This window comes from Candidatus Abyssobacteria bacterium SURF_5, from assembly GCA_003598085.1.
Taxonomy (GTDB): Bacteria; Abyssobacteria; SURF-5; order SURF-5; family SURF-5; genus SURF-5.
This window is the reverse complement of record QZKU01000041.1, coordinates 1-57,671: the sequence shown is the minus strand read 5'-3', so window position 1 is coordinate 57,671 and position 57,671 is coordinate 1. Positions and strand designations below refer to the sequence as shown.

Annotated in this window: 44 protein-coding genes, 1 tRNA gene and 1 pseudogene (1 of these 46 running past the window's edge); 28 read left to right on the top strand and 18 right to left on the bottom strand. The window is 53.6% G+C overall.

Annotated elements, in window-relative coordinates; genetic code table 11:
• Window positions 1–2,443 carry the 3' portion of a hypothetical protein gene (locus C4520_05035; GenBank protein RJP24058.1) on the top strand. 281 nt of this gene lie to the left of the window's left edge, so only the last 2,443 of its 2,724 coding nucleotides appear in the window; its start codon lies off the left edge, out of view; it ends in the stop codon at window positions 2,441–2,443.
• A gap of 104 nt (window positions 2,444–2,547) precedes the next feature.
• Here C4520_05035 and C4520_05030 read toward each other — a convergent pair whose 3' ends face one another.
• Entirely contained in the window at window positions 2,548–3,663 is a 1,116-nt protein-coding gene (locus tag C4520_05030) for a hypothetical protein (protein ID RJP24057.1), read from the bottom strand.
• A gap of 323 nt (window positions 3,664–3,986) precedes the next feature.
• On the opposite strand from C4520_05030, the gene C4520_05025 reads away from it, so the two are divergent.
• The 7 genes from C4520_05025 to C4520_04995 all read left to right on the top strand — a co-directional run bounded on the left by C4520_05025 (window position 3,987) and on the right by C4520_04995 (window position 10,589).
• On the top strand, window positions 3,987–4,604 hold the full coding sequence (locus C4520_05025) for a TetR/AcrR family transcriptional regulator (protein ID RJP24056.1): 618 nt from the start codon (window positions 3,987–3,989) through the stop codon (window positions 4,602–4,604).
• Between the two features lie 163 nt (window positions 4,605–4,767).
• Window positions 4,768–5,571 (top strand): hypothetical protein, encoded by an 804-nt coding sequence (locus C4520_05020; protein ID RJP24055.1) that lies wholly within the window; start codon window positions 4,768–4,770, stop codon window positions 5,569–5,571.
• The gene (locus tag C4520_05015) at window positions 5,568–6,944 is read left to right on the top strand and encodes an MmgE/PrpD family protein (protein RJP24054.1); all 1,377 of its coding nucleotides are present in this window, start codon (window positions 5,568–5,570) and stop codon (window positions 6,942–6,944) included. The genes C4520_05020 and C4520_05015 overlap by 4 nt, the downstream gene beginning before the upstream one ends.
• 13 nt (window positions 6,945–6,957) lie before the next feature.
• The gene (locus tag C4520_05010; protein ID RJP24053.1) at window positions 6,958–8,151 is read left to right on the top strand and encodes a CoA transferase; all 1,194 of its coding nucleotides are present in this window, start codon (window positions 6,958–6,960) and stop codon (window positions 8,149–8,151) included.
• Between the two features lie 6 nt (window positions 8,152–8,157).
• The gene (locus C4520_05005) at window positions 8,158–8,967 is read left to right on the top strand and encodes an NAD-dependent protein deacylase (protein RJP24052.1); all 810 of its coding nucleotides are present in this window, start codon (window positions 8,158–8,160) and stop codon (window positions 8,965–8,967) included.
• A 43-nt stretch (window positions 8,968–9,010) separates the two neighbouring features.
• Window positions 9,011–9,415, top strand: a complete 405-nt coding sequence (locus C4520_05000; protein RJP24051.1) for a cobalamin B12-binding domain-containing protein — start codon at window positions 9,011–9,013, stop codon at window positions 9,413–9,415.
• A 97-nt stretch (window positions 9,416–9,512) separates the two neighbouring features.
• Window positions 9,513–10,589 (top strand): DSD1 family PLP-dependent enzyme, encoded by a 1,077-nt coding sequence (locus C4520_04995; GenBank protein ID RJP24050.1) that lies wholly within the window; start codon window positions 9,513–9,515, stop codon window positions 10,587–10,589.
• 2 nt (window positions 10,590–10,591) lie between these two features.
• On the opposite strand, the gene C4520_04990 is transcribed toward C4520_04995, so the two are convergent.
• The 11 genes and pseudogenes from C4520_04990 to C4520_04940 all read right to left on the bottom strand — a co-directional run bounded on the left by C4520_04990 (window position 10,592) and on the right by C4520_04940 (window position 22,235).
• Entirely contained in the window at window positions 10,592–11,884 is a 1,293-nt protein-coding gene (locus C4520_04990) for a hypothetical protein (GenBank protein ID RJP24049.1), read from the bottom strand.
• 80 nt (window positions 11,885–11,964) lie between these two features.
• The gene (gene selB / locus C4520_04985) at window positions 11,965–13,881 is read right to left on the bottom strand and encodes a selenocysteine-specific translation elongation factor (protein ID RJP24048.1); all 1,917 of its coding nucleotides are present in this window, start codon (window positions 13,879–13,881) and stop codon (window positions 11,965–11,967) included.
• On the bottom strand, window positions 13,878–15,296 hold the full coding sequence (locus C4520_04980; GenBank protein ID RJP24047.1) for an L-seryl-tRNA(Sec) selenium transferase: 1,419 nt from the start codon (window positions 15,294–15,296) through the stop codon (window positions 13,878–13,880). The genes selB and C4520_04980 overlap by 4 nt, the downstream gene beginning before the upstream one ends.
• 168 nt (window positions 15,297–15,464) lie before the next feature.
• Window positions 15,465–15,704 carry a hypothetical protein gene (locus C4520_04975; GenBank protein ID RJP24046.1) on the bottom strand — a complete coding sequence of 80 codons (240 nt, stop codon included), beginning with the start codon at window positions 15,702–15,704 and terminating at the stop codon, window positions 15,465–15,467.
• A gap of 12 nt (window positions 15,705–15,716) precedes the next feature.
• Window positions 15,717–17,204: pseudogene (locus C4520_04970) on the bottom strand (dephospho-CoA kinase).
• The gene (locus C4520_04965; protein RJP24045.1) at window positions 17,173–17,820 is read right to left on the bottom strand and encodes a PHP domain-containing protein; all 648 of its coding nucleotides are present in this window, start codon (window positions 17,818–17,820) and stop codon (window positions 17,173–17,175) included. The pseudogene C4520_04970 and the gene C4520_04965 overlap by 32 nt, the downstream one beginning before the upstream one ends.
• On the bottom strand, window positions 17,817–18,278 hold the full coding sequence (locus C4520_04960) for a DUF2889 domain-containing protein (protein ID RJP24044.1): 462 nt from the start codon (window positions 18,276–18,278) through the stop codon (window positions 17,817–17,819). Before C4520_04960 ends, C4520_04965 begins: the two co-directional genes overlap by 4 nt.
• A gap of 188 nt (window positions 18,279–18,466) precedes the next feature.
• Window positions 18,467–18,952 (bottom strand): DUF2889 domain-containing protein, encoded by a 486-nt coding sequence (locus C4520_04955; GenBank protein RJP24043.1) that lies wholly within the window; start codon window positions 18,950–18,952, stop codon window positions 18,467–18,469.
• Between the two features lie 329 nt (window positions 18,953–19,281).
• Entirely contained in the window at window positions 19,282–20,436 is a 1,155-nt protein-coding gene (locus tag C4520_04950; protein RJP24042.1) for an acyl-CoA dehydrogenase, read from the bottom strand.
• A gap of 34 nt (window positions 20,437–20,470) precedes the next feature.
• Entirely contained in the window at window positions 20,471–21,328 is an 858-nt protein-coding gene (locus C4520_04945) for a 3-alpha,7-alpha,12-alpha-trihydroxy-5-beta-cholest-24-enoyl-CoA hydratase (protein RJP24041.1), read from the bottom strand.
• A 292-nt stretch (window positions 21,329–21,620) separates the two neighbouring features.
• On the bottom strand, window positions 21,621–22,235 hold the full coding sequence (locus tag C4520_04940) for a TetR/AcrR family transcriptional regulator (protein RJP24040.1): 615 nt from the start codon (window positions 22,233–22,235) through the stop codon (window positions 21,621–21,623).
• 298 nt (window positions 22,236–22,533) lie between these two features.
• On the opposite strand from C4520_04940, the gene C4520_04935 reads away from it, so the two are divergent.
• From C4520_04935 to C4520_04925, 3 genes are all read left to right on the top strand, one after another.
• Window positions 22,534–22,974 carry a transcriptional regulator gene (locus C4520_04935; GenBank protein ID RJP24039.1) on the top strand — a complete coding sequence of 147 codons (441 nt, stop codon included), beginning with the start codon at window positions 22,534–22,536 and terminating at the stop codon, window positions 22,972–22,974.
• Window positions 22,971–24,176, top strand: coding sequence for a thiolase domain-containing protein (locus C4520_04930; protein RJP24038.1), 1,206 nt, complete (start codon window positions 22,971–22,973; stop codon window positions 24,174–24,176). The genes C4520_04935 and C4520_04930 overlap by 4 nt, the downstream gene beginning before the upstream one ends.
• Before the next feature lie 89 nt (window positions 24,177–24,265).
• A complete protein-coding gene (locus tag C4520_04925) occupies window positions 24,266–24,646 on the top strand; it encodes an ankyrin repeat domain-containing protein (GenBank protein RJP24037.1) in 381 nt (126 codons plus the stop codon).
• 150 nt (window positions 24,647–24,796) lie between these two features.
• Here C4520_04925 and C4520_04920 read toward each other — a convergent pair whose 3' ends face one another.
• The 3 genes from C4520_04920 to C4520_04910 form a co-directional block, all read right to left on the bottom strand.
• Window positions 24,797–27,712: a hypothetical protein gene (locus C4520_04920; GenBank protein RJP24036.1), complete on the bottom strand. Its 2,916-nt coding sequence runs from the start codon at window positions 27,710–27,712 to the stop codon at window positions 24,797–24,799.
• Window positions 27,713–27,866: 154 nt separating this feature from the next.
• Window positions 27,867–29,099, bottom strand: coding sequence for an MFS transporter (locus tag C4520_04915; GenBank protein ID RJP24078.1), 1,233 nt, complete (start codon window positions 29,097–29,099; stop codon window positions 27,867–27,869).
• 153 nt (window positions 29,100–29,252) lie between these two features.
• Window positions 29,253–32,177, bottom strand: coding sequence for an ethylbenzene dehydrogenase (locus C4520_04910; GenBank protein ID RJP24035.1), 2,925 nt, complete (start codon window positions 32,175–32,177; stop codon window positions 29,253–29,255).
• A gap of 509 nt (window positions 32,178–32,686) precedes the next feature.
• Between C4520_04910 and C4520_04905 the strand changes: the two genes are divergently transcribed.
• From C4520_04905 to C4520_04895, 3 genes are all read left to right on the top strand, one after another.
• Complete coding sequence (locus C4520_04905) at window positions 32,687–33,019, top strand: hypothetical protein (protein RJP24034.1); 333 nt, start codon at window positions 32,687–32,689, stop codon at window positions 33,017–33,019.
• A 177-nt stretch (window positions 33,020–33,196) separates the two neighbouring features.
• A complete protein-coding gene (locus C4520_04900) occupies window positions 33,197–35,056 on the top strand; it encodes a hypothetical protein (GenBank protein ID RJP24077.1) in 1,860 nt (619 codons plus the stop codon).
• Window positions 35,057–35,417: 361 nt separating this feature from the next.
• On the top strand, window positions 35,418–36,566 hold the full coding sequence (locus C4520_04895; protein RJP24033.1) for an SGNH/GDSL hydrolase family protein: 1,149 nt from the start codon (window positions 35,418–35,420) through the stop codon (window positions 36,564–36,566).
• A 2-nt stretch (window positions 36,567–36,568) separates the two neighbouring features.
• Here C4520_04895 and C4520_04890 read toward each other — a convergent pair whose 3' ends face one another.
• From C4520_04890 to C4520_04880, 3 genes are read right to left on the bottom strand one after another with little or no spacing between them, the layout of a single operon-like run.
• Window positions 36,569–37,495, bottom strand: coding sequence for a hypothetical protein (locus C4520_04890; protein ID RJP24032.1), 927 nt, complete (start codon window positions 37,493–37,495; stop codon window positions 36,569–36,571).
• 15 nt (window positions 37,496–37,510) lie between these two features.
• A complete protein-coding gene (locus tag C4520_04885) occupies window positions 37,511–39,118 on the bottom strand; it encodes a fatty-acid--CoA ligase (GenBank protein ID RJP24031.1) in 1,608 nt (535 codons plus the stop codon).
• The gene (locus tag C4520_04880; protein ID RJP24030.1) at window positions 39,115–39,801 is read right to left on the bottom strand and encodes a hypothetical protein; all 687 of its coding nucleotides are present in this window, start codon (window positions 39,799–39,801) and stop codon (window positions 39,115–39,117) included. Before C4520_04880 ends, C4520_04885 begins: the two co-directional genes overlap by 4 nt.
• A gap of 160 nt (window positions 39,802–39,961) precedes the next feature.
• Here C4520_04880 and C4520_04875 point away from each other — a divergent pair, with 160 nt between their 5' ends.
• The 14 genes from C4520_04875 (at window position 39,962) to C4520_04810 (ending at window position 57,086) form a co-directional block, all read left to right on the top strand.
• Window positions 39,962–41,611 carry a dihydroxy-acid dehydratase gene (locus C4520_04875; GenBank protein ID RJP24076.1) on the top strand — a complete coding sequence of 550 codons (1,650 nt, stop codon included), beginning with the start codon at window positions 39,962–39,964 and terminating at the stop codon, window positions 41,609–41,611.
• Window positions 41,612–41,743: 132 nt separating this feature from the next.
• Window positions 41,744–42,334 (top strand): flavodoxin family protein, encoded by a 591-nt coding sequence (locus C4520_04870; GenBank protein RJP24029.1) that lies wholly within the window; start codon window positions 41,744–41,746, stop codon window positions 42,332–42,334.
• A gap of 47 nt (window positions 42,335–42,381) precedes the next feature.
• Window positions 42,382–43,170, top strand: coding sequence for a sulfite exporter TauE/SafE family protein (locus tag C4520_04865; protein ID RJP24028.1), 789 nt, complete (start codon window positions 42,382–42,384; stop codon window positions 43,168–43,170).
• 263 nt (window positions 43,171–43,433) lie between these two features.
• Window positions 43,434–43,508 (top strand) — tRNA-Pro (locus C4520_04860).
• A 775-nt stretch (window positions 43,509–44,283) separates the two neighbouring features.
• A complete protein-coding gene (locus tag C4520_04855) occupies window positions 44,284–44,634 on the top strand; it encodes a type II toxin-antitoxin system RelE/ParE family toxin (protein RJP24027.1) in 351 nt (116 codons plus the stop codon).
• Complete coding sequence (locus C4520_04850) at window positions 44,631–44,906, top strand: XRE family transcriptional regulator (protein RJP24026.1); 276 nt, start codon at window positions 44,631–44,633, stop codon at window positions 44,904–44,906. The genes C4520_04855 and C4520_04850 overlap by 4 nt, the downstream gene beginning before the upstream one ends.
• Before the next feature lie 310 nt (window positions 44,907–45,216).
• Window positions 45,217–46,869, top strand: coding sequence for an AAA family ATPase (locus C4520_04845; protein RJP24025.1), 1,653 nt, complete (start codon window positions 45,217–45,219; stop codon window positions 46,867–46,869).
• A gap of 488 nt (window positions 46,870–47,357) precedes the next feature.
• Complete coding sequence (locus C4520_04840) at window positions 47,358–49,631, top strand: DEAD/DEAH box helicase (GenBank protein ID RJP24075.1); 2,274 nt, start codon at window positions 47,358–47,360, stop codon at window positions 49,629–49,631.
• A gap of 9 nt (window positions 49,632–49,640) precedes the next feature.
• Complete coding sequence (locus tag C4520_04835; protein RJP24024.1) at window positions 49,641–51,311, top strand: SAM-dependent DNA methyltransferase; 1,671 nt, start codon at window positions 49,641–49,643, stop codon at window positions 51,309–51,311.
• On the top strand, window positions 51,308–52,576 hold the full coding sequence (locus C4520_04830) for a hypothetical protein (GenBank protein RJP24023.1): 1,269 nt from the start codon (window positions 51,308–51,310) through the stop codon (window positions 52,574–52,576). The genes C4520_04835 and C4520_04830 overlap by 4 nt, the downstream gene beginning before the upstream one ends.
• Entirely contained in the window at window positions 52,573–53,403 is an 831-nt protein-coding gene (locus tag C4520_04825; protein RJP24022.1) for a DUF3800 domain-containing protein, read from the top strand. Before C4520_04830 ends, C4520_04825 begins: the two co-directional genes overlap by 4 nt.
• 10 nt (window positions 53,404–53,413) lie before the next feature.
• A complete protein-coding gene (locus tag C4520_04820) occupies window positions 53,414–55,102 on the top strand; it encodes a DUF3696 domain-containing protein (GenBank protein ID RJP24021.1) in 1,689 nt (562 codons plus the stop codon).
• Between the two features lie 2 nt (window positions 55,103–55,104).
• Window positions 55,105–56,031: a hypothetical protein gene (locus C4520_04815; protein RJP24020.1), complete on the top strand. Its 927-nt coding sequence runs from the start codon at window positions 55,105–55,107 to the stop codon at window positions 56,029–56,031.
• A gap of 503 nt (window positions 56,032–56,534) precedes the next feature.
• Window positions 56,535–57,086: a hypothetical protein gene (locus tag C4520_04810; GenBank protein ID RJP24019.1), complete on the top strand. Its 552-nt coding sequence runs from the start codon at window positions 56,535–56,537 to the stop codon at window positions 57,084–57,086.
• The last annotated feature ends 585 nt before the right edge of the window (window positions 57,087–57,671 follow it).

Genomic DNA, 57,671 nt, shown 5'->3' with positions numbered 1-57,671 from the left:
ATCCGTTCCTGAAGCCATTTCTTTATATGCGAGCAATCCCGATGTTCTTTACGCCTCACCCAACTATTATCGGTTTTCGCAGCTCGAGCCCACCGATGAGAGCTTTTGGGGATTTCAATTCAATATGCGCTCCATTGACGCACCCGGGGCCTGGGATCACACTACCGGAGATCCCGACTTGGTGATCGTTGTCCTCGATACCGGCGTGGATTATACCCATCCGGATCTTGCTCCAAATATGTGGGTGAATGAAGACGAGTTGATAAATGACGCCGGCGGAAACTTGATCGCCCGCATGCTGAATGGAATCGATGAAGCCGAAGATACCGATACAATCGCCGACGATTTCGATGGACAAACATTGGCAGATGGCTGGGGACCCAGGGTAACCGGCGGCTGGCTGCCGATTTTGGATTTCAATGGAGTCGATGATGATGGCGATGGAATTGTCGATGATTTTGACGGCGTCGCATTGGACGGTGTCTCGAGCGACAGCAATATCTACATCGACGATATTTTCGGCATAAATTCGATCATAGAGGATCCCCTGACGAATCCGCGCGCCGGAGACCCAATGGATGACCACGGTCATGGAACGTCAGTAGCGGGAATCATTGGAGCCGTTCGTAATTCGTGGGGCCTGGTCGGTGTCAACTGGTACGTGAAGATCATGGCCTGCAAATTCATTTCCGCCAGCGGTGAAGGCACAGTCTTCAGCGAGCTTGCCGCTTTGAATTATATTAATTTCATGGCAAAAAGCGAAGGCGTGCCCATCATCGCCGTGAATGCCTCTTTTATCGGAGCTGGCTTTCACATCAATGAGAGGGATTCTATAGACCTTTTACGGTCGCAGAACGGCATCGCTTTTGTTGCTGCAGCCGGTAATGCCTTCGATCCTGCCTTGGGTTCCTTGCCGCAGGTGGATATCGATGAAATGCCTCTCTATCCCGCCGGCTATTACCTGCCAAATCTCATTACGACCACCGCTTTAAACCGTGATGCGACTCTTGCCAGCTTTGCTTTCTATGGGAATAACCGCGTGATGATTGGGGCCCCCGGAACCGAACTTTACAGTACCCTGCCCGGAGGCCTTTTTGCACCGGGTACTCTGAACGGAACGTCATTTGCTGCTCCGCATGTCACAGGGGCGCTCGGGTTGGTCTTCGCAAATAATCCGTTATGGGCTCCGCTGACTCATTGGTCTCAGGCTCGCAACAGAATCCTTTCAGGAGGTGTGCTTAACGACCGTGATGCCTCTTTCACAGTCACCGGGAGAAGGCTTGACGTAAATCGGGCAGTCGGCTTGTGCATGGCGGGAATGGAAATTCAGGCGCGATTGCTCCCGGCCACAAGTCAGTACAAGGTATGGTGGGATTCCGCTGGAGAGATCGGACAACGGCTCGTCCCCGGCCGAAATCAGATCACCGCCATCTGCAATTCAACAGGGACTTTCAGTTTTCCCATAACCTTCTCGGCATTGCACATCAACTGCGGGGACTCCGCGGGCGGAACTGTAACGGTCTCAATCCCCGGTTCGACCAATGTAACCTTAACGGATACCGGCCCTCCCCATGATCTGGTCGCCAATGACGGTGTCTTCACGGGGCGATGGCAACCGCCAACTACAGAAGGCGTATTCACTGCAACTATGCAGAACATCGGTACGACGGCCGGCCTCTATAATGATTCTTTCACTATATACGTGATAAGAAATGACAATCCGCTCTCTCCATTCCCCACTGTGGTTGCAGAGGCAGGTTCTCCTGTAACCGCAATGGCAACAACCCCGGCGACTCTCGACGGCTCTTTGAGCGGTGGAATTTCTGTCATCAGTGGAACGATCGAGGAATATCATTTAAAACCTGTGCTCTATAGCTGGAGTTCTCTTACTCCGGGCGGTCCGGTTTTGCAGGAAAGCGATACTCCGTTTCCCACATTTGATGCGCCGGCCTTTATTGAGCCGCCTCCGGGAGAAGACCCCGAACCACTCAACACATACATCTTTGAATTGACCGTCATGTCGGCGGAAACGGGCGAAACGGATACCGATACGGTAACCCTGCAAGTTGTTCCGTTTGTTCCTCCTGGCGGCGGTGGCGGTGGCGGAAGCCCCTGCTTTATTGCCACCGCGGCGTATGGTTCAGAGGACACGCGCCAACTCACGATCCTGCGCGATTTCCGCGATCAGTACCTGCTTCCCAATTGGGCGGGCCGCAGTTTCGTAAAGCTGTATTATCACGTTTCCCCGCCGATCGCCTCGGTTATCGTCGAGCATTCCACGCTGCAAGCCGTGGTCAGGGCAGCTTTGATTCCATTGGTGGCCTTTGCTAATGCAGTGCTGGTTACATCGTCCGCTCAGAAGGCGATTGTCGTCCTGTCTCTGCTGATTCTTGCGGGAATGATAGCAATGAGAGGCGAGCGCGCTGAAACCAGTCGCTTCTGAAAAACTCTGACAAAACAAATCCCCGGGGCGCCTCTTCGACGCCCCGGGGATTTTTAATCTCTCTCTTTATCTGGCATCCCGCAAAACGGGCAAATCCGCCTTTTTCATGCTCTTGACCGCAGCGACCATCGCCCAATCGAAAACCCGATGAAAAAGGCGATTATAAGAACAGCTCCCACAAAAATCGCTACCATTTTTCGGACATCGGCGCTCTCGTAGCGGGAAAGAGCCTTGCTCAGAGTATCCCGCTCGGCTTGAACAGTATTCAGTTTCAGGCCAAGTTCCTCGTTGTCTTTTTCAACCGCTCGCAGTTCGGCCTGCAGCCCTTTCGTCCTCTCGTAGCCTACCGTCAGGTCGCCCTCGTACTTCGCTATTTTCTCGGAAAACTCGCTGACGGTTTTCTCGAGGTCCGAGATGTGTGAGCGCAAGCCGAGGATACTCTCATTTCGCTCCAATGAGGTCGCATGGGCTTTCACCAGTTGCGCAAATGCTTCACGAGCCCATTTGCTGTTTTCATACTCCTCAAAGTGCTCATTGTTTAACATCGCTCGGTCGCTTTTCACCAGTACTAGTCCCGGTCCAAGATACGCCACTGCCCCGACGGGAGGAAATGACCCGATACTGTAAAAGCCATCCTCTGAGTATGAATCCTCGTCCCCAAGCAGGATTGCCGAAGCATCTTGAGAAAGAACCAGGGGAGAGCCGCCATAAAACCCTATCGACCCGACACCCTCTGTCTCAAAACCGGAAGCTCCCGAAAAATTGGTGAGGATCAGCCTGCGGCCGCTCGCATCGTCTTCCATCGACGATGACGGATCGATTAAATTGCTCCCATCCATTGAAATACCAAAAATCTCGATGAGAGGATTGACAATACGTGAGTCGCCCCCGTGCACGAACAGGCTTCCACCCTCCTGCGCCACAAACCAGACAAGAGCTGAAACCTCGCGGTTCTGAAGCGGTCGCTCCGGGCTGCAGTGGAGTACCGCGATCTCATATGGCTTCAGCTTTTCTCGTGTGATCTCTCCCGTGGACATCGAGGCGACCAGCATGCCCTCACTCTTCAGCAGTTCCACAAGTTTCGAGTAACCGGTCGGCTCGGCGCTGACTATCATATCCGCCGGCGAAAGGGCCGCCTCAAAAAATAGCACCTTCGCCGGCTGAGCGAAACCGTGAGCGCACCAACTTACTGCCAAAAGCACCGCTGCAAAATAAATCATCTTCCTCAAGATACCCATCCTCCGGTTCGTGCTTTTCTTGCTTTTGCCCTGAAGGTTCGGAACAGTAATATCTATTGTATTTTGCGCATTAGGATTTTGTCAACGGCTCTTGACAAAGACTTGCTCGCTTTGATAAAGTTACACGCAAACGGGCATGGCGCCCACGTCGGATTTTTCATTGCAGCTCCGGCTGAAAAGGTCAGGTTCATTTCTCCCATTATTATAACGCGGGCGCACGCCCTGAAATAATCCTCTCAAGGCTCTCACCCTTAATCCGGCAGTTCTTCGAGAGGACTTTGCAAAGTACGAGGATTTTTTTGGAAATGGATTCACTTCCTACCGTCGAGTCGTCTCACTCCCGGACCCGCGAGCGCATCATTCGCGCTGCCATGGAACTCTTCCGCAGGCAGGGGTACCACAATACCTCGCTGGCGCAGATTCTCGATCGAGCCTCCATCACCAAAGGAGGATTTTACTTCTACTTCAAGAGCAAGGAAGAACTGGGACTGGCCGCGCTCGAATTCGCAAAAAATTTCTGGAATGAACATGTCCTCGATGCCATTGCAGGCGAGCCCGCAGCCTCCGCTCGCTTTCGTCGAATGGTCGAGATCATGACGCAGATGAACCGTGGCGAGATTTTCCATGGATGCGCATTGCTGGCGGTCCTTACCGCGGAAATGATGGAGACCGAGTCGGTGTTTTCCGATCGCATCAGGAGCATCCTGGCGGAATGGCAGCAAAGCCTGGTCGAAATGCTGGAACGCGGAAAGAAAGAAGGCGTGTTTCGAAAGGATATGGACTCCCAGGCGCTAGCCTATGTCTTGATCGGGTGCTGCCACGGAACAACGATGATCGGTCATCTCGACCCTCAACACGCTAATTACGACCTCCTTTTTCACGATCTCGAACGATGGATTCTTGAAGGAATACATGCAAAATGATTGCTCTTGGCATCGCGCGGTCAGAGCCCTCGAGGTTTCCATTAGACAAATGTTTCTGCGTCTCCACCTTCTCTTGAGGACGAGTCGAAAGTAACCGAATCTTTCACGAACAGAAGATCGAACCCGATATCACAATCATGCGGGCGTTTTCGGAGGGTTGTACATGAATGACAATTCCATGCTGCTATCCAGAGACGGCTACGTCGCCACCATCACCATAAATCGCCCCGACCAGCGAAATGCAATGGCTTCTTACATGTGGAAATGGCTCGCCGACACGATGACCGAGCTCAATGGCGACAACGATGTCCGCTGCGTCGTCATCCGCGGAGCGGGGGAGAAGGCCTTTGCCTCGGGCGCCGATATCTCGGAGTTCGAAGTCTGGACCAGCGAAGAAAAATCACGCCGATATGGACTCCTTATCGAAACCGCACTGCAAAGCATCGAACGACACCGCAACCCCGTGATCGCAATGATTCAGGGATACGCTCTCGGTGCAGGTTGCGAGCTTGCGGTCGCCTGCGATCTTCGCATTCTTGCCGATGTCGCCAAAGTCGGCATCCCGTCGGCCAAACTCGGCGTCATGCTGAATTATGAGAACTACCAGCGAGTCGTCGACCTTGCCGGCATCGCGACGGCGCGCGAAATTTTTTTCATCGGTCGACCTCTCGACGCTCAGCGGGCGCGCGAAGTCGGCCTCGCCAACTATGTCGTGCCGAAACAACAACTCGAATCCTTCACCTATGAGATCGCCCTCAAGATCTCCGAGAACGCACCGCTCTCGGTTCGTGGCAGCAAAAAGGTCCTTCAAACCTGTCTCAGTCACGTCATGCTCGATCGCGCTCGAGATTCCGAGGTGCTGGCAGAGCTCGACCGCATCAGCACAACCTGCTTTCTCAGCGAAGACGTGCAGGAGGGCGTAACCGCCTTCTTCGGTCGCCGAAAAGCCGAATTCAAAGGTAAATGAAAGTTCCGTGCCGATGCCAGGAATCGGGAAGATCGGAGGCCCGTATGAATATCACTCGCGCTCTTTGTGAAACCGTTGAGCGAATTGCCTTTCAAGACCTGCCCAAAGAGGCCGTGGCCGAAGCGAAGCTTTGTCTCATCGATTGGCTGGGCGTGACGCTCGGAGGCGCGCATGAACCGCTCACTGATATCCTTCTCGAGGTGACCGGCGCGCTCGGCGGAAAAAAGCAGTGCAGCCTCATCGGACGCAATCTGAAAACCTCTATGCTGAACGCCGCCCTCATAAACGGCTCAGCCTCGCATGCGCTCGATTTCGACGACGTCCACTTCATGATGATGGGACATCCGACCGTCCCACTCATGCCTGCCGTCCTTGCTCTCGCAGAAAATAAAAAAGTTCACGGACGCGACTTTCTCACCGCCTTCATTGTAGGATTCGAGGCCGAGTGCCGAATCGGATCCGCTGTCCTCCCGTTTCATTACCAGCAGGGCTGGCACGCTACCTCGAGTATCGGACGGTTTGGGGCCGCCGTCGCCTGCGCCAAGTTGTTGCGCCTGCCAGTCGATAAGCTCGTGTATGCAGTCGGAATCGCCGGCACTCAGGCGGCCGGTCTGAAACAAGTATTCGGTACAATGACCAAGCCTTTCCATGCAGGCAAAGCGGCCGCCGACGGACTCTTGGCGGCCCTCCTGGCGGAAAAAGGATTTACCTGCTCGGATGATATCCTTGCGGGCGAAAGCGGGTTCTGCAGAGTCCTCTCGCCCGAATGCAATCCCGAATTAATCGTTGAGGATCTCTGCAAAACCTATACGATCGGCAATGTCATGTTCAAAAGGCATGCTTCATGTTTTGAAACGCACCCGACTATCGATGCCGCCCTCCGGCTGCGCGAACAGGTGAAGCCGGAGGAGGTCCGGGAAATCGTAGTGAATGCCGTTCCCGTTGCGGTGGAGATAGCAGGCAAACCCGAGCCGAAAACGGGTCTCGAGGGCAAATTCAGCTTGTCCTATTGCGCGGCGCTCGCTCTGGCCGAAGGGCAGACCGGCGAGACCGATTTCACTAATGATAAGGTGCTGAGCCCGCCTCTGGTCGCATTGCGAAAAAAAGTGACTGTAATCGCGAGCGACGATTTCGGGTTGACTCAAGCCGAGGTAATTGTGCGCACCGTCGATGGGCGCGAACTGAAAAGTCGAGCCGATACCTACGAAATAGGCTCAGATAAAGACCGCAGGAAAGCAGACCTTATCCGCAAGTTCCGCTCGTTCGCGGATCGGCTGCTGCCGCCGGGGCGGACTGATGCCATCCTGGAATTTGTCCAAGGTCTGGCATCGCAGAAAAACATGAAAGACCTGCTCGTTCTCTGTCAACCGTAGAAAGAGGGATACGATGCTAAAAATCCTCGAAGGCGTGAGAATTCTCGACCTGTCGCGAATGCTTGCCGGACCCTACGGCTCTATGCTGCTCGGAGACCTGGGAGCCGAGGTCATTAAAATTGAAGAGACCGGCTCCGGCGACCTTACGCGCACTACCGCCGCCGAGGCCGCTCTCAGAGGTATCAGCGCCTATTTCCTGAGTATCAACCGCAATAAGAAGAGCATGACGCTCAATCTCAAATCGCAGAAGGGGCGGGAAATTTTTTGCGAACTCGTCAAGAAGGCGGACGTGGTCTATGACAATTTCCGGCCGTCAGCACTGGAAAAACTCGGATGCACATACGAAATCCTCTCACAATACAACCCGAAGATCATTTGCTGTTCGGTCTCAGCCTTCGGACAGACCGGGCCCTATCGAGATCTGCCCGCTTATGACATCATCCTGCAGGCGATGGGCGGAACCATGAGCCTTACCGGAACCGAGGGAGGCGACCCCCTGCTGATGGGGGTGCCCATGGGCGATCTTGCCGGCGGCATGTTCGGAGCGTTGGCGATCGCAGGCGCACTCTATCATCGGGAGAAAACCGGACGCGGACAGAAACTCGATATCAGCCTGCTTGATTGTCAGATATCGCTCCTGATGTACTTGGCCCAGACATATATCGCGAGCGGCCAGGTTCCGGCGGCTCGCGGAGCCATGCATCCCCTGATAGCTCCGTTTCGATCCTTCAAGACGAAAGACGGATATATCGCGGTCGTGGCATTCCAGGATAAACATTACGAGAGCTTCTGTAAAATAATCGATCGTGAAGACCTGTTGACGGATGAACGGTTTGATACCCTCATCGGACGCGCGGTCAATAAGATGCAACTGTATACCATTCTGGATGAAGTCTTCCCGAAAAAGACCACCGCCGAATGGCTCGAGCCGCTTCGCCAGGCTCAGATTCCATCCAGTCCGGTCAATAATATCCGCGAGGCCCTGAATGATCAGCAAGTGCGCTTTCGAAAAATGGTCGTCGAGATAGAACATCCGGAAATCGGAAAATATGAGGCGCTCGGCAATCCGATTAAATCCTCCATCATGAACGACGGCCACTTCGAACCGCCCCCGCTCCTCGGCCAGCATACGGACGAAATACTGTCCTCTCTGCTTGACCTGTCGGCGGCGGAGATGGAGACGCTGCGACAGGAAGGCGTAATTTAAAATGCAATGGCGGCGACCCTGAAAGATATCATCGAAAAGGCAGCAGCCGTTATCGTCGAGAGGGGACATGTCGTCGCCTTCTCCGGCGCCGGAATCTCGAGTGAAAGCGGAATACCAACGTTTCGCGACCGCGGCGGGCTGTGGGACAGATTCGAGGCGGGATCTTCCGGCGGAATCGTTGGAGTAATTGCTTCATATCCGGAGCAGGCGGCGGATATACTGGAAGAACTGCTGATAACTCTGCGCAACGCCGTTCCGAATCCGGGACACTTTGCGCTCGCAGAGCTCGAACAGCTCGGCCTTCTCGACGCGGTTATCACCCAAAACATAGACAACCTGCATCGGGATGCGGGCAATACAAGAGTGCACGAGTTGCACGGGAACATTTACAGGCTCAGGTGCCTCGCCTGCGGCAAAAAAGGCTTTCGGAAACGCGAGGAATTTCTGGCCGAGTTTGACCGGCTGATCCACGTTATGCGCAGCAAACGAATCTCGGACATCTTTTCGCTGATGCCCTCCTGCGAGTGCGGTGGCATGCTGCGCCCCGATTTTGTCTCTTTCGGTGAGCCGGTCCAGGAATTGCACGATTCCGTCAACGCGGCGGAACGATGTCGTGTCATGCTTGTCTTGGGAACTTCCGGCGTCGTCTATCCGGCTGCCGCAATCCCCGGCCGCGCTCGTGATGCGGGCGCACAGATCATCGAAATCAATCCCCAAAAGAGCGCGCTCACGCGCACTGCTCATTATTATCTGCAGGGACAGAGTGGCATTGTCTTACCGAAATTGGTGGAAGAAGTGATCAAAAAGTTGCCATAACAAATGCAGGAAACCGTTCGTCTCACGAGGAGGACAGAAAAATATGGCAGACAGAAGAATTCGAGTGCTGGTCGCAAAGCCGGGACTTGACGGACACGATCGCGGCGCGAAAATCATCGCGCGCGCGCTCCGGGACGCCGGCATGGAAGTCATCTATACCGGCCTCCGCCAGACGCCGGAGCAAATCGTGAATGCCGCGCTCCAGGAGGACGTCGACGTTATCGGGCTGAGCGTTCTTTCCGGAGCTCACCTCGGGCTGACACAAAAGATCATGGCGAAACTGAAGGAGCAGAACGCCGCCGATAAGATGGTCCTCGTCGGCGGCACGATTCTGAGCAAGGACATCCCTAAACTCAAGGAAATCGGGGTGGCCGAAGTTTTTCCGACCGGGAGCCGCCTCGATGAGCCGATCAAATTCATCAAGGAAAAACTCGCCCAAACAGCATAACGGAATTTCGAACATTTACCTGCGGGAATCAAGTCCCGCTTGCACCACAAGTTTTTGAACGGTTGTTTCTTCAGTGGCGGAGAACGAGGTAATACAGATGGAAAATATCAGTAAATACGACATCGATACGCCTGCGCTTCTCATCGACCTCGATAAGATGGAACGGAACATTCAAAAGATGGCGGAATTCTTTGATAAACAGCAGGCGGAACTCCGCCCCCACACGAAAACCCATAAATGTCCGGTTCTCGCACACAAGCAGCTTCGGGCCGGCGCACACGGGATCACCTGCGCCAAGCTTGGCGAGGCCGAAGTCATGGCCGCCGCCGGTGTACAGGATATCCTCATAGCAAACCAGATCGTCGGACACGATAAAATAGCGCGCCTCGCTAATCTCGCGCATCATTGCGAGATCATGGTCGCCGTCGAGTCCGCTCAAAATGTTGCGGAGTTGTCGTTGGCCGCCAAAGCCGTCGACTCCACTATCCGCGTCCTTATCGAGGTCGACGTAGGCATGCACCGGTGCGGCGTCAAAAATCCCGAAGATGCGCTCGCCCTCGCACGCACTATCCTTTCCAGCCCGGGCCTCGCCTTTGAAGGAATCATGGGATATGAGGGCCACGTCGTGATGGTACCCGATCTCGAAGATCGGCGACAGGCGTGTATCCAATCGATGCAGACGCTGGTGGGCGTTAAGGAAACGCTGGAGACAAATGGAATTCCCGTAAAAATCGTCAGCGCCGGCGGAACCGGTACATATAACATCTCCGGCTCATACCCCGGCGTGACTGAAATTCAGGCCGGCTCATATATCCTGATGGACGCAAAATACCGAAGCGTGCTCGAGGATTTCGAGTGCGCGCTGACGCTGCTGTGCACTGTGACGAGCAGGCCCGACAAGACAACCGCTATCCTCGATGCCGGGATGAAAGCCGTTACGTTCGAATTCGGAATGCCTGATTTGATCAGTCTTCCCGGCGCGTCCTTTGCCTTCTTGTCAGAAGAACATGGACATCTCTATCTGGAGGACGCAGACCCGAAAGTCGGCGACAAGGTGGAGTTGATCCCCAGCCATTGCTGCACCACCATCAATCTTCACGACCGGTTCTATGCCGTCAGAGGCGAACGGCTCGAAAGCGTCTGGAACATCGCAGCCCGCGGAAAATTCATGTAGAATCAGCCCTTCCTTCCAACCTCGATTTGAATGATGCGGTTCCTGTCGAACCAGAAGGTCAGCCCCGTCTCTTTATAATTGATTCTGCTGAACCCTCCTTCTCTATACAAAACTCCGCTCTGGAATTCATGGCTATCCGAGAGCAGACTTTCGACGTACTTCTCCGAAGATGGCTCTCCGTAAGCCGTGAGCACATCAGGCAGCGATGAAACATAGGAGATCTCAGACGAAAGCTTCCCCTTGAACCTGTCGCTGTTAATGCGAATCGCTTCAAGAACATCATTCTCCGACAAAACGAGTTCAAACCCGTGCTTCCAGTTGTAATCGAGCACCCGGGCGTATTCAAGATCGGGCTCACCCAGCGTCGACTTGATCGAAGACCTCGTTACGCGCGCATCTCCCGGGATCAGAAAGCCCTTATGGCTCGAGTCTCCGATGAAGAATGCACTTTCACCCGCGGCAGATTGGGGCCCCTGCGGCGCATTCTCGAGGCCCTCGGCAGGAACATCTTCCAGCTCCAGCGACTGATTCGCCCGCTCCCTTTCCATCTCGGCATCCACAATCTCGGCTGCCCGCGCGAGCGCAGCCGCCCGCGCTTTCTCCTCGATCTGCTCGGGTGTCATTCGCTCGACTCGATCAATCCTCTTCTTCTCGATTGTCGTGGTTACCCCTTTGTACTGGACCTTCAGAGCAGTTGCGTCTTCCAACAAAATTCTGCACTCCAGATGTGACCCGGCTTTCAGAATTACTGTATCCGGCGTTTCCTGCTCTCCTTTCCGAATGTCCGGTATGATCTGATCAAAAACCTCCTGAATCCTCTGCTCACGCTTCTGATCTTCCAAAGCGGCGGGTGCGGCCGGTAAACCATCCGTCAAATCTTCGGCGGGAGCCTCTACGGGAGGGACTGCCGCGGCCGGTTGCGACTCAGGATACACCAACTTTGCGGGCGGCTTCGCTTTTTCACCCTGCCGCTCCTGCAGAGACCCCGGGAAAAGAGGCTCCTGTTCCTTCTCTTTGTCGCGCAGGCTGAATAAGCGGAAGGAGACGACGATCGCGAATGCAACAATGACGCCTATTACAAGCGCCGCGGACAGGGGTGTGAAAATATCATCCTTCAGATTGCTCGCCGAGCTTGCGCCGGATATATCGGATGAAGAAATATCTTCCCACTCCTGCTGATCGATCTCGGCAAGTGACTCATGACAGAATGGACAGCGGTAAGCGCTCTTCTTGATCGTTTTCCCACAGAGGGGACATTTCTTTTGGGCTTGACTATCGCCGGAATCAGTCTGCATTGCCACTCACCCCCAACCGATGACAAGCAGTTAGTTGACCGAATAGCCGGATAATAAAAAACCCGCCCTTGAGCAAAACGTTACGCGCGGGCTTTCTCCTTCAATACCCGATAATCTCCAACTCGCGCAGTCAATCCGATTCTGTCAAAATATTCGAGCAGCGGCACGGCATGCTTGCGGCTGACTCCCAGTACCGTCTTCAGGTCGCCGACGGCCAGCCGCTGTTCGGTCTGAAAATGAACCCTGATCTTCTTCAGTGCGCTTTCCAGAAATTCCTTATGATATGCAAGCGTGGGGCTGATTTTTTGAAGAACGCCTTCCTCGAGGAGAAGCGAAATCATTTTCTTCGCGGCCGCAGGATCACCGGCCTGCTCTTCAGCCTGCATCAGCGTCGGTGGAGAATACCCGGCCTCTAAATATATCTTCTCGACCTGCTCCTTTATCGATTTTTGGGCCTGCGTTATACCGGCGCGCCTGCCGGCAAGGCTCAGGCCCTCGCGCGTAACCTGCACTCTTTCGCTCTCGGCCAGGTCTGAAATAATCCTTTCAAACAGCGGTGCATCGAGATTCCCGCTCAAGCGGCTCCGGAGTTGCTCGCGCGGCATGTACAGACGATGGGGCTGCTCTTTGAAGAAATCGGCCAGCTCCTTCAGCGCGCGTTCCTTTAAAAAATCATGGCGGTTTTGCGCAATGAGCACCGCGTCTTCCCCCGAGCCTAGCGCAAGGACTTGCCCCTCCTTTATCGGAGAGGCGATCAACTCGGTTACCATCGCCGCCGGCAATCCAAGTCTCACCGCAAGTTCGTGAAGCGACACCGCCGCCTCCTCCTTCGAGAGGAAGGCCCTCGCCAGCTCAGCCGGCAGGGCGCCATCGAGTTCCTGAAGCCAGGCACGCCTCTCCCGCTTCCTCACGCGCGCTCTCTGCGGGGCAACATCAAGAACGATTCCGCCCCCGATTGTGACCTCGGGCGATTCCGCTCGAATGACAAAGCGGTCGCCCCGGAAAATACAGATCGGCTTCTGACACCTCATCTGGACATAACCTTCGCTGCCCGGCGCAATCTCGTTCTCGCCAAATACTATCATGCGGCTCACCTGTTGGCTGGTCGCCGAATACAACTTTACTGTCGTGCTCCGCCGCAGATTTCGCGGCGCGGTGCGAAGCAGGCGGACCTTTGCATCAAACCTGTTTGTCGCCGCCGCCGTCCCAGGTTTCACAACGGTATCACCCCGCTTCAGTTGCTCGACAGCAATGCCGGCCAGATTCAAGGCCGCCCTCATGCCCGCCGATATCCGCTCCTGCTTCTGGTTGTGGCTCTGCAACTGACGCGCGCGACTGCTCAACCCTTCGGGCAGCACCTGCACAGGTTCGTCCTCGTTCAGCGACCCGGAAAAGACCGTCCCGGTGACAACCGTGCCGAACCCTTTCATCGTAAAGACTCGATCTATCGGGAAACGGAAAACGCCTTGTTCGTCCTTCTGTCGCTGTTGCTCGACCGCCTCGGTGATCAGAGCCCGAATCCGATCGAGACCGCCGCCCGTCTTGGACGAAACCCGCACTACCGGCGCGGATTCCAGGAATGTCCCCTCAACAAGGTCTGCGATCTCGGCCTCCACGATCTCCACCATTTCGGCGTCGGCCAGGTCTATTTTCGTGATCGCGACGATCCCGCGCTCGACTCCCAGCAGCTTCATGATGTCAAGGTGCTCGCGCGTCTGCGGCATGACGCTTTCGGTCGCGTCGATCACCAAAATCACGATATCCATGCCCGCCGCGCCCGCAAGCATATTCTTTACAAAACGCTCGTGGCCGGGCACGTCGACGAAGGAAACGCGCGTCCCGTCCGCAAGCTCCAGGAAAGCGAACCCCAGATCGATCGTGAGGCCGCGCTCTTTCTCTTCTTTCAGCCGGTCCGGATCGATCCCCGTCAGCGCTTTAACCAGCGCCGATTTGCCGTGATCGATATGACCCGCGGTTCCAACAACAAGATGTTTCATGAAGATTGACTTCTACGAGTTGCCAGGTCGCGAAGGGCTGCAATGACGTGCGTATTCTCATCGGACTGAATTGTCCTGAAATCGAGACAGAAACAATCCTTCCGAATGATTCCGATAATGGGGGGATTCAGCATTCTGAGGCGATAAGCAATTTGATCCGGCGTCTGTGCGCCGGGATTAATCGCGAGAAGATAAGTCGGAAGCGGGTGCTCGGGCGACGAGCCGCCGCCGGCGCGGGATTCGCCCTCCCTAATCTCCATCTTGAGCACCTTGCGAGCTTGATGATCGACGCTATCATACACCTGCTGCGCAAGCTTCAAGATATCCTCAGGAGTTCGCGCGATCAGTCCAAGTGTCGGTATTTCCTTTTCCGGAAAACGGGATGAACGCAACGTCTGGAGGATCGACCCAAGCGCCGCCAATGCTATCTTGTCCACTCGCAGCGCCCGCATCAGAGGGTTTTTCCGAATTTCCTTTATGTACTCCCGTTTTCCCAGAATAATGCCCGCCTGTGGGCCGCCGAGCAACTTGTCTCCGCTGAAAGTGACGATATCTGCGCCTGCCCTCATGCTATGCTGTGCCATCGGCTCATCGGGTATGCCGAACCGGCTCATGTCGATGAGCGCGCCGCTTCCCAAATCCTCCATCACCGGAATTCCGCGCCGATTCCCTAATTCGACCAGTTCGGATACCGATACGCTCTGGGTGAACCCGATGATGCGGTAGTTACTCGGATGCACCTTCAACAACAACCCGGTCTCCGGAGAAAGCGCCCGCTCATAATCGCCGATATACGTCCTGTTCGTTGTTCCGACCTCGACAAGCTTTGCCCCGCTCTTCGCCATCACGTCCGGAATCCGGAACGAGCCGCCGATCTCGATCAACTCGCCCCGCGAGACGACGACCTCTCGCCCCCTCGCCAGGCTGTCAAGCGTGAGCATGACCGCGGCCGCATTATTATTTACCACCGTCGCGGCTTCGGCCCCAGTCAAACGACACAACAACGGTTCGAATAGCGAATCGCGATGCCCGCGCTCTCCCGTCTCAAGATCATATTCGAGGTTTACGTATGAGGCGGCGGCGTCAGCGGCCGCAGCCGCAGCCTTCGCTCCAAGCATCGATCGGCCCAGATTCGTATGTATGACTATTCCCGTCCCGTTGATCACCCGCCGCAGCGGGGGAGCCCGTCGCTCTTCTATCCGGGAAACAACCGCCGCTTCGATGCTCTCGAACTCAAGGTCTTCGTTGCGTGATCCCTTCTTCCGGGCGGCACGGATTTCCTCCAATACCTCACGGATCGCATCCGTCACAAATTCATCCGAGAGATCGCCAAGCAGTTGCACTATTCTCGGCAACTGCTTCACCTTCTCAACGCTCGGGATCGCTTGCAAATATTTTGATGGTTTTCGGTTCATAAATTTCCCTGCAGAAAAACCTTCCTCTCAAATATTACCGAATCCTGCCGCGCCTTGTCAATGAACCCGCACCGAAAATTGGGGACAGAGCCTATTTTTTATCTGTAACTCCTTACTCTAAAAGCTGTTATGAAGGCAGCAAAAAACGGCCATCAACCATATGTAATATTAGTTGCTAAATAAATGACCGTCCACAAGAATCTCGTGTGCCCGCATTGCAGGGTTGATGGATTCGTTCAGTCTGTAAAAAAACTGCACAAGCAGCGGATAAAGATCTGAAGGAGATGACTGTCCGCCAGCGCCGCAGGCAAAGAAGCAGGAAAAATAAAGAATATAATTACGATCAGCGTTTATCGGGCGCCGACCCGGTAGCCGGTTCGTCTGCGGTTGAATAATCAATTTCGCCACGGCCGTGGCGCCTTATGGAGTACCGGTCTTCTGCCGGCTCAGACTGACGAGCTCGTTCCAAATACCTTCAACCTGCTCCTCGGCAGCGGCAAGCGAGCCCGTGTTGTGCACAACGTAATCGGCGTACTGAAGTTTTTCCTCGATGGGCATCTGCGCGTTCAGTCTCTTCGTTGCGCTCTCGAGGTCGAATCCGTTTCTCGCTGTCATTCGTCCAAGCTGCTGTTCCCGTGTCGCATAAACGAGAATGATCTTCTCGAACATGGACTTCATCCCCGTCTCGATCAGCAGAGGGACATCGGCCATGATGATGGCGTTCGGGTCCTTTTGCGTAATCTCCTGAATCCTGCGCGCATATTCTTCTCCCAGTCTCGGATAGATGAAACTCTGGAGTTGCCTCCGCTTGTCGGCGTCCGCGAATACTATTTCTCCAAGGCGGGGGCGATTGATCGTGCGATCCTCCCTCAGGATGGACGGCCCGAAGAAATCGACGATATCCCTCCACGCCGGTTTCTCCGGTTCGACTACGTAATGGGAAAGCTCGTCATAATCGAGAACATACGCGCCGCGTTTCGCAAACATCGCCGCGATCGTGCTCTTACCCGTGCCTATTCCACCTGTCAATCCGACGTGAAGCATACTTGATTTTCCTTCTTATACAGGCAGACATCTTCTCCAAATCCAAAATGTGCGGATCCCGCAGGCTCAGTCCCCTCCGCCAAATGCCTTCCCGTATGCTCCGAAAAGACCGGGGGACGGGTCCACCTGCGCCCCGAATTGCGAGATGGGATATCGAATGCCTCTCTTGTAAAGCTGGTCGAGGCCTTCCACAATCTTTTCAAGATAATGGTGCGGAATCGCCATCACCATTTCATCGTCCTGCGCATGGCCATAGCGCCGCTCGCCGTAACACGGGATCGTCATGGCTGGCTTGTCCGTGAGGTAACACTGCGCGATCGCGTCCGCGCACGCGCTTTCGCCGACGCTGAAAAACTGCATCCGCTCGTAATCGCGGAACTGGATCGCGTTGATAAGCAGCATCATCTGTGCCGGGTTCCCGTACAGCAGGATGATATCCGGATCGAACGGATTATAAACCAGCGGCGCCAGCATGACTGCGTGATACTTTCCCGAGGGGATCAGCGGAATCGAATCCTCGCACTTATTTGCGTCCTCCACGGTCGCGCACCAGACCATGCTGCGCATCGTGCCGTCGCGGATGTACTCGGGCAGCTCCGTCAACCCAATGATGCTGGTGCACCGCGGCGACACAAAATCATCCGCCGTCGCGCCCACAGTCCAATCGAACGTGCGCACAATGGTGATCAACTGACACGTCGTCACCTTGTGCGGCAGCCGCCTGAGCCACGGATTCCGGTTTAGCTCATCGGGATCCTCGAGCAGCTTGAATGCGACCGGAAACGTCTTCAGCCGCAACAACCTTTCCAGGTTTCGGATCAAACCGGTCCAATCAGACATCGTTAGCTCCCTTCTCCGGTGCATAGATCGAAAAATTTCCCGTCCTCAACTGCACGACGAGATCCTCGTCTGAGTCAGTATCACTGGAAAAATGCGTGTAGTATTTTCCCACGTCGGCCAAAATATGCGCATCGCTCCCCGCCACGCACGGGATGCCGAGTCGCGCGCTCACATCAAGCGCCATCTGCGTCTCCTGCTCGTTTATCTTGCAATTGTATGCCTCAATCGCGTCGACCGCCTGAAACACCGGACGCGTGGCCGCGCGCTCCGGCGAAAGCGATAGCTGCACGAAATTAAACACCAGAAACCCCCGAAACGGATGCGCGACAATCGTGAACCCGCCGCAGTCAGAAACCTTCTTATGCAATTCGGCCGCACTTATTATCTCGGCGGGTTCTTCCTCAAATCCAAATACCAATATGTCGCCGTCGCGGGTGGTTACTTCCATCCCGCGAAAAATCGGGAATTCAAACCGCTCTCGAAGGCGCATCACCTCGTCTCGCGGCCAGAGTTTGTTATGTTCCGTCAGGCAAATCCCATCGATGCCCGCCTCTTTCGCCCGCGGAATCAGATCGTGAATTTTGATCGCGCTGCAGGTCGACAGAGGAGAAGTGTGACAATGCAAGTCTATCTTCATCATTCACTCGAGGCATACGCCATGCAGCTATCCTTCAGTATCGGGACCGTCTCGAGAAGCCGTTTCCGAATGGCTGCACTATCCGCAGGCTGCCCCATCTCCTCAAGGTCCTCACGCGCAAATTGGATCGAGGCCGACATGAGCGCATCACAGCACTCGATCAACAGCGTCCCGTAATGCCGGCAGCCGGCGCGCCCGATCTGCTTCTTCACCTTCTCGCGGAAGCCCGGCTCGATTCGCATTCCGATCGCTTTCTTCAGAATCTCGTCGGCGCGCGGACATTCGGGCGTCGTGAACCGCTTCATCCTGCCGCTGATTCGAGTGATCTCGCATTGCGGCAGGACAAACTCGACGTCAATCTCCATCGAATAGATGTGGTCGTCGAGAAGGCCGTGCGCTATTGCTCTGTCCTTCGCAGGCCGCTCGATGCCCACCCGCTTCATCCGTGAAAAATTCGCCACGTTAACCTCCTCTTGAAGTCCGCTTCACATCCCCGCTTTTCCTGGACTACCTAATGTCTCTGCATGTATTCTTCAGGGCGCCCCGCTCTAGTCTCTTCCGCAAGGAATTTGTTCCCTCTCGATCAAGGGAGTAAGTCAGCATGAGGGGAGCCTAACGCTGGGAACTATCGATCAGCGCTAGTCCTCTCCTACAAGCGCCCCTTCAGCAACGGGCCGTTCGGATCGAATGCAATGCAACTGTTGAGCAGGCGCGGATTCATCTGCACCATCTGTAACAGGCCTTCGCGGCGCTGCTCGTCGTCCAATCCATCGGCCATTCCCATCTGCTGAGGGGTGAACGAGAGAATGACCGCGTCGCACGCCTCGAATAACAGCGCTTCCATCAATGAACATCCCTTCGGTCCGCCAATTAGGTTCTCGAGCAACTTTGTCAGCCCCGAGCCGACTCTGAGCCCGATGACTTTTTTCACTAGAGATTCGGCGGCCGTGCAATGTTCAGTGAAGCAGCGCTCGAATTTGCCGCGTGCGGCCGTAATCTCCAGGTCGGGCAGCGCCACCTCAATCTCGATTTCTCCGCTGAAATTGCCGTCGTCCATGTAATTGGTTACGAGCAGCTTGTCCTCACCGAGCGGAGCAATCGAGGCGTGTTTCGTGCGGCTGTAACAAAGTACCATGATTTCCCTCCGGAATGGCTATTTCTTTCACAAACTATACTTGACGACGTGACCTATGTCAATTCAGCGCGCCGAAAAAAAATAAGGGCGAAGGGTGCCCCATTCGCCCTCTAATCTAGTGCCTCTATCTCTGAATTGTCAGCCGCATCCTCAGCGACGGGTACTGTAAGCCTGTCCGACGGTAGCGATGGGGACTGTCCCACCGCGAAGGGGACTGGCTCCATTTACGGAATTCATGTCTTCTTGAATTCGTAGAATGGTGCCTGTCCCCGAAGCAAAAACCACTCGCTCAAGTGTCGGATACATTCACTCTCCCCAAAGTCACTTACCTAATCTTTTCCAAGGCTGCGCGCGATGATCAGGCGCATCACCTCGGAAGTCCCCGCGAAAATCGTCTGGATTCTGCCGTCGACCCAGAACTTCGAAATCGGATACTCCTCGCAGTAGCCGTAGCCGCCGTGCATTTGCAGGCAGCGGTCGGCTACCCGGTTAGCCATCTCGCAAATCCACAGCTTGGCCATGCACGTCTCCGTCACCACGTTCTCGCCGGCCAAGTGGTCCTGAATCAGCCTGTCCATGTATGCGCGCCCGACCGAAACCTCGCTCGCAAGGTCCGCCAGCAGGAACTGCGTGTGCTGGAAATTGAAGATCGGCCTGCCGAATTGCTCGCGCTCCTTCGTATATTTGATTGTCAAATCCAGACATTTTTCGGCAGCCGCCTGGCCTCCAATCGCGCACACGAGACGCTCCGGCTGCAGCTTCTGCATCATCATGAAGAAGCCGGACCCCTCCCCGCCAAGAATGTTGCCGGCCGGCACCCTGCATTCGTCGAAGAATAACTCGGCCGTGTCCTGCGCCTTCATCCCGATCTTCTGTATTTTCTTGCCGCGCTCGAAGCCCGGAGTGTCCCGCTCGACAACAATCAGGCTGATCCCCGAATACGGCGGGTCCGCCTTCGGATCGGTCTTCGCGGCGACAACCACAACATCGGCAAGGAGTCCATTCGAGATGAAGGTCTTCTGACCGTTGATGACGTAGGAATCGCCATCCTTGATCGCGGTGGTCTTCATCGACTGCACGTCCGAACCGGCGTTGGGCTCGGTCATTGCAAGCGCGCTGATCTGTTCGCCCGATACGCAACCGGGCACCCAGCGCTCCTTCTGCTCGTCATTGCCGAACGCGTAAATGTACGGGACTACGATATCGTTGTGGAGCGGCAACGCAAAACCGGATGCACCGGCCTTCGTCAATTCTTCAATCATGATGACTGAATACAGAAAATCCGCGCCGATGCCGCCGTATTTCTCGTCGGCCCACGGGCAGAGGAACCCGTTCTCGCCCGCCTTCAACCACAGCTCGCGCGGCACCTTTCCGTCCTTCTCCCATTGCTCGTGGTGAGGCGTGACCTCCTTCTCGATGAATTTGCGGAACGTGTCGCGGAGCATGTTGTGCTCTTCCGTAAAGGGAAGCTTGCTTTTCAGCATACAGAAATACCTCCGGTCGATGCTGTGCTCTCAGTTATGCGTTCAGAACTGCGGCAGCATTCGTAATCACGTCGAGCCCGCGCTCGGCGGTCTTCGATTTGAAGATGACCTCGTTGCCCTCTTTCCACATCTCCGTCACAATGGTCTCGCCCGGAAATACGTGACTTGCGAAACGGACCTTGATGCTCTTGAATTTTTCGGGCTCGTTGTTGCAGAATTCCTGCACGATCGCGCGGCCGGCAATCCCGAACGTGCACAGCCCGTGCAGAATCGGCTTCTCAAATCCGGCCATTGCCGCAAAATTCGGGTCCGCATGCAACGGGTTGCGGTCGCCGCACAACCGGTATATCAACGCCTGCTGCGGGAGCGTCTTCTGCTCGACTACCTTATCCGGCGCGCGATCAGGCGGCTGATTCCCCGGCTTCGGGCCGGATTCGCCTCCAAAGCCGCCTTCACCGCGCAAAAACACCGAGAACGTGTTGAAAAAAACCTCGTCCCCGTTCTCGTCGCTCGTCACGGCATCAAGCAGAACGAGAGCACCCTTTCCCTTGTCATAAATCGCCGATATCTTCGGCTGCGTGGTGAGTTTGCCGCTGGTCGGGAGAGGGTGTTTGCGTACTTCGAGATACTGCTCGCCGTGAAGTAGCATCATCGGGTTGAATTCCATTCCGGGCGCCCCGATCAGGCCGACCAGCGACGGGAACGGCGGTATCACTCCGAATGTCGGCAACACCTTCAGATCGCCCTCATACGTAAACTTCAACTGCTGCTCATCGGTCTGCGGAACGCCCGCCCCCACGCCCAACGCGTACAACATCACATCGCGGTCCGTGTACTCATAAGGAAGTCCCTGTAACTTTGCGCCGACTGCTTTCTTCGGATCAATAGGCATCGTTCCTTCTCCTTATCTGGTCAAACAATTCATCGCCTTTTCTTACACCCTGCCATTAACATTCCGCCCTCTTTGAAAAATCCAGATTTTCCGTATCGCGACCGCAGAGACACGCTTCCGCCACAGAGTCGGTTGTCTGTCTGAGCAGAGCGAAGAATCTCTCCTGATTATCCTTACGTGACCGGCAAAAGCCCATTCATCTCTTTCGCCAAGATCGCTTTTTTAATCTGCGAAAATCTGCGTAATCAGCGGATCAAAAATCCTTTTCTTCAATCCAAAATCTAAAATCATTTCACTCCGGCCGCATCCCGCGAAGACAGAAGCGGATTATCTCCTCCTCGATCTCTTCGGCATTTTCCGGAGAATGAGACGACAAAAGCCATCGGCCCATTACCACCGCGATGCCCATAAAAACAGTAGCCAGAATCGCCGGCTCTATCTCGCTCACTCGATCCGATTCAATTCCGTCTCGCAAAATCTCGTGAAGCTCGGCCCCAATTCCCGAATGCAGCTTCATCGTGTATTCTGCATCCACCGGCGGGCCATCAATCAGGATCAGGCGCGCAAGGTCCGCATTGTCCCTGAAATAATCGAAACTCACGCGCAAGGCGGACACCACCTGCTCCTCAACGGACATTTTCGGACTCCGCGCCTCGAGCCATTTCCGATGCATCTCACGGTTCGCCCTCCGCACAAGCGCGTCGTAGATCGCGCGTTTGTCGCGAAAGTGCACGTAAAATGTGCCGGCGCCGAGATCGGCGCGCGCCGAGATCTCACGCGTGGTCGCGTTGTCATATCCCTTCTCCAAAAATATCTGCTCGGCTGCGTTCAGCAGCTTATCCCGCGTCTCGCGACTGCGGCGCTTCCAGCGGTTCTCTCGATCGATTTCGGATATCTTTTTCGCCATCGGGAATAAGGGTTGCCATGTTTGAATCAGGCGGCTTTTTCCATTCTCATCTGAAAGGAAGTAGTACGACTTATCTCCTCTTCACCTGTCTGTACGTCTTTCATTTGCGCGGTTCTTGACCGTTTGCACGAGCGGCTTCGGACGTACAACTGCCAGATGAACTCGACACGGGGCGATTCTTTCTTGACACAGATTCAAGCCTGAGATATAGTCAGATTATATGGGGGACCCTTACCTTTGTCAAGCATAAAAATCTCTCGTTTCCCACGGTTTTCCTCGCTCACTGAAAGGAGAAAAAATGGCCGAACCGTTTGCAGTCGATAAAGAATTTGTTCAAGGGGCGCTCTCGAAACCGCTCTCGCCCGATAGCAATCTTCTGGCCTCGAAATGCAAAAAATGCGGCAAGCTCCATTTCCCGCCGCAGCGGCTGTGCTCGTCCTGCTATAGCTGGGAGCAAATGGAGGAGACGCCCCTCGGCCGGCGCGGAAAAATTTTTTCGTGGACCGTCTCGTATATGATGGGCGAGCATCCAATTGGATATGTCGACCTGCCGGAAGGGATTCGGCTCTTCTCGATTTTCACCGACCTCGAAGGCGACCCGACACAAGCGCTTGATATCGGAACAGAAGTCGAACTCGTGGTCATGCCGATGCGTGAGATGGAATTTGGCATGGAAGTCGGCGCCGCGGAATTTATCGGATACAAGTTCCGGCCGGTGAAACAGGGGGGACGGCAATGAGACAAGTGTGCGTTGTCGGAGTGGGAATGACCAGGTTCGGGAAATATCTGGATAAGGAACCGCGCTGGCTGGCTGAGGAAGCGGTCTACAAGGCGGTCACCGACGCAGGAATAAACCACAAGGCAATCGAAGTGGCTTACGTCGGCAATGTCGCCGCCGGCGCCTTCTGCAAACAAGGGTTCACGATCTTCGGCGAGATCATGCTCGCCCCCATCGGGCTTGGCGGCATCCCGATCACCAGCGTAAGCAACGCATGCGCGAGCGCGAGTGCCGCCTTCAGGGAGGCGGTTCTGGCCGTCGCCAGCGGACATCATGACGTCGCGCTTGCACTCGGAGTCGAGAAGATGCAACTCGACCGGGCCGAGCTCATGATGGATGAGCGCAGGCGCAGCAAGGTAATGGGAATGGGCGGCAACGGAGCCGACGCCGAGCTTGAGGGACAATTCGGCATAAGCTTTCCCGGCTTCTTCGGCATGGCCGCAAATCGCCACATGAAGCTGTACGGTACCACTCCTGAACATCTCGCAATGGTCTCGGTCAAAAACCGGAAGAATGCGGCAAAGAATCCATATGCTCAATTCCAGAAACCGGTGACAATGAGCGAAGTGCTCGAGGCACGGATGGTTGCATATCCTCTCACGTTCCTGATGTGCTGCCCCACAACCGACGGCGCCGCTGCTGCCATCGTAATGTCGAAAGAGAAAGCCGCAAAAATGTGCTCCAAACCAGTCGAAGTGGCCGCCAGCGTCTTGAAGACCGCCACATTCGAGCCAAGCCAAAACGACCTTGATACGATGCGGCCCACTATTCATGCTGGACAGGAAGCTTATCGGCAAGCGGGCATTGGCCCCGCCGACGTGGACGTGGCCCTTGTCCACGATTGCTTCTCGATCTCGGAATTGATTCACTACGAAGACCTCGGCTTCTGCAAGAAAGGCGAAGCGAAAACCATGATCGAGAAGGGGGAGACCGAGATCGGCGGACGGATTCCGGTCAACCCATGCGGCGGGCTTCTCTCAAAAGGGCATCCGGTCGGTGCGACCGGCGTCGCTCAGGTCTGCGAAGTGACGTGGCACTTGCGGGGTGAGGCGGGCGAGCGTCAGGTGGAAGGCGCGAAAATAGGAATGACTCATACCCTCGGCGGCCTCTCTCACGCCGAAGGCGTCGCCTGCGGCGTCAATATCCTCCGCCGCGCCTGGTAGCGAGAATAGAGATATTGGTTTTCGGAAGCATCTGGTTAAAATCGGATTGACGTTTAGCGAAATGCTCCTTTACTAAAGGCTTCTTGAAAATGGATGCCGATCTTTTCTTCCTGATCAACTTGCTGTTATGGGGCCTGCTTCCCTTTGTATGGATGACAAAGAATCCTGAAAAGGAGTTGAGGCGGTGGGCAGCCAAAGGCAATTCTGCGAAAGTGAAAGATCTGCTCCGAAAAAGACCCTTTACTTTTATTATCAATGGGAAAGACGCAAATGGAATGACTCCCCTTATGCATGCGGCGAGACAAGGACATACAGATATAGTAAGGCTTCTGGTCGAAAAGGGCGCTGAACGCAAAGCAAGAAATAAGTGCGGCGAGACCGCTCTCGACTTGGCTTTATCGCAAAAGCATACTGAAATAGTTCAATACCTGAAGGAATTTGATCCTGACGAGGTGGGGATTTCATCTTGACCATCTGAGAGCTCAAATACCAGAAGACCAGGGGCGGCCCCATAAAATATGGGGACAGAGACCATATTTAAATTGTTATTAGATGTTGTTGCTTTTTACTAAATAGTCTCTAACCCCCCGGAGCGTCCAAGGCCAGCCACCTATTATTATTTAAGCCTTCGCCTTTTCCACCTCGACCGAAACCGCGCGATCGATCGGCTGCGTGCACCAGTTCCAGCGGTAATAATTCAGATGCCCGTAACCCGCAGCAAGATCAAGCCACTTCACCATTCCCGGAATCGCGGTATCGTAACTCTTCCATTTCTCGAACTGGTACGGCTCCCACGCGTGATAAATGATTACCTGCCCGGGCCGCGGCCCTTCCTGCGAGCGCGCCGCGGCAGTCAACTTCACGTGTACGGTGAAATCATCGAAATCATTATATACCCGCACCAGATCGCCGTCCTCAATGCCGCGACTGGCAGCATCCTCCGTATTCATGAACATGAACGGCCGGCCTTGATGCGTGCGTGCGAGCACGTCGTCGGTGATCCAGATCGAGTGGACACTCCAGCGCTGATGGCCGCTCGTCATCCTCAGCGGATAATTGCCACCCATCTTCGGATTTTCCTTATGCACCGGGAGTTGCTCGCCCGCCTCGATGAACCAGTCATGATCAATATAAAACGTGATCCGGCGATTGTACGTCGGGTACGGGATCTTCTTCGGGCCGGTATGATATGTCAGCGGCACGATCGGCTCATCCGGCTTGATATCGGTCGCCAGATGCATCGCGATCACGTCCATCTTCGATACTTTCGTAAAACGGACGATGCCGTCCTGTCGCAGCGTTTGAAGGTTTGTCTCCTCGGGCAGCGTCCCCATTCTCGCGCTCATCTTCAGCGCATCATCGAGCGTTTCCTCCGCATTTTGGCGGTTGAGCGTTGTCTCTTCTACAATCGTCGACAAATCGAAAGCCTTGCCGCGCCGGTTCTGATACGTCAAGAAGTTCTCTGCTTCGGCCAAATTCTTCATTCGCTCGGCAATGAATTTCCAGGCTTCCCATTCGTTCTTGCCCTCGCCCGGCGGAGCGACCGCCGACTCCGTCAGCGTCAGCCACGGCACATGCGGGGTGGGGAAGCGGGTGTCGGTCTTCTCGTAGAAGCCCGCGCCCGGCAGGACCAGATCGGCCAGCAAAGCAGTGGTGCTCCATCGCGTTTCAATCGTGAAGATGAATTTGTACTGCTTCCAGAGGTCCGGATAGATGTTTTTCCACCAGCCGCGGTTCTTACGAGCCGGACTTGTCCCGTAGAAACAATATACCTGCGGCTTCTGATCGGGCGCCGGCCGCACCAGATGGTTCCACCATCCCTTTGCTATCGCCTCATCCATGTACTCATCGAAGCTGCGCTTCATGCTCGAGCAGTGCCATGCCTTGTTGTTCCACGTGTTACGGTAGTTCGAATGGAAGTAATACAGGAAGACCGGCGGCACTCCGCTCCCGCGCATCGCGTTGTGCATTCGCTCCAACTCGCGCTGCATGATCTCGTGCGTCAGCGACGGGTCCTTCGCCTGCAGAATGTACTTGTCCAGGCGAGCCTCTCCATAATGCTCCGCTGACTGCGGCTCTTCTTCCCTCTTCGCGCGCAAAAGAGCGCTGCCTTCAAACAGTGATTCGTTCCAGCCCCGGATGCCGCTGCCTTTGTTGCCGATGCTTGCGGTCAGCGCAAGCAACAGACACATCGCGCGCTCCATGAGATCGCCATGATAATACTTCGATGAATTCCAGCCGACCAAGATCTGGACGTGCCCGCGCGCTTTCCACACTTTTTCCGTCAGCCTTCGGATTGTCTCCGGACTGACTCCGCACACGGCCGATGCTTTTTCCGGCGTATAGTCGCGATTGACCATTTCCTTGAAGATGTCGAAGGCCGGCCGGACCTCGACCTGCTCGCCATTATGCAGGGCAACACGATGTCTCCCCTCGAGAGCGGGATCGCACGGGAGCGCAAGCGTGCCTCGCGGTGCCTTCGCCGGCGCATTTGACGCAGTGTCCCAAAAGTACAACTGATCCTCCAGGCCGCCCCCGGTAACGTCAGTTTCTCGCAAAAATTTTCCTGTGTCCGTTCGTACAAGAAGCGGGAAATCGGTCTGTTCCTTTAAGAAACCACTTTCATATTTGCCCTCGGCGATAAGAGTCTGCGCCACGGCAAGACCTAGTGCGGCGTCACCGCCCATCTCGATCGGAATCCATTCATCCGCATGGATCGCCGATGGAGAATAATCGGGCGCAATAGTGACAACTTCCGCTCCGTTATAACGGGCTTCGGCTATGAAATGATATGACGGGATGCGCGTGTAAACCGGATTCATGTGCCAGATCAGCAGCAATTTTCCGAAAAACCAGCCGTCAACGGAATCGCAAAATTGAAACTTGCCGAATGTCTCGTATATACCTTTATTGAAGTCGCCAATCGTTGAATTCAGATCGAGACTCGTCGCGCCGAGCCCACCCAGAAAGTCGCCGGCCGACATCAAATGCACCCAGCCGCCATTGCCCGGCCCCGGCTCGAACACAATCGATTCCGGGCCCGCCGTGCGAATAGCATCAAGTAAATGCCTGCAAACCGTATCGGCCGCCTCTTCCCATGAAATCCGCTTCCACTTGCCCTCTCCGCGCTTGCCCACGCGGATCATCGGATATTTCACGCGATCGGGGTTGTACATCATGTTGCTGAATGAACAGCCCTTCTGGCAGCCGCGCGGATTGAAATCCGGACCGCCGGCATCGATAACCGGATATTTTCCCGCCTGCTCCTCTCGCCAGACAACCCCGTCTTTCGTGTATACCCGCCACAGGCAGTTGCCGGGATAGCAATCAACCAGGTGCGTGCCGTAGGTCACCTTATCCCATTTCCATTCACTCCGGTGAAGGTCTTCCCACTTCCCGTACTTCCACTCCTGAAAAACCTTCTCAGTGGCTTGAGCTGCACCGCCAAGAAATCCAAGAGAATCGAGCGAGAGAGCTAACGCAGTTGTTCCGCTTATCTTGAGAAATTGGCGCCGGGTGAACCTGAAACTCGACATATAGACCTCCACGTCCTGACCTGATTCTTCTATCAACAATGGTCGAATGCGGCGATTTTAGCACAAATGGCCCATGGAGAGCAATAAAAAATTAATCGACTATATTTTGTGAACTGCGTTCACTGAGTGAAAGCGAGCATAATCCTGGCCGCTATCAGGCGCCGGTACTGGCTCGCAGACCCTCCTCAACATCCACCCGAGCCAGAAGTAGTCCCCCGCAAACAAAAAAGAAGATGAGCGACAGGATGCTGAGCCGGCTCGTGCCGGTAAGCTGTCCGACGACCGCAAAGAGGAACGGCCCGACGATGCCGGCGAATTTGCTGCTGATGCTGAAAAACCCGAAGAATTCGGCCGATTTCTCAATTGGCGCCATTCTTCCGAAAAGAGACCGGCTTAACGCCTGTGCGCCGCCCTGCGCGCACGCCACCAGCACCGAGAGCGCCCAAAAGTGCCATGCCCGGCTCATGAAATATCCGCCGACCGAAATGAAGCAGTAGATCGCGAGCGTGATGAATATGGCCCGCTTGGTTCCGATCCTGCTCGCGATTTTGCCAACCGCGATGGTCGCGGGAAATCCGATAAACTGCACCATCAGCAGCGCGCCGATGAGCGATGAGGTCCCGATTCCAATTTCGCTGCCATAAATGGTCGCCATCTTGATCACGGTGCCGATGCCGTCGCTGTACAGCCAGAAGGCAACAAGAAATTTCGTTAGTTCCTTGTAGCGCCGGATCTCGTGAAACGTGCGGGACAAGCGCTGGAAGCCCCCCCGAACGGGACTGATTGCGCCTGCCAGAGGCGAAGCGGCGGGTTCCGGTACTTTCCGGAAGAGCGGGATGGAAAAGATTGCCCACCAGACGGCGACGCTGAAAAATGAAAGGCGTGACGCCGCGGCCGTGTCCTTCAGCATGAACACTTGCGGCGCCATGATCCACGCCAGATTCAGCGCGAGCAGCAATCCGCCGCCCAGATAGCCGATCGCGAACCCTTTCGAGGAGACGCGATCGATGTCTTCGGGTTTGCTGATGTGGGGGAGAAGCGAGTCGTAGAATATGATACTGCCTGCGAAGCCGATGTAGGCGAGGACGAAGAAGAACGAAGCCGGCCGCCATGCGCCCTGCTGGATCGTCGCGAGGAGAGCAGTGAATGCAATGCCTAGAGCCGCAAACACAAGAAGAAATTTCTTCTTGGCGCCGGAATGATCGGCTATCGCGCCAAGAATGGGAGCTGCGAACGCGACCGTGAAGAGTGCGGCGGAGGCGGTATATCCCCAATAGACAGTCGCCAAATTCCCCGGCAATGTCGCGCCTGCAACCCTGCCATAAAAAATTGGGAAAACAGCGGCGAGTATCGTGGTGGCGAACGCCGAGTTCGCCCAGTCATACATGCACCAGGCATTTACTGTCTTTTCATACTGGCGCTGCACGCTTTGTTCACTCTCCCCTCCAATATGATGATATCGCGGAGAGAATTATATAGGGCTTTGCCGGAAATGAAAAGGGCCGTCGCTCCAGCGACGGCCCTTCATTTCTCTATGTCCTCAAGCCTTTGTTACTGCGGCCTTCTCCACCTCCACCGAAACAGCCCTGTCAATCGGCTGGGTGCACCAGTTCCAGCGGTAATAATCCAGATGACCGTAGCCTGCGGCGAGATCAAGCCATTTGATCATGCCCGGAATGGCCGTGTCGTAGCTCTTCCACTTTTCGAATTGATACGGCTCCCACGCGTGATATATCATGACCTGCCCCGGCCTCGCGCCTTCCTGCGACCGTGCGGCCGATGTCAATTTGACGTGCACGGTGAAATCATCGAAATCATTGTGCACGCGCACCAGATCGCCGTCCTCGATCCCGCGCTTCTTGGCGTCTTCGGTATTCATGAACATGAACGGACGCCCCTGGTGCGTACGCGCGAGCACGTCGTCAGTGATCCAGATCGAGTGGACGCTCCACCGTTGGTGGCCGCTGGTCATGCGCAATGGATAATTGCCGCCCATCTTCGGGTTATCCTTGTGGACCGGAAGGTGCTCGCCCGCCTCGATGAACCAGTCGTGGTCGATGTAGAAGGTCATCCTGCGGTTATATGTGGGATAGGGAATCTTCTTCGGGCCCGTATGATACGTCAGCGGCACGATCGGCTCATCCGGCTTGATGTCGGTAGCCAAATGCATCGCGATGATGTCAAGCTTCCCGATTCCCGTGAATCGGATAATCCCTTCTTTCCGAAGCGTATCGATGCCGGTACCCTCCGGCAGCGTTCCCATCTGAACGCTCAGCTTGAGAGCGTCGTCAAGCGTCTCTTCCGCATTTGATCTTTCCAGCGTCTGGTGCTGTACAAGCTTCGTGAGGTCAAGCGTCGTCCCGTTTCGTCCCTGATATTTTGTGAAATTCTTTTTCTCACCCAGATCGTGCATCTTTTCCGCCAGCTTCTTGCAAACAGCCCATTCCTCTTGCGCTTCCCCCGGCGGCGGTACAGCCTTCTCGGTCAACGTCAGCCACGGCACATGCGGGGTGGGGAAGCGGGTGTCGGTTTTCTCGTAGAAGCCTGCAGCCGGCAAGACCATGTCCGCCATAAGCGCCGTTGTGCTCCAGCGGGTCTCCAATGTGAAGATGAATTTATACTTCTTCCACAGCTCCGGATAGATGTTTTTCCACCAGCCGCGGTTCTTGCGGGCGGGAGACGTGCCCAGGAAACAATAGACCTGAGGCTCCTGGTCCGGCGCCGGCCGAAGATAGCCGTCCCACCATCCCTTGCCGATCGCCTCTTTCATATAGTCATCGAAATTGCGCTTCATCGAAGGGCAATGCCATTCTTTCTTGTTCCACGTGTCGCGGTAGTTAGAATGGAAATAGTACAGGAAAGCCGGCGGAACCATGTTCATTCGCTGCCGATTCGCCTGGCGCTCCAATTCCCGCTGCATGATCTCGTCGGTGATCTCTGGGTCCTTCGACTTGAGCAGGAACTGATCGAGGCGCGATTCGCCATATTGCATCAGCGAGCTGATGCCTCTCCTCTCGCGAATCATCAGCGCCGTGGCTCCATCAAACAGCGATTCGTTCCAGCCGCGGATGCCGCTTCCCTTGTTGCCGACGCTCCCCGTGAGCGCCAGCAGAAGGCACATCGCGCGCTCCATCAGGTCGCCATGATAGTATTTCGCCGAGTTCCAGCCAACCAGTATCTGCACGTTGCCGCGCGCTTTCCATGCCTTGTGCGCCAACTCCCTGATTGTGGCCGGATCAACTCCACACATGGCCGAAGCCTTTTCCGGAGTATAATCGCGTTCCACCATCTCCTTGAAAATGGCGAAGGCCGGGCGCACCTCGACCTGTTTCCCGTTGCCGAGAGTTACCTTGTACGTTCCCTCGAGGGCGGGATCACAAGGCAGCTTAAGCGTCCCGCGCGGCGCCTTCACCGGCTGGTTTGCCGCAGTGTCCCAGAAGTAAAACTGATCCTCGAGCCCCTTGCCGGTTACGTCGGTCTCGCGCAAGAATTTCTTCGTGTCAGTCCTCACCAGCAGCGGAAAATCCGTTTGCTCCTTAACAAACGCTTTGTCATACGTGCCTTCCGAAAGCAACACCTGACCCACTGCCAGACCAAGCGCGGCATCGCCGCCGGTTTCAACCGGAATCCACTGGTCCGCATGAATTGCGGAAGGCGAATAATCGGGTGCAATCGTGATGACCTCAGACCCGTTATAGCGGGCTTCACTAATGAAATGATACGACGGGATTCGGGTGTACACCGGATTCATGTGCCAGATGAGAATCAGCTTGCCGAAATACCACGCGTCGCACGACTCGCAGAATTGGAACTTGCCGAATGTTTCATATACACCCTTGTTGAAGTCTCCGATCGTGGCATTCACGTCGAGTTCCGTCGCGCCAATGCCGCTGAACAGCCGGAACGCAGCAAGAAAATGTATCCAGCCGCCATTGCCCGGGCCGGGCTCGAACACGATCGACTCGCAGCCATGTTGCTGTATCGCGTTGAAGAGATGTTCGGCAACCTCATTGATCGCTTCATCCCAGCTTATCCGTTTCCATTTCCCCTCGCCGCGAGCGCCCACCCGCTTCATCGGATATTTCACGCGGTCCGGATTGTACATCATGTTGCTGTATGAGCATCCCTTCTGGCAGCCGCGCGGATTCCAGTCAGGACCTGTCGCATCTATCACCGGATATTTTCCCGCTTGCTCCTCGCGCCAGACGATGCCGTCTTTCGTGTAGACGCGCCACAGACAATTGCCGGGATAGCAGTCAACCAGATGCGTCCCATACGTCAATTTATCCCACTTCCATTCCTCCCTGTGAAGCTTTTCCCACCCGCTGTACTTCCATTCCTGAAATATCTTCTCGGTCGCGTACGCTGCTCCCCCCAAAAAGCCAAGCGAATCCAGCGAAAGCGCCAGAGCAGTCGTGCCGGATATCTTCAGAAAATCACGCCGGGTGAATCGGAAATCAGACATGGTAAATCCTCCTTACCGCAACGTTTCGCGTGCAGGAAACCGAGCTTTTTAAGAATTCAATCGGTGCTTCCTGGCCCGCAGGCCGATAAGTGAATGAATAGTCATTCACCATTATACCCTCAGCATGATACCCTGTCAAGCCATTTCTTGCCACCGGAAACATCCAAAAAAAATGCAGGCGACCGGAAAGACCGCCAGTAGCGATGTCTTCCTGGTCCTTCGGGAGAGGGCAAAATTCAGTAGTACCACCCGAGTACCATCCGCAGATGTGATTAAGGACGCCTGCGCTCACAGTTCATTGTGGCAAATTCTAAATTATTTCTTCAGTTGATGTCAAGCGACTGACTATTGTTGACATGCTTGACTCTCTCTTTCTATAATAAATCTATTAAGAATCTGTTAGAGCGGCCAGTGTCCCGATTACCGGCATCCCGGAGAGAATGAATAGATCAGATAGCCCGCTTCAAAGACCGATAACTCGCGATCAGGCCAAGGATACAGGAATGGCCATGGTGCTGATCTGTCTCCTGGTGGCCTTCCTTGGTGAAAAGCCGGGTCTTCTTCCGCCCGCGATCCTGCTTCTCGTGGTCGACATGGTTTGGCCGAATTTTTATTATTACCCGGCAAAGCTGTGGTTCGGACTTGCATATCTGATGAGCATAATCATGTCGAAGGTGATATTCACCTTGCTCTTCCTTGTGCTCGTGGTGCCGGTGGGCGCCGTCCGCCGCCTGCTGGGCGCCGACGCAATGCAGATCGGATCGTGGAAGAAAGCCACGGGCTCGGTGTTTACCAATCGCAACTGCACGTATGAGGCTAAGGATATAGAACGTCCTTACTAACTGAAATTACTGGAGAACGAAATGGAGTTTCTGCAAGACCTGTGGGGCTTTCTCAAAGTCAGAAAAAAGTTCTGGCTCCTTCCGCTTATTCTGAGCCTGCTCCTGTTCGGGTTGTTGATCCTGTTGACAGGCTCCTCCGCGATAGCTCCCTTCGTCTATACGATTTTCTAAATGGCTATGCAGGAAGCAATCCTGGGTATTTCGGCGTTTTATCATGACAGCGCCGCCGCTCTATGCATTGACGGAAAGATTGTCGCGGCCGCGCACGAGGAGCGCTTCACCCGAAAGAAACATGACTCCTCCTTTCCCGCCCACGCGGCCGCATACGTGTTGCAGGAGGGCGGTCTGACTCCCGCAGAATTGGCTGCCGTCGCTTTCTATGAAAAGCCTTACATCAAGTTCGAGCGCCTCCTCGAGACATACCATGCCTTCTCACCCAGAGGTCTGCAGAGCTTTCTCTCCGCCATGCCGGTCTGGGTGAAAGAAAAACTCTTCATGAGACAGCTCCTGAAGCAGCAATTGGCCGAGTTGGGAGGCGGGCGCCCGCCGCTTCTGTTTCCCGAACACCATCTGTCGCACGCTGCAAGCGCTTTCTTCCCCTCTCCCTTTCAAGAGGCGGCAATCATAACGATAGACGGAGTGGGGGAGTGGGCGACGACCACCATCTGCTCCGGCCGCGACAACTCGATCCGTATTCTCAAGGAACTGCATTTCCCGCATTCGCTCGGGCTGCTCTATTCGGCATTCACTTACTACTGCGGATTCAAGGTCAACAGCGGAGAGTATAAGCTCATGGGACTTGCGCCGTACGGCAACCCGCAGAGCGATCGCTCCCGCCAGTATCGCAAGAAAATCCTCGACGAACTGGTTGACCTGCGGGAAGACGGCTCCATTCTCTTGAATATGGATTACTTCAATTATGCGACCGGTCTCACCATGTGCCGCGACAGCCGATGGGAAGCCTTATTCGGTGTCCCCCGGCGTTCTCCGAGCCAGCAGCTTACGCAACCTCATATGGACCTCGCGCTGGCGGTCCAGCAGGTAACAGAGGAGATCGTGCTGCGACTTGCCGCCACCGCCCGACAACTCGTTGACTCCGATAACCTCGTCTTGGCCGGCGGAGTCGCGCTCAACTGCGTGGCGAACGGAAAACTGCTTGACCGCCAAACGTTCAAGAACCTCTGGATACAGCCTGCCGCGGGCGACGCCGGAGGCGCGGTGGGCGCGGCATTGGCGGCCTATCATATCTGGAAAAAACACGACCGCACTCCCACCGAAGATTCCGATGCGATGCAGGGGGCTTATCTCGGCCCCGAGTACGACGCGGCCGACATCATGCGGACCGCTCGAAAATATGACGCGCCATATCGCCATTCCCCCGATTTCCAAGACCTGTGCAACGATGTGGCGCGCCTCTTGACCGAGGGGAAAGTCGTCGGCTGGCTGCAGGGAAGAATGGAATACGGCCCGCGCGCGCTCGGGAACCGGAGCATCCTGGGCGACCCGCGGCATCCCGAGATGCAAAAGCGGCTCAATCTGAAAATCAAATATCGCGAAGGATTCCGTCCGTTCGCGCCGTCCGTCCTCGAGGAAGACTGCCGCGATTATTTCGAACTGGACTGCGCCTCTCCTTATATGCTCCTTGTGGCGCCGGTGAAAGCCGAGCATTGCAAGGCCGTCCCGGAGAATTATGCGGAGCTTCCGCTCTTCGAACGGCTCTATTATCTGCGTTCCGATATCCCGGCCGTCACCCACGTCGATTATTCCGCCCGAATTCAAACGGTGAGCCGGAAAACAAACGAAAGATACTGGCTCCTCATTAATTCCTTCAAGGAATTGACCGGCTGTTCCGTTCTCGTTAACACCAGCTTCAATGTGCGCGGCGAACCCATCGTTTGCACCCCCGAGGACGCTTACCGCTGCTTCATGCGGACCGACATGGATTATCTCGTCATGGAAAATTTCCTCTTCGACAAACAGGCCCAGCCGCCATGGAAAGAAAAAACGGATTGGCGCGACGAATTCGAATTGGATTGAAAATTTTGATGGCACCGAGGCGCAGGCGCTGGAACGCCGGCTGGGGTGGTGGAGTCCTTTGTACTTCCGCTTCTCCTTCTCTGATCTCCTGCACCATCAAGGCCGAAGGCTCTCTGTTAAAAGGAAGTCGTGGTAGGGCCGAATTCATTCGGCCTCTCTTCTGGCTCAAGCGGAAAGACTGTGTGAATAGGGCTCTTTTACTTGTGTTTGTCCGTGTAAGTCCTTGTTCGTCCGTGCTCGTCCGTGTTCTTCGTCTTTGCTCGTCCGCATCCCTCCGTCTAGCTTGCGTATTTAGTCCGTGTCCGTCCATATCCGTCCATGTCCGTCCACGTGCTTTTCCCATAACAGGCTCTCTCCACCCATGAAAATAGAAAGCACCCTCTCAAAAATCTTTCTCTTGTTTCTTTCCCTCTGCTTCGCTTTTGCGCTTCTCGAAGCAGCGTCGCGCATGTATCTCCACTTCGCGCCCGAGCCGGTTTTCCGCAAATACGGCTCCCTTAACCAGCTCTATTCCCGCTACGGAAAGAACAACCTCCAGCAGACATATTCTCCTCACAGATATCTCGGCTTCTATCCAACTCCGAATTTCCAGAAGGGATTGGACAAGCATAATTCTCTCGGATTTCGCGGCGATGAAATCGAGCTGAAGAAGAAGGATGGCGTTTTCAGAATTGCCTGCCTGGGAGGGTCCACTACGTACGGCATGACGGAGGACTACCGCGAAGCCTACCCGTATCAACTCGAACGATATCTGCATGAGAACGGCTACCCGCAGGTCGAGGTGATTAATGCCGGCGCAGGAATGTACACGTCATGGGAGACGCTGATCAATTTCCAGTTCCGGCTCCTGGAACTCGAGCCCGATCTGATCATCGTCTACCATGCCATCAACGACGTGTATCCCCGCATCGTCTGGCCGCCGTCCGCATATCGCGCCGATAATTCAGGCGCGCGAATCGTAAATGTCAGCCCGATGAAGATGCCTCCCATCTGGCATTACAGCACGTTCCTCAGGATGTTTGCCGTCCGCGCCGGCCTCGCGGAATCGCATGGCTCTCTCGATTGGAACCTGGTTGAGAGGCCGCCGAGCTTTTACGCCGGCTTGCACAGAATGCTGTACAGGCAGAACCGGTATCCGGCCGATATCTTCCTCAAAGTCCCCGCCTCAAAGATGCTCGAGGAGAATCGCCCGATCTACTTCGAGTCGAACCTGAAAAGCCTTATAGCAATAGCTCAGGCCAATGACGTGAAGGTCGTTTTCGTCACCTTCGCATATTCTCCCTTCTTTGATGATCCGGCCATTTCATGCAGAGAGAATCAGAAGGCCATCGAAGAACACAATGAGATCGTCAGGGGGTTTTCTGATCGCGCATACGTGCACGATTTCGCGAAGGCGATGTCAGTCAACAAGGAATATTATCAGGACGGCTACCACTTCACCCCCGCCGGCGAAATCAAACGCGCTCAATTGATCGGGGATTATCTGGCAGAAAATAACCTTCTCGACTAGCGTCAGCTCAGCCCCAGCATCGAGGCGGCGTTCCCGCCCAATATCGCCTCGACTTCGGCTTCGGTAAAAGTGATTCCTGCCGGAGCTTTTTTCGGAAGCTCACGCAATAAGGAAATCCACTCCTTTGTCGGCGCCACGATGCTGAATATCGGATTATCGGTTCCAAAGAGCACCTTCGATATACCGGCATAATCGATCAGATCGCGCAGCTCCCGGCAAAACAGCTCGTAATGCCCGAACGCATAAGCGTCCCACATCGCGAGATCGCCGTAAAGCGTCGGCTGGTGCGCCGCCAATGCGGCCCACGGCCGCCAGTTCATTTGACCCATATGGGCGGCAATCACCTTCAGATTCGGAAAATCCACCGCAAGATCGGCAAGAAGCATCGGGTCCGCATACTTGCAGCGAGACGGCGGCATCAGCGGGCCTGTGTGCGTCAGCAGAACTCCATTCTTTTCCTGCAGATATTCAAGAAGTGTGTATGAGGCGGCGCCGCCCGGATCGTACCCCGAATCCGGATGATACTTCAAGCCTCTCATCCCGAATTCCTCGAAGCACCGTTTCAGCATATCAAGCGCATTCGCGCGTCGCGGATCGATTCCCGCCAGCGCCAGCACGCGGTGCGGGTTCTCCTGCGCGATCTGCCCAATCACACGGTTCTGCATCTGCGCAAGCTCCTCCGTGAATACTTCGTTCGAGGCGTTGTCAACCGCGCAAATGCAGGTGAAATCGATCCCGGCTTCGTCCATCGATTTCAGCAGCTTTTCGCCGGTCGGGTCCGCATACGTCTCCGACGCTCTCCTCAGCAGCTCTTCCCTGCTGATATTTCTTTTCATGATTCTGGCTGACCTCAGCGGGTCGTCTATCAGCCGCTCGAGTATCTCCTCGGGCAACATCGGAATGAGATGGTAATGGACGTCAACAATCATAGCCGCCTCCTGTCATTATTTCGCGTATCGCCGTCGCAGTTCTTTCTTGTCAAACTTGCCGACACTGGTTTTGGGGATCTCGCTGATGAAGACCACTTGATCCGGCAGCCACCACTTCGCAACCTTATCCCGCAGAAAATCGAGAATATCCTTCTCGCTGAGTGTTCCCTGCGCCTCCTTCTTCGGGACGACCACCGCGAGAGGGCGCTCATCCCATTTCTCGTGCGGAACCCCGATCACACTCGCCTCGAGCACGCCCGGATGCGCCATGATCGTGTTCTCGAGATCGACTGAAGATATCCACTCGCCGCCGCTCTTGATGAGGTCCTTCGTTCGATCGACGATCTGAATGTACCCTTCTTCATCCAGACTCGCAATATCACCCGTGCGCAGCCAGCCGTCCCGCATTGTCTGCGCGCTCTTCTCCGGCTCACGATAGTATTCTCCCGCGATCCACGGGCCGCGCAAAACGATTTCGCCCGCCTCTTTCCCGTCCGGCTTCACTTCCACACCCTCATCGCTGATTATCTTCATTTCCAGGCCGGGCAGCAACGTGCCTTGCTTTGCGAGAACATCGTAAATCATGTCGCCGGGCCACGCATCCATGTGGCTCTTTAATTGCGAGAGCGTGACCACCGGAGAGGTCTCCGTCATGCCGTAGCCGTGCGTGAGCGTGATGCCGTACTTCTCGCGGAACCCTTTCACCAGCGCCCTCGGCAGAGCGGAACCACCGCAGACTACCTTTCGGAGAGACGAGAGATCGTGCTTCGCGCCGCCCTCGAGATGCTGGAATATGCCCCGCAGAAGCGTCGGGACTCCGCCGGTCACCGTCACCCGCTCGCGCTCGATCAACTCGCATAGGGAATGACCGTCGAGTTTCTCCCTCGGCAACACCTGCTTCGCTCCAAACCACGCGGCCGAGAACGGCAATCCCCACGCGTTCACGTGAAACATCGGAACAACCGGCATGATCACGTCTCGCTCGCCGAGCCCGAGCACGTCCGCAAGCCCAAGCGTCAGACTGTGCAGATAAATCGATCTGTGAGTGTAAACGACGCCCTTCGGGTCGCCTGTCGTCGCAGTCGTGTAACACATCGCGGCCGGCGCCCACTCGTCGATATCCTCCGGAAACGAGAAATCCGGTGAGGCCTGGCTCAGCAGTTCCTCGTATGAAAGCAGCGGAAGCGCGCTTTTCGGAAGCTTCTCGTCATCGGTCATCACCACGATATGTTTGACACCCGTTAATTTCTCGCGAATTCGCTCGAGCAGCGGAAGCAGATCGTCGTCAACGAAGATGATCCGATCGTCCGCATGCCCGATAACATACGCAAGCTGCTCATCGAACAACCGCAGGTTCAGCGTATTCAGTACCGCGCCATAGCAGGGAACAGCAAGGTACAGTTCAAGATGGCGGTGATGATTCCACGCAATCGTGCCGACCCGGTCGCCTCGCTTTACTCCCAGGCTCGACAGTACGTTCCCCAACTTTCCGACCCGGTCGTGAAAATCGGCGTAAGTATAGCGCATGAATCCCGACCGTGTTCTTGAACAGATCTCCTTGTTCGGAAACAATCGTTTCGGGCGGTGCAGCATGTCGCGCACCGTGAGCGAAAACCTCATCATGGAACCGTTCCTCCCGGGGGTGGCGTGGCCTCAGTTTCCCTGCTGATAAAACAAAATTCGTTCAACCGGTCATCCTCCAACTGCGCAATCTCGCGTAACCTGATCATTTGATACGCGCCGTTATAATATATTCGCGCCGTGCGATCGCGCGCCTCAACTTTTGCAAGAACTTCTTCCGCTCGGCGCCTGTCGATTCGCAGCATCGCGAGCGCCGCGTTTCCAAAAATGGAAGGACGCTCGTCCGTCAACGTAGAAATGAGAAAGTCCATGTGTGGCTCGATTGTGGCGGGGCTCGAATGGCCGATCCTCCCTATTGCCTGCAGAATGCCGGGAAGCAATTGTTCGTCATCACTGTACTGGAGCAGGACCGGCACAAAAGGCCGCACCTGCTCAAAAGCTCTCGCGCCGATCTCCCCAATGGCTTCGGGAACGCCAAGCGGATTATCACCCGATTCGGGATTCACTCGCCACATGAGGCGGCGGAGGAAGTTCTCGATTTTATCCGGACCTGAATCTGCCACAACCGGGCCGAGGCTCCATGATGCCCGCTGGGCGATAATTTCGTCGGGATCATTCAACAGCATCGAAAAGGTCCGGGTTAACTGCGCCTTCGAAAGACCGGCTTCCTCTACGGCGCCCCCAGACCCAAGAACGGAGCGAATTATTTCAATCGGAGTACTCATCGGGTATGCTTCGCCGCCAAACGGAACCCCTTCGAAAAACGTGGTTTATTATATTCGATGCGCCCGCAATTGCCAAGCTTCCCGATTGACTTTCCGCCCGGATTTCGGATACATTTAATCGAGTCGCGGCAACAGGAACAGCGGAATGGAGAGAAACGCAATGAGCGATAAACCGAACAGCGAGAAACTTTTTAAGGATACCCTTGGCGCCCCTATGAGCCTGGGGCGGCTGAGCGTCATGAAGGGGCTCGGCATCGATCCCAATTCCTTGATGACCAAGCCGTTTATTGCAGTTGCCAATTCCTTCACCGAAATCAATCCCGGCCACATTCATCTGCGCGAGATCGCGCAAGCCGTGAGGGAGGGCGTCATCGCTGCGGGCGGAATCCCATTCGAATTCAATGTGCCTGCCCCGTGCGACGCGGTCGCCGAAGGCAACGACGGCATGCGCCACATCCTTCCGCAGCGCGACCTGATCGCCGACAGCGTCGAGACCTTCGTCCGGTCACAGCTCTTTGACGGAGTGGTCCTCGTGAGCGGGTGCGACAAAATCAATCCAGGCATGCTCATGGCCGCTGCCCGCCTCGATTTGCCGGCTATCTTCGTGCCCGGCGGGCCGGCTATGATGAACATCCGGTTCGTCAAACCCGGCGGAAGCATCGATCATAAGGATCATGAAGATATCTTTTCGAAACTGCAGGCGGTCACCTGCGGAACCTGCGGCGCTTGCGAGATCATGGGGACCGCCAACACGTTTCAACTCCTGAGCGAGGCGCTCGGAATGGCTTTGAGCGGAGCCGCCGCCATCCCGGCAGTCGCCATGGAGAAACGAGTCAAGGCGCGCGCGTCCGGCGAGCGAATCGTGGAAATGGTGCGGGAAGGCCTCACGACGGGCCGCATTCTCACGCGAAAAGCGATCGAGAACGCCATCATGGTCGACCTCGCCATCGGCGGCTCGACCAACTCCACGCTTCATCTGCCCGCGCTCGCCGCCCAACTCGGAATCGAAATCGATATCGATCTGTTCAATAAATTCGCCACGAAAATTCCCACCCTGCTGAGAATCGCGCCGAATGGCCCGCACGGCGTCGTTGACCTGTACCGGGCGGGCGGAGTGGCCGCCGTCATGAAACGCCTGCGGGAAGACCTTCATCTTGATTGCGCCACAGTCGGCGGAAAAACAATCGGAGAGATCATTGACGAGGCTCAAGTCCTCGATGATACAGTGGTCTATTCGAAAGATGCGCCCGTACTTCCCGAAGGTGGAACGGTGGCGCTGAAGGGCAACCTCGCGCCGGACGGAGCGGTCATCAAGCAGTCGGCTGTCATCCCGTCAATGCGCACCTTCGAGGGAAAAGCGAGAGTATTCAACAGCGAAGAAGACGCCCTGCATGCATTGCAGAGCGGAGAGATTGGGCCGGGTACGGTCATCGTCATTCGGTACGAGGGCCCCAAGGGCGGGCCGGGCATGCCGGAGATGCTGAGCGTGACCGCAACAATCACGCTCATGCGCCTCGAGCGCGTCGCGCTGGTCACCGACGGCCGGTTCTCAGGCGCGACGGACGGCCCATGCGTCGGGCACGTCACCCCCGAGGCTTACCTCGGCGGGCCCCTCGCGCTGCTCGAGGACGGCGATCTGATAAAGATCGATATTCCTAACAGGTCTCTTTCAGTCGCGCTTTCACCTGAAGAGCTGGCTCAGCGCTCCTCCGCGTGGGTCCGCCACGAAAGGCCCGTCGCAAGCCATTACCTCAAGATGTATCGGAAACTGGTCGGGCCGGCCTCGAAGGGAGCTGTTCTTCAGGCATAACCGCAGAATGGGCTTTCCGCCATTTTGCTATTGATAAATCCGCGCCGCTGTGCGAAAATATTGGCTGTAATCAATCCCGATTTGGGGGACGCCTGATACGAAACAGATTCATGCCGGAAAAGGAGAGTTGCCGTGAAAGTAATAGGATTCAATGGAAGCCCGCGAAGAAAAGCCAATACCGCCACCCTCGTTGCCGCCGTGCTGAAGGGAGCGGCCGCCCGGGGAGTGGAAACCCGTATGGTGAACCTCAACGAGCTGAACATGAAAGGCTGTCAGGGATGCGGCGCCTGCAAAAAACATCCGGGAAAATGCTTCCAGAAAGACGACCTCTCGCCGCTGCTCGAGGAATTGAAAGAGGTTGACGCGATTGTGCTCGGGTCGCCCATCTATTGGTTCAGAGTGAGCGCCCAGCTCAAGATGCTCATAGACCGCTTCTACTGCTACATGGGAGAGGAAGTGGACGAGAAAACCGGCGAGATGTCCTCGTTCTTCACGTTTCCCGGCGGCAAAAAATTCGCCATAATCACCTCGCAGGGAGACGAGAACCCGGAGCTCTATCAGCAGACGCTCGATTGGCTCAATATCGTGGTAACGATCATGGGTTCCGCCTCGACGGAATTCATCACACACGTCGGATCGGAAAACGCCGTCGACTCGGCTCTGAAAAACGCCGAACTCATCGCGCGCGCCGAAGCCGCCGGAGCGGCACTGGTCTCCACCTGAGGCGATTCGAGACAAATTAGACTTGCCCTCTCAGCAATCCTTCCTAAATGGTGAAAGGAACCAATTCAGGAATGCCGGCTGACCTCTCATGGCCCGTTATGGCTGTTTGCGGGCTTATCTTCTTTATCGCCGCAATCGTTACCGGATTCTCCGGCTTCGGATTCGCCCTGATCTCCGTGCCGCTGCTGTTGCTGGTGCTCGACCTGAAATTCGCCGTTCCGTCCGTCCTGCTGGCCGGCTTCTTTTCAGTCGTCGTGCTCAGCGCGAACAAATTGAGGTTCTTCAGGGAGAAAACCATTCTCGTCGTGGCCGTAGCGATGGCGGTGGGAACGGTCTTCGGAACCTATATTCTCAAGTATTCCGGAACAGGCGCGCTCAGCTTTCTCGATACCTCATTATTGCGCAAAATATTGGGAGTCATCATAATCCTTTTCGCCCTGCACATCCTTCTTCGAGTTCGGCAGCACGAGGCGCCGCGCTTTCGCGGACCCATCGGCTTTGTGGCCGGCATCCTCTCCGGCATCCTCGGCGGCCTCTTCGGAACAAGCGGGCCGCCGCTGGTCGTCTACGTCCATCACTTCGCCGAAAACAAGAGCGCCTTCCGGTCGCAGCTACTCATCCTCTTTCTCCTCCACGATATCTTCCGCATCTACCTGTACGTCAAGAACTCGCTGATCGACCTGGACATCATCCGGTTCGATCTGATGTTGCTGCCGCCTCTGATCGTCGGCCTGATCATCGGTTCCCGAATGCATTTCCAGGTGAACGAGACCACCTTCAACCGCGCAATCGGACTGATGCTGTGCGTGTCGGGCTTGCTGCTCCTCGTCAGATGACGAATGGCCCCGGTAACGCCGCCGCGCGCGATAGATCAGGGTATTGATGAAATGCCGTATCCGTACAGAGCGCAAGGGCGAGAAAGGACCGGCCCACCCCCAGCCGCTCCTGGTTGATAGGGATGGGGATGACGGACGGCATCCGCGCAGAGGGCGCGCGCGTTGTATACTTCTTCTGGAAGATTAAGCACGAGAGATTTTTTTGATTTACGTCGCCTTGACACCGCCGCCGCCAAGCGACTATAATTGGGGTGGTTTCATAGCGGGGCGTAGCGCAGCCCGGTTAGCGCGCCTGCCTTGGGAGCAGGAGGCCGCCGGTTCAAATCCGGCCGCCCCGACTTTCCTTTTTCTCTTCGATCCGTTTCCCCTTGTCATTCTGAGCGAGCGCGAAGAATCTCTCTTTTTGACCACGGACCCCCACGAATTAGATGAATCCTTGGAACCGCCGATTCACGCCGATTCACGCCGATGGCACACCCGGCTGAACGCAGTGAAGTCACGCGTTTGGCGTGATCATTCCTGCATGCTTTGGGCGGGAATCCAGAACACGCGGCCCCAGCCATGCCATTTCGAGTTTACCTCTCCCGTAGCGCAGGCATCTTGCCTGCATCTTTTTCAACCTGAAACTTTAGACCTTGAACTTGGAACTGTCTTTAGATAGTGGCACGGGCGTCTCGCCTGTGTTCTTTTAACTTCCCGCGCCTCGCGGGATCATCCTGAGCCTTGCTTCTCAGTCACGCTTTAGCGTGATCGAAGGCTCTCTCTTTTATCTTCCAATTCAAACTCCAGCTTTTCGCAACACTGAGTCTTCGAAGCCACGCGCCGCGCGTAGAAAACCCTGCGCGGCATTTTCCTCTCCCTCGGGAGAGGATTAAAGTGAGGGGGAAATGGGGGCGAAGTCACGCCCGAGGCGTGATGGGAATGTGGCTAACTCGAAGAATTATCCAAGCGTGTTGAGCAGGTGTGGAAAGCGCGGAGCGGTTTTCTATCGCTGTCCATCACGCGTCATTTCCATAATCGTAGTGTCTTATATTTTGTAAAATGTGCAGGCCTGACCGCATACTGAAACGTTTGTCTCTTGACTTCAGTTAACATGCATGTTAACCTGATGATATGAGAACAGTAATGTTCTACAAAACTCGCGAAGGAAAATGTCCCATCGAGAAGTTTTTGGATTCCTTGCCAGCCAAGGCTGCCAGAAAGGTGACGTGGGTTCTTAAGCTTCTGGAGGATATGGAAAGGGTTCCATCGATATATTTCAAGAAGTTGCTCACAACTGAAGAAATATGGGAGTGCCGAATAACATTTGGCTCGAACACATATAGAATTCTCTGCTTTTTTGCTGACGATGCCACTGTTGTTTTGACTCATGGATTCATGAAGAAGAGTCGGGCGACCCCGATGTCTGAAATAAGGAAGGCCGAAATCATGAGGCGGGACTTCCTCGAAAGGAGAAAGAAATGAGCGATCTCAATAAATACGTCAAGAAAAGAAAAAAGAAAGAGAAAGAATTTGCCCAAGGCTATGAAGAGGGATACGAACAATTCAAAATAGGCGTGATCCTTCGCGAAGCTCGCCTCTCGGCGGGCTTGACCCAGGAGGAACTGGCTCGCAGGATTGGGACCAAGAAAACCGCAATTTCCCGGATTGAAAACCATGCGGAAGATGTGAAGCTGTCCACGCTGAAAAAGACAGCCTCGGCATTAGGAAAGAAGCTCGAAGTGAAAATTGCATAGGAATTTGAGCAATCTTTTTCCTAACATCAATTTTTGTTCTGGAATCTTCAAGAAAATGCGTGTGGCTCTTGGAGGCAAAATGGTAGTTGTCCGGAAACCTTCTATCCGCAGACAAGCGCCGGTACACACCTATTGCTGAGGCTCCCGAAGTCCCGCGTCCTCGCGGGATCATCCTGAGCCTTGCTTCTCAGTCACGCTTCAGCGTGATCGAAGGATCTCTCTTCATTTCCTCTCCCATCGGGAGAGGATAAAGGTGAGGGGGAAATGGGGGCGAAGTCAGCCCCGAGGACCCTCTTGCTCCCCCAACCTGATGCCGAAGCCTAAACCCCGCTTCTCGCGTCTGCGCAGTCAGCGGATAACCAAACCTTTTATCCTCTCTTTCCCCGTTGACTTACACTCCCCTTTTTGGTTTAATAGTAAGCCATCGGGGAAAAGGCAACCACTTTCATCAATAACCATGGCAAACTCATCGACTAATGTACTTCTCACTTTTACGGGATTTCATGACCCTTATTTTGAGGGGCTTGTACAGAAGGAAGAGCAGGCGGGGCCCATCCTTGCGCTTCTTTCAGTACGCTCTTTTGATGAAATTTATCTCTTTGAAACGCCGAATACACAAAAAGTTACACAAGTTACCAAAGAAGCTATTTTGGGTCTTTACCCGAAATCTCAAGTCGAGATTCTTGCTGTTGCTTTAGATGACCCGACTGATTATAAAACAATTCTAAAGGGATTAAGAAATCACATCCAACCGCTCTTGGAAAGGCATGAAGGGGCCAAGTTTCACATCGCAGTGACATCGGGAACTCCTCAGATGCACGCCAGTTGGCTATTGTTGGCCGCTGCCGGGGAAATCCCTGCGCATATTCTATATACTCGACCACCGCATTTTGTCACTAAAGACAAGCCTTTGGTTAGCGAAATCGATTTGGCGGCTCGGGAATTTCCAACAGTAAAATTTCTGCCTCAGCAAAACGCAACTTCAGGAAGTGAACTGGATGTTGAAGCCGTCATCGCTCAGTTAAATATAGTGGGAGATCATCCCTCAATACGTCGCGCGCTTGAAATTGCGGCCACTTCGGCCCCGTCTCAGGCGCCTTTTTTGATTTTGGGCGAAACCGGAACCGGGAAAGAATTGATAGCTCGTTTAATTCATCGCTTAAGCGGCCGGTCGAATCAAGAATTTGTAGCCGTCAATTGTGCTGCCATCCCGGAAAATCTAGTCGAAAGTATTCTCTTTGGCCATAAGAAGGGAGCATTCACAGGGGCGATATCCAATCAAATCGGAAAATTCGATAGTGCAGATGACGGAACTCTCTTCCTAGACGAAATCGGTGATCTGCCTCTTTCTGTCCAGGCCAAGCTTCTTCGTGTCCTGCAGGATGGAATGGTGGAACCATTAGGAAGAACAACGGCGCATAAAGTTGATGTTCGAATAATCGCAGCGACGAATTGCAATCTTCGAAAGCTCATAAAAGACAGCAAATTTCGTGAAGATCTCTTTTATCGTCTCTGTGTCGTTGAAATCAAGTTGCCACCCTTGCGGGAGCGGCGCAGCGACATACCTAAGCTTGCTCTAAACATGCTCGACAAATTAAATCGCTCAATCCGAAGAAATAAGAGATTCTCACCCGATGCGCTCGTTCGATTACAATCTCACAATTGGCCAGGTAACGTTCGTGATCTGGAAAACGTAATTGAGCGATCGATGCTTTTGTGCCCACGGGATGTGCTGAGGGCTGATGATCTGATAATCACCGACCCTATAACCTCAACTGATCCGTTAACTGCTCTTCCGGAACCGCATGAAGGGTTTTCGCTGGATGGTTTTTTGACAAGCGCCCGAAGGCAGCTTATACTGAAAGCTCTCGAAACGACCAACGGAAATCAGAGTAAAGCTTCCCGATTATTGGGAATAACCCCCCAGGCTGTGCACAAGTTTTTGCAGCAAGAGAAGCTTTGAGCTTCAACTTGAGTTGTACTTGTCTTCAACCTGGGTTAAAATAAACGACTGTGATTAAAGAAGGAGGCTTTCGATGTAACGCTTTGCGCAAAAAAAGCTTACATAGCCTGATTAAAGAATGGCACATTCGTTGCTCTACCTTCATTAGCAAAGATAGGTACTGGAAGGCAATCGGGAAGGAGCAATGAATGTCTATGTTCGTGGTGACTTCGGTAGTTGACGGCGACACATTTGATGTTTCTCCTCAATGGCGGTGGAATGGATCACAGGGCAATCGAGTTAGACCGACAGGTTATGATGCTCCAGAACTCCATGCCCCAGGCGGTCAGGCTGCCAAAGAAAAACTCGCAAGGTTGATTTTGGGAAAGCAGGTGGACCTGCGGGCAGCCTGCAGGATTGACCATGGCCGAATCGTCTGTGATGTCTATTTTCAGGGAAGGAACCTGGCCGATTATTTTTCCTGAATTTCAGTGGCAAAAGGAGTTTTGGTGAAGGATTTTTCGACTGAGGCGGACGCCAGAATTGTTATCGATGGCCTGCTGCGTCAGGCAGGATGGGACCCTGCTGACAAATCACAGGTACGAGCAGAAGTCCCAATCCGTAATCTACCTGAAACGGTGGCGGAAACTCCGGGAAATTTCGCACGAAACCAACCTCAAATAATGCCTGATAATGATGGTCCCGGTCGAGCGGACTATGTCCTGATGGACCAGCGCGGGCGTCCTCTCGCTGTTGTCGAGGCCAAGCGGTCGGCGGTAGAACCGTACACAGCCAAGAAAAAAACTCTGCCATACGCCAAGAGCATCAACGCACCTTTCATATTTCTCACCAATGGCGACTTGATCTATTTCTGGGATTACACAAATGATGACGCCCGGATCGTGAACTCCTTTTTTTCACGACGCGATCTCGAGCGGCTGGTTGAGATGCGCGAAACGCAAAAACCGCTGGCCACGGTCGAAATACCCGAATACTACCTTCGGCAGGGTGAACAGCGCAAGGTGCGGCCATATCAGCAAGAAGCGATGAAAGCGCTCGATCACGCTGTAGAACTGGGAAAGCACCGCTTTCTGATAGAGCTCCCCACCGGCACCGGCAAAACCGACCTTATTTGCCTCTACCTGAAGAGGCTTATTGAAGCTGGTCGCGCGGAAAGGGTTCTCTTTCTGGTGGATCGCGAGCAATTGGCCAAACAGGCTCTGGAGGCCATTCAGGATATATTGAACCAGTACGGCAGTTATTGGCTGCGCCCGGGTGTGATTCGGGAAGAAAAACAGATAACTGTATGTCTCCTGCAAACCATGATCAGCCGGTACACCGAATTCACAAGCGGTTACTTTGACGTTGTTATCGCCGACGAATGTCATCGGTCGATTTATGGTTCCTGGCAGACGGCCCTGACTCATTTTGATGCCCTGCATATCGGTTTAACTGCCACTCCTTCTGCATACATCGAACGGAATACGTTTCAGTTCTATCAATGTAAGGACAATCAGCCAGATTTTTCATTTCCCATTCAGGAAGCGCTTGAGAAGGAATATCTCGTTCCTTATAAATTTGCCACCGGCATAACGCTCATTCTTGCCGAAGGTGCTGAAGTGGATGACGAGTACTACGACCCTGCCGAATTCGAGCGGAAATGGACGAATGAAGATAGCAACCGGAAGATGATGCAGGAGTTCGACCGTCTCGCGTGGGAAAACTATAAGGACCTGGCGCCGGGTCAGGAGACTGGTCCCGGTAAAGCCATTGTCTTCGCGTTGACGAAACATCACGCGGCGCGCCTCGCCTATTACCTGAATGAACTCCATCCGGAGCATAAGGGACAATATGCTGAAGTCATAACAAGTGACGTCCCCAATGCCGACGACCTGATCCGTAAATTCAAAAGAGAGCCTTATCCACAAATAGCGGTCAGCGTAGGCATGCTGGATACCGGCTTCGATTGCCGGGAGGTCCTGCATCTTGTCCTCTGCCGGCGTGTCCGCAGCCCGATCCTCTATCAACAGATGCGCGGACGCGGAACACGAACTGCGCCTCATATCGGAAAACAGAAATTCGTCATTTACGATTTCTTCCGTAATCATGAATATTTCAATGACAGCGATGCCGACATATTCAGTGGAGCGGGCGGAGGTTATCGAACGAGTGGAGAACGGAAACCGCCTAGACCATTCAATAACCTTGTCGAATTGGGTCTGATGGACGAATGGCTGCACGCTGTCAAATATGTCGAGGTTGGCCCAAATGGCGAACGAATTGACAAAAATGATTACATTACCAATTGGGAGAAGACTGTCCGTTCCGCCGCCAAAGACGATCCAATCCTCAAGAAGGTGCGCTCCGGCAAGCAGCTTTCCGAAAATGAAGAGCAGACGCTGGCTGAAAACCTGAATAAGCCTGACATGTATTTCAATGAAGATAATCTGCGACGCGCGTATCGCAAACCGGGCGGTAATCTCCTCGACTTCATCCGAGCCGCATTGGGAAAAGCAAAAATCAAAAGCAGAGAACAGGAACTCACTGAAGATTTTCAGGCCTGGCTTGTGTCGAAGTCCTTGAGCCCACAGCAGGCGCAATATCTGTCGCTTCTGAAGAATCGCGGGATTGCGAGAGGGACTATTCAGGTGGATGACCTGTTTCAGCCGCCGCTATCTATTCTGAATGCGGCCCAACTCGGTGTCGAGCTGTTCGGCGAGCGCGGCCTGAAAGAAATTATAAATGAAATGAATGAAGCCGTCTTTCCGAAAAGAATCGCATAAGGAGTATGAATGAATCAGGATTTGCGCAGGAAGCTTGATCGCATCACGGACATTCTCTGGGCCGGTGGCGTGACAAACCCTGTAACCTACATAGAACAGATCTCATATCTCATCTACCTGAAACTGCTCGATGAAGAAGAATCGAGCAGGGAGCTCAAGATTCGGCTTACGGGAAATGAGAAGAACGGCAACAACACCCTGCTTTTCCCGAAACAGGCTGAGCGATATCGATGGATAAAATGGCGCTTCAAGAGCGGGCCTGACCTGCGAGATTTTGTTCGAGATGAGGTTTTTCCGTATATGGCCTCTTTGGTAAAAGAGGAACCACAAATCGCCGAATATTTTCGAGACGCGGTTCTTGAAATAACTGATCCAAACGTGCTGAAGCAGGTTGTAGATGAAATCGATTCGATCCAGTTCGCCAAATTAGGCGCCGACATCAAAGGCGACATCTTTGAATATCTCCTAACGCATCTTGGCCAGTCCGCGCTCAATGGCCAATTCCGCACTCCACGGCAGATACGCGCAATGATGGTTGAACTCCTGGACCCCGATCTTGGAGATACCATTTATGACCCTGCTTGTGGAACTGGCGGTTTCTTGATCGATTCGGTGGAATATATTTTGGCTAAATATTCAGCCGAGCCACAGGAAGTTCCTATATACGGTGAGGAGTGGCTAGAAAAGCGCGAGCAGGAGCTTGATGAAGCGAAGAAAGAAATACCTGCTTTGCAGACCTATCGCAAAGGGCGCGGTGAAAAGATTCTGGATTGGGGGCTCCTGGAACAGTCGATCTATGGCATGGATGTCTCCCGACAAATGATGCGAATCGCAGTGATGAATCTGGTACTGCACGGAATCCGCAAGGCAAATGTCAAACGCGCTAATAGCCTCTCTGATATGGGTGGGCTGAGCGAAGATGATCTCAATCGCCGTTACAAAATCATTCTCTCAAATCCTCCATTTGCCGGGACACTTCCCAAGGAATCCATACGAAAAGACCTTCCGACCAATTCAAAAAAGAGCGAGCTCCTCTTTCTGGGGATAATGATGGAAGCTCTTGCTCCCGGCGGGCAATGCGCAGTTGTGGTGCCCGAAGGACTGCTATTCGGTTCCACATCTGCTCACGTGGAACTGCGGCGAAAGCTGGTCGAAGATTATGATCTGCTTGCCGTGATATCACTGCCCGCGGGTGTATTCAAACCCTATGCCGGCGTGAAAACCGGAGTTCTTGTCTTCAGAAGACCTTCGATGAATACAAAGAAGAATAAGAAGACAAAAGAAAAAGAGAAAGTCTGGTTTTATGAAGTTCACGCGGATGGGTACGATCCGGACAAGATTCAAGGTGGCGGTCGTCCAGAGACTCCGGAAAGAAACGATATCCCCGATCTGCTTACTCAATGGAGAAACTACAAGAAGTCAGGTTTTAAAGAACCGCCAGGCGTTGAAGCGGGAACGATGTTGCCGTCTGAAAGCGTCGAACCCTCGTGTTGGTGGACAACTATCAGAACCGTCGTTGCCAACGATTATAATCTCGCCGCGGGACGTTACAAACCGCAGATTGCGGAGAAGGCTCCGGACGAGGACCCAAAGGAATTGATTAAAGATACTTTAGCTCTTGAGCGTGAGATTGCCCATGGCCTAGAGAAGCTCCTTCGTGAACTGGATAAAGTCGAATGAAATGGAATACTGTCAAGCTTGGGGATCTCTCCCTAGTCGGCCCGCAATACGGCGCCAATGCAAGAGCCATTTCCGCCTCAGGCAAGCGACCAAGGTACATTCGTATTACCGATATTGATTCGAAGGGAAGCCTCTTACCTAATGACAGTGTTGAGGCAGACATACTAGACGAATCTCAATTCCTCTTAAAAGACGGCGACCTGCTATTAGCCAGAAGTGGCAATACCGTTGGCAAATCGTACCGCTACACGTCAAAAGATGGCCCATGTATTTTCGCAGGTTACCTTATTCGGTTTAGAATCAATCCAAATTTAGCCGATTCAAGGTTCCTTTTCTATTTTACACAATCTTCCATTTATCAGTCCTGGGTCGTGAGCAAGCGTCGTGTCGCTGGACAGCCGAACATAAATGGAAAAGAATACTCGAGTCTTCCAATCCCGCTTCCACCCCTCTCAGAACAACGGCTTATCGTCGAAATACTCGACCAGGCGGACGCGTTGCGGAAGAAGCGTTCTGAGGCCGACGCCAAATCCATCCGAATTCTTCCCGCCCTCTTTTATAAGATGTTTGGCGATCCGGCAACAAATCCGAAAGGTTGGCCATTCAAACCCTTGGGTGAACTATCAATTGGTCATCCCCAGTATGGGGCCAATGCAAAGGCAATTAATTATGAAGAAGGCACCCCTCGCTATGTAAGAATAACTGATATTACTGATGACGGATTTCTGAGCGATGTCGATATTAAGACCCTAGATTCAGAGGATTGGGAACCTTATCGGTTGGAGGATGGCGATCTGCTTTTTGCCAGAAGTGGAGCAACCGTTGGCAAGTCATATCTTTATCATCCTGACGATGGTCCCTGTGCCTTCGCAGGCTACCTTATCAGATTTAAGCTTAACAAGTCCTTAATTCAACCTTGGGTCGTCTTTGCTCTTGCCCATACCCCATATTTCAGGTCCTGGGTAGCCGCAAGGCGGCGGACTGCCGCTCAACCGAACATCAATGGACAAGAATATGCATCTCTCAAATTGCCGCAACCTGATCCTAAGACTCAAAACAGATTTGTAGGTGCATTACAAGTTCTTCACAGCTCTTATTTCAAGAGAAAAAGAGCACGGAGAGAATTGGAAAACCTCTTTTCAGTTATGCTCAATAGTGCATTCAGGGGCGATTTAACAGCAAGTTGGCGCGAGTCCCATATAGAGGAACTACTTACCGAGATGAATGTACAGGCCAAGGAACTTGGTTGGGAAGAGAACCTATGAAGTTCTGTTACTTCGATGAAAGTGGCATGGGAGAAGAACCATACCTTGTTATGGCAGGGATCATTGTTGATGCGCATAGGATGCACGTAACGAAGGCAGAATGGGCCGACTTTTTGGCATATCTTTCTGGAGCAATCGGCAGGCGTGTGGAAGAATTTCATTCTCGTGACTTCTATCGTGGTAACGGGATCTGGCATGGAACAAACGGGGCACAGCGCGCAAAGGTAATCGAAACCATCCTTAAGTGGGTACAAGGACGCAAACATAAATGTCTGTTCAGCGGATTAGATAAAAAGAAATTCGATAAGATTCTCCCTAAAGACAATCGCCTCAAGCAGTGCAAATCGTTTTGGTGCGCTACTGCAATGCACTGTATACTTCAGCTTCAAAAACAACATCAGAAAGAATCTAAAAACAAAGGGCACAGCATCCTGATATTTGATCGGGAAGTAAAGGAAGAGAAAGATCTTGGTTTGCTTATTAACAATCCTCCGAGCTGGACAGAGACATACTATTCTCGCGACAAGAATCAAGAACCCTTGGATCAAATCGTTGATGTGCCATATTTCGCTGACTCAAAGCATATTCTTTTAGCTCAGGTCGCGGATTTGTTCGCCTACATACTGAGGACATCTGCCGAAATTGAGGACGGTCTTTCCGAAGAAAGATATAAAGGTGAGGGGAATAGGATGAAAATCTGGTCCAAAACTATATCAAAATTAGCATTACCTCGGTCCGGCCGCTATCCGGGAAAGGGAAGAACAAGAACTGAAGCTTGCCAACTATTTTGGGATTTAGCGCCACGATTCATAAGGGAGCTAAGATAGGAATATAGCTATGCTGACGCAGATTACAATCGGGAACTTTAAAGCTTTCGCTGAATCGCAGAATATTCCCCTTTGCCCCTTGACTCTAATTTACGGAGCGAACAGTTCCGGAAAGTCAAGTATTCTCCATAGCTTACTTCTCGCCCGACATGCAATCGAGACAGGCGAGCTTGATGTTCATCGAACGACTCTTGGAGGCGAGTCTGTCGACCTTGGAGGCTTCCGACAGTACATAAACCAAAGAAATGTCTCAAATAGAATGGAGTGGTCTCTTGATCTTGATGTTGCTTCTTTAACAGGCAGGATGGCCGAGCTTTTTGCTCCCGTTCAACTTTTGACAATTTCAGTCACTATAGGTATTGCTCTTGATGATGAAGGCAGAATACTTTCCGGTGCGCTGCCGAAAATGCATTCGTACGAGGTCTTGGGCGATAGCAAGAGCGTTTTGAGAATGAGCAGACGCCCAAGTGGAACATTTCGGCTTGACAGACTGGACCATAAACATCCTCTGTTCCGAGAAATAATAAGTGCTATTGTTGCGACCTCGACGACTACGGATTCACTTGCACCTTCCGATTATGAGGGAATGGATAACGCCGTTGCCGAAATAGTTCCCGCTATAGCCATTTCGATGGGCAGATTTCTTCCCGAAGGGATTGTGAAGGAGGAGGTCCAGAATTCCCAATCTCAGTTATCTTTCTTCCCTATAAGCAAAGGTTCCCGTAAGGAAGATTTAGCGGCGGCACTTTATTTTTTCATTCCTCGTGTAGTGGATGAGTTGTTAAAGGGATTGAGTCAAACAATCACAGAACGACTATCGCGATTTCAATATCTGGGGCCATTACGGTCATATCCGCCAAGGCATTTGGCATTTCTGCAAGATCATAATTCCAACTGGTTAGCTGGCGGTGGATATGCCTGGGAAGTTTTGAAAAGGGACCAGAAAGTTCGCGAAGAAGTGAATACCTGGCTCGGCTCAAGCGACCGGCTGCAAACCCCTTACACACTTCGAGTCATAAAATACGCTCATTTGAAAGAAGCTCTTGCGTTAATATTCCTTTCATTTGAAGAATATTATTCCGAGATATATGACAATTCGTTTATTGCTCGGGTATATAAGGACGGAAAATCGACTGACGAAGAAGACGAAGTAACCCTCCTGAAGCTCGTTTCCCCCGAGAAACTTTACGAAATTGCAACTAGGGGAATTAGTGAAGAAGGCCTATTTGAGAAGCTTGAAGAGTTGGTCATGGTAGATAAGAAAACGAATACTATGGTATCTCACCGGGACGTCGGAATCGGCATCAGTCAGGTTATTCCCGTTCTAGTCAGCGCGTATGCGTCAAAAAATAAATTCATTGCCATAGAACAACCGGAAATCCACCTTCACCCTGCTCTTCAAGCTGATCTTGGTGATGTCTTTATTCAATCTGCTCTTGGCGAAAATCAAAATCATTTTCTTATTGAAACTCACAGCGAACACCTTCTCTTGCGGATATTGAGGCGAATCAGGGAGACTGCGGAGGGCACTTTACCAAAAGATGTGGTTCCCATTAAGCCGGAGCATGTCTCTGTCCTGTACGTCGATTCCGGAAAGAAAGGAGCCGAGGTCATTCATATTCCCGTAAATGAAGAAGGCGAATTTGACAGACCTTGGCCTAAAGGATTTTTCGCAGAACGGGCTAAGGAGCTTTTCTAGATATGATATTTGAGTACGCAGTTGAACCAGCACTCCTTAATGCCTGGAAAGATCGTAACACTGCCAGCTATATCAAAGAACAATTTGGTCTGGGAAAAAATCGACTTGTTTCCAGATTTCCACGGCACTGGAAAAAGATGGCATATTCCTCCTGTACCGCCGGTGATGATATGGAGCAGAAGCGGGTAGAAGAATTAATTACTCGGCTCTCGGAGCATATGGTCATAAGGAAAGAATATGGTTGGAGATTAGGAGCGTCTTGGCGAGAGAATGCCGAAAATGAGCATCAAAGGGTCCCATTTCATGCCATTCTTGCCCAAGATAACCCAACCGCTAATCCTGCAGTTCTGGTGAATGATGACATCATCGATGCGACTCCACTTTGGAGAACTCAATCTGGAGGAATCGTCCGCCGAAAAGCGGCCGATATGGCAGGTGCTGTTCGTTCTATGCTTTGCTGCTGCAATACCGCTATATTTATCGACCCACATTTTATGCCCGACAACATAAGATATCGAACATCATTGCAGGCCTTTTTGTTTGAGCTCACCGCGCTACGGCCGAAGTCATTACCGACAAGAGTGGAGGTTCACACTAACGCTGAAAAATGCGAAATAGGCTTTTTTTGTGACACCTGTAATGAGAAACTTCCACAGATAATTCCGGCAGGTTTAAAAGTTGCCTTTATTCGGTGGAAAAGAAGACCAGACGGCCAAAAACTTCATAACAGATATATCTTAACAGACTTAGGCGGTGTAAAATTCCAGCACGGTTTGGACGAAGGCGATGATGGCGAAACGGATGACATTGATCTGCTCAATCGGGAGCAATATGAACTACGTTGGAACCAATACGCAGGTGATAAACCTGCCTTTGATCTCGAAAAAAGCCCCTTCGAGATAATAGGTCAATGGGTCCCGCCTAACTAGAGATATCGGGAGATGATCTTTAATAGAACTGGCCGCGCACCAAGTCGCCATCAAGCTTCAGCATTCGACTAAACTGCTACTTTGATGAAGGCAGTAGTTCATGAAAAGCGATATGGAGCTAGTTCTTAAGATTCTTCAGCAGCTCGAAGAAAGGAAGGAGTTCTCTGTCATTGAGCAAATGCAGGTTACTTCATATGATGACAGTGTTGTGGCTTACCATCTCTGCCGTATGTATAAGCTGGACTGATTGATGCTGAACCTCTTCTCTCTTCATCGTCAAAGCATCGAGCGATTTGTGTTTATCCATTTGGACTAACATCGAAGGGCCATGAATTTCTTGACCCGATGTGCGATGATACGGTGGTCAGAAAAGTCCGCCAGAAGCTTGGAAACACGCTCAGCCAGGTCCCATTTGTTCTCATTCAGGAATTGGCATTGGCGATAGGTCGATCTCAACTTGGACTCTAAGCTCTTTTTGTTTTGTACAGATCGGGAATCATCCAATGATGGATATAATGCCTGAGGCAGAGGTAAGCCTTCGTCTGGCGTTCTGGCTGATCAAAAAACGGCTAGTCCGGCAAAAAATAGACGTTGCTATTGACGGCGCACAGGTCTATACAAACAAAACGGTGCACTTCAACCTTCCTGCTTTTTTGAAAGATGCTGGCTGGACGACTGAGCAACCAGCCAAATGGCAGGGAGTTTATCGAACTCCGGATACACCGGTTATTATCAATGTTCATTCACGTCCGGGTCAAGGAGATCTTGTTGCTAATTTAATTTCCGGAAAGAACTTGCGGGTTGAGTGCAAGAAAGGGCCATTATCCAGAAAATCCAGTTCACCGGAATACCGGCTGATTCGTGAGGCTCTTGGACAACTTCTAACTATGAAAGAAGTGGGCGAAAAAGATATTCTTGCGGTAGCTGTCCCTCATAGTCAGAAATTCGCGGAACTCGCATCACGGTGGCGGGAAGCACCGCTGCTAAAGCAATTCAGAATCCGCATCCTAACCGTAGACGGCACTGGTAATGTTGAAGGCTTTGCTCTGACATGAACCGGCAAAGCATTTTATTCTGCACATCCTGCAAACGCCGCTTTGGAGAAGATAGGACATCATGAATGATTCCTTGCATGTAGTGAATTCGAGTCGAATCTTTACACTTGATTTCTATAACGCAATGCGTTATCTGAACGAGGAAGAGGGAGGAACTTGGGAGCACCGTTAACTAAACTGTTTTTCCAATCCGCGCTGATCCGCGCGATCCCTCGTGGAATTGCTATCTGCTTCTGCCTCCTGCCTTCATTCCGGTTCCTCGCCTGTAGACTGTGGTCTGCTTTTCTAATTCGTGAAAATCCGTGAAAATCCGTGGTTCCCATCATCTTCCGTCTTTAATGACATCTTTTTAACAACTATGTCGTTGACCGGAACTCGCCAGTATGGTTCAATGACATTGTCGACACCAGAAAGTTTCGCCGGTCTGGATAAGGCTGGCGGCCTGGCTGGTCGGCAAACGAACGAGGCCACGTTCTACGAACCAACAAAGGAGCTGTAGCAAAAAAACGATCGACGCGGAACCTCGCGACCGGTCACGGGGAAGTCCAATCCGAAATGTACGCGACAGAATATCACCCGGAACCG

Coding starts and splice junctions, on each gene's coding strand:
- C4520_05030 (RJP24057.1), bottom strand. CDS start 3,663: ATGATTTATTTTGCAGCGGTGCTTTTGGCAGTAAGTTGGTGCGCTCAC.
- C4520_05025 (RJP24056.1), top strand. CDS start 3,987: ATGGATTCACTTCCTACCGTCGAGTCGTCTCACTCCCGGACCCGCGAG.
- C4520_05020 (RJP24055.1), top strand. CDS start 4,768: ATGAATGACAATTCCATGCTGCTATCCAGAGACGGCTACGTCGCCACC.
- C4520_05015 (RJP24054.1), top strand. CDS start 5,568: ATGAAAGTTCCGTGCCGATGCCAGGAATCGGGAAGATCGGAGGCCCGT.
- C4520_05010 (RJP24053.1), top strand. CDS start 6,958: ATGCTAAAAATCCTCGAAGGCGTGAGAATTCTCGACCTGTCGCGAATG.
- C4520_05005 (RJP24052.1), top strand. CDS start 8,158: ATGGCGGCGACCCTGAAAGATATCATCGAAAAGGCAGCAGCCGTTATC.
- C4520_05000 (RJP24051.1), top strand. CDS start 9,011: ATGGCAGACAGAAGAATTCGAGTGCTGGTCGCAAAGCCGGGACTTGAC.
- C4520_04995 (RJP24050.1), top strand. CDS start 9,513: ATGGAAAATATCAGTAAATACGACATCGATACGCCTGCGCTTCTCATC.
- C4520_04990 (RJP24049.1), bottom strand. CDS start 11,884: ATGCAGACTGATTCCGGCGATAGTCAAGCCCAAAAGAAATGTCCCCTC.
- selB (RJP24048.1), bottom strand. CDS start 13,881: ATGAAACATCTTGTTGTTGGAACCGCGGGTCATATCGATCACGGCAAA.
- C4520_04980 (RJP24047.1), bottom strand. CDS start 15,296: ATGAACCGAAAACCATCAAAATATTTGCAAGCGATCCCGAGCGTTGAG.
- C4520_04965 (RJP24045.1), bottom strand. CDS start 17,820: ATGATGAAGATAGACTTGCATTGTCACACTTCTCCTCTGTCGACCTGC.
- C4520_04955 (RJP24043.1), bottom strand. CDS start 18,952: ATGGTACTTTGTTACAGCCGCACGAAACACGCCTCGATTGCTCCGCTC.
- C4520_04950 (RJP24042.1), bottom strand. CDS start 20,436: ATGCTGAAAAGCAAGCTTCCCTTTACGGAAGAGCACAACATGCTCCGC.
- C4520_04945 (RJP24041.1), bottom strand. CDS start 21,328: ATGCCTATTGATCCGAAGAAAGCAGTCGGCGCAAAGTTACAGGGACTT.
- C4520_04940 (RJP24040.1), bottom strand. CDS start 22,235: ATGGCGAAAAAGATATCCGAAATCGATCGAGAGAACCGCTGGAAGCGC.
- C4520_04935 (RJP24039.1), top strand. CDS start 22,534: ATGGCCGAACCGTTTGCAGTCGATAAAGAATTTGTTCAAGGGGCGCTC.
- C4520_04930 (RJP24038.1), top strand. CDS start 22,971: ATGAGACAAGTGTGCGTTGTCGGAGTGGGAATGACCAGGTTCGGGAAA.
- C4520_04925 (RJP24037.1), top strand. CDS start 24,266: ATGGATGCCGATCTTTTCTTCCTGATCAACTTGCTGTTATGGGGCCTG.
- C4520_04920 (RJP24036.1), bottom strand. CDS start 27,712: ATGTCGAGTTTCAGGTTCACCCGGCGCCAATTTCTCAAGATAAGCGGA.
- C4520_04915 (RJP24078.1), bottom strand. CDS start 29,099: ATGTATGACTGGGCGAACTCGGCGTTCGCCACCACGATACTCGCCGCT.
- C4520_04910 (RJP24035.1), bottom strand. CDS start 32,177: ATGTCTGATTTCCGATTCACCCGGCGTGATTTTCTGAAGATATCCGGC.
- C4520_04905 (RJP24034.1), top strand. CDS start 32,687: ATGGTGCTGATCTGTCTCCTGGTGGCCTTCCTTGGTGAAAAGCCGGGT.
- C4520_04900 (RJP24077.1), top strand. CDS start 33,197: ATGCAGGAAGCAATCCTGGGTATTTCGGCGTTTTATCATGACAGCGCC.
- C4520_04895 (RJP24033.1), top strand. CDS start 35,418: ATGAAAATAGAAAGCACCCTCTCAAAAATCTTTCTCTTGTTTCTTTCC.
- C4520_04890 (RJP24032.1), bottom strand. CDS start 37,495: ATGATTGTTGACGTCCATTACCATCTCATTCCGATGTTGCCCGAGGAG.
- C4520_04885 (RJP24031.1), bottom strand. CDS start 39,118: ATGATGAGGTTTTCGCTCACGGTGCGCGACATGCTGCACCGCCCGAAA.
- C4520_04880 (RJP24030.1), bottom strand. CDS start 39,801: ATGAGTACTCCGATTGAAATAATTCGCTCCGTTCTTGGGTCTGGGGGC.
- C4520_04875 (RJP24076.1), top strand. CDS start 39,962: ATGAGCGATAAACCGAACAGCGAGAAACTTTTTAAGGATACCCTTGGC.
- C4520_04865 (RJP24028.1), top strand. CDS start 42,382: ATGGTGAAAGGAACCAATTCAGGAATGCCGGCTGACCTCTCATGGCCC.
- C4520_04855 (RJP24027.1), top strand. CDS start 44,284: ATGAGAACAGTAATGTTCTACAAAACTCGCGAAGGAAAATGTCCCATC.
- C4520_04850 (RJP24026.1), top strand. CDS start 44,631: ATGAGCGATCTCAATAAATACGTCAAGAAAAGAAAAAAGAAAGAGAAA.
- C4520_04845 (RJP24025.1), top strand. CDS start 45,217: ATGCCGAAGCCTAAACCCCGCTTCTCGCGTCTGCGCAGTCAGCGGATA.
- C4520_04835 (RJP24024.1), top strand. CDS start 49,641: ATGAATCAGGATTTGCGCAGGAAGCTTGATCGCATCACGGACATTCTC.
- C4520_04830 (RJP24023.1), top strand. CDS start 51,308: ATGAAATGGAATACTGTCAAGCTTGGGGATCTCTCCCTAGTCGGCCCG.
- C4520_04825 (RJP24022.1), top strand. CDS start 52,573: ATGAAGTTCTGTTACTTCGATGAAAGTGGCATGGGAGAAGAACCATAC.
- C4520_04820 (RJP24021.1), top strand. CDS start 53,414: ATGCTGACGCAGATTACAATCGGGAACTTTAAAGCTTTCGCTGAATCG.
- C4520_04815 (RJP24020.1), top strand. CDS start 55,105: ATGATATTTGAGTACGCAGTTGAACCAGCACTCCTTAATGCCTGGAAA.
- C4520_04810 (RJP24019.1), top strand. CDS start 56,535: ATGATGGATATAATGCCTGAGGCAGAGGTAAGCCTTCGTCTGGCGTTC.